Consider the following 57671-nt stretch of genomic DNA (forward strand, 5'->3'; position numbering starts at 1 on the left):
CTAATAAAAAAGCGCCAGAGGTTGATGTTAAGAATAATGGAGACATAACCGTTACTCCACCTACTGGTGCTACTGAAGTAACTATTAGATACACTGATCCTTATGGAAATCCAGTATCAGACGTTATAACTAAAGGTACTGATGGTAGCTGGAATATACCTGCAGGTAGTGTATTGACAAAAGATAGTGATGGAAAGATTGTAATCCCTGCTAACAACGTTCAACCTGGAACTAAAGTAACTGCAACAGCTGTTTACCCAGGTGGAAAAGAATACACTGGTAGCGCAAATGCAAGCACAAATCCACAATATCCTATCTATCCAGGATATAACGGATACAATGGTCTTCCTCTATGGTACTTCTACGGAAACATTGGCTCTAACAATACAAAGGTAGAACCTAAGAAAGAAGTTAAAGAAGTTAAAGAAAGAGGACACCACGAAGAATATATGTACGGATATCCAGATGGAACATTCCGTCCAAATGCAAACATCACTAGAGCTGAAGCGGCTGCTATGATTTCTAGACTTAAAGGTTATAGCTTAAATGACACAACTGCACCTGAATTCAAAGATTCAAAGGTTGGTTGGTTCAAGGCTGCTATTAATGCAGTATTTAAGAACGGACTTATGAAGGGCTACGAAGATGGCAACTTCAGACCAAATGACAAGATTACTAGAGCAGAATTTGCACAAATGATCAAGAACATCGACAAACCTAACTCAGCAGTTGCAACATTTAAAGATGTTAAAGGTCACTGGGCAGAAGATGCTATTAACCAAGCTTTTGGAAATGGAAGAATAAGCGGTTATCCAGATGGAACATTTAGACCAGATGCTCCTATCACTAGAGCTGAAGCAGTTAAGATTGCAAACAGTCTATTTGAAAGATCTGTAGATAACAGCGGACTTAAAGAAAAATTAGAAAATCCAACCATGATTTCTAAATTCACAGATGTAAATAACACTCACTGGGCATTCTATGAAATTATGGAAGCTACTAATAGCCACGAATTCGAAAGAAGAGAAAATGGAAAAGTAGTTGAAGATTGGTTAGAAATCGACAAGGATAAAAAACATTAAAAATTAAATTTTTACCAGAGGCGTAATCGTCTCTGGTTTTTTATTATAATTTTTAAAAAATGGGCATATTATATATAATGAAATGGGGTGATATTTTGGCTAAGAATTACACAAAAGATTTGATTAGAAATGAATTTATAAACCTTTTAAATAAAAAAACTCTTAACAATGTAACTGTGACTGAACTTGCTAGAAATTGCAGTATTGAAAGGAAGACATTCTACTATCATTATGAAAATTTAACGGAGCTAGTTAAAGAAATTTTCCAAGAAGAGCTATTAGTGGTGGTGGATGAGTTTAATGAAACTCTCTCTTGGGAAGATAGTTTTGTACTTGCTGCGAAGTTTATTCTTGAAAATAAAAAAGCTATTAAACATTTGTACCAATCAGATTATAAGGATGATGTTGAAAAATATGTGTTTTCTATTGCTGGTGAAATCATGAATAAGTATGTTGACCTTGTGTCTGAGGATACAAAGGCAAAGGAAGTAGACAAGAGACTTATTGCATACTTTTACCAATGTGCTCTAAGTAGTGCTCTTATTCAGTGGGTAGCTACGGATATGAAGTCTGATCCTGCCATTATGACAGAAAGGATTGGTAAACTTATGGATGGAAATATACTCTTATCTTTAAAAAGAAGCGAAAATTTAGAAAATATTACAGATAATTTTACACAATATATTGACCTTGTGTAAAATTTACTCAAGTCTAGAGTTTTGGGAAATGAAATCACTCTTTAAAAATGTTTTAATGTATTTAGAAGAAAAAATTAAATTTTTTAAGGAGGATATTATGAAACTTAAAACTTATGATGAAAGATTAACATTAACTAATGGAGATTTCCAAAGTTTGGTTAAGGCTAGAAAGCCAGAAGGTATTGAAAAGAAACAAGCATACTTAATCGGAACTGGTATTGCATCATTAACTGCAGCATGTTTTTTAATTAGAGATGCTCATATGGAAGGTAAGAAGATAACATTTTTAGAACAAATGGATATTCCTGGTGGATCTCTTGATGGAAACTACATGGAAACTAGAGGTTATGTTGCTCGTGGTGGCAGGGAAACCGGAGCTCACTTTGAATGTTTGTGGGACATATGGAGTTCAATTCCAAGTCTTGAAGATCCAGAAATGAGCATATTGGATTCATATTTTTATACCAACTACGACGATCCAAACTACAGCAACTGTCGTATAACTCACAAACAAGGGCAACGCTACGACGATGGCAAATTTAATCTAACCGATAGTCAAGTACAAGAAATTGCAAAACTTTGTTTGACAAGGGATGAAGATCTACAAGATTTAGCAATCGATGAAGTATTTTCAAAAGGACTTTTAAATTCAGATTTCTGGACATATTGGAGAACTATGTTTGCTTTTGAAAATTGGCACTCAGCACTCGAAATGAAACTTTACTTAAATCGTTTTATCCATCATGTTGGAGGTTTAACAAATCTATCTGCTCTAAGATTTACAAGGTACGACCAATACAATTCAATTGTAAGACCAATGGTCAAGTATCTTGAAGATCATGGTTGCAATTTTAGATACAACACCAAGGTTACAGATGTGGACTTTGAGATTTCAGAAAACAGAAAGGTAGCAACTAAGATCATCGCAGAAGATAAGAACGGAAATGATAAGTCAATCAATCTTACAGAAAATGATCTATTATTTATTACCAACGGTTCCATGACAGAAAATTCAAGTTATGGCGATGACAACACTGCTGCTGAACTTAGCAACGAACAAACAGGCTGCTGGGAAATGTGGAAAAACATCGCGAAAAAATCTGATGACTTCGGCAATCCAGAAGCATTTTGCTCCGACGTTGAAAAAAGCAATTGGGAATCTTGCACAGTAACTTGTCACGACGATTCAGTTCCAAAATATATTGAAAAAATAACTAAGAGAAGTCCTTATGGTGGTAAGACTGTAACTGGAGGTATTGTAACCTGTGTTGACTCAAGTTGGCTTATGTCTTGGACCATAAATAGACAAGGTCAATATCCAGAGCAACCAGAAAATGATGTAGTTGTGTGGGTGTATGGACTATTCACCGATGTTGAAGGCGATTATATTAAGAAGAAGATGAGAGACTGCACCGGTAAAGAAATAACTAATGAATGGCTATACCATATGGGAGTGCCTGTAAATGAAATTGACAGACTCGCAGAAACTTGTACAGCAGTACCAGTAATGATGCCATATATAACATCTCAATTCATGCCAAGAAAATTTGGCGATAGACCATATGTTGTTCCAAAGGGTGGAGTGAACTTTGCATTCCTAGGTCAATTTGCAGAAACATTGGACAATCCTGGTAGAGATACAGTATTTACAACAGAATATTCAGGAAGAACAGCTATGGAAGCAGTATACGTACTATGCGGAGTTGAAAAATCTGTGCCAGAAGTATACGCATCAAGGTATGATATAAGATACTTATTAAACGCACTGGTTGCACTATCCGATGGCAGAAAACCTGAACTTCCATTAAGTGCTATTGAAAAGATGAAGCTATCTAAGCATATCAAAGGAACAGAAATAGAAGATATGTTGAAGGAATTTAATATTATTTAAAAAAAGATAATTAGATTAAAAAAGGGACTTAGCGTCCCTTATTTTCATGTTAATTTATTTAACCGATTTTATTTAATTTCTAACTTCATCTCCTAGGTGGCGGAGTTTTTCTATCTGTTCTTCTCGGCCTAGGACTATGAGTACATCTCCGATTTGGAATGTGTAATTAACTGGAGGATTGAAGAGTAGCTTTTGGTCTTCTATCTTTTTGATTGCTATAACTATTAGTCCTGTCTTCTTTGGTATTTCTGCTTCCATTAAATTTTTGTTTTCAAGATATGAATCTTTAAATACGGTTACTTCTTCTAGATCTAGTTCCACATCTCCGACTCTTGTGAATACATCGAGGAAGGAAATTATACTTGGTTTTACTAATAGGGCTGCCATTCTCTTGCCACTTATCTCTACTGCTGAGAGGGTTTTGTTTGCGCCGACTTTCATGAGTTTTTCGCTGCCGGATTTGGACATTGAGTTGGCGATTATATAGATCTTATCGTTAAGATTTCTTGCAGTTAACACAGTTACTATATTGTCTACTTCTGAGTCGAGTGCCGCTACTAGACCTTTTGCTTTTAAAATCCCAGCTTTTTCTAATATTTCTTCCTCCGTTGAGCAACCTTCTATTACCAATATATTTTCGTGGCTGTATTCGTCAAGATCTTCTCTATTTGAACTTATAACGACGAAATTTAGATTTTCTTCTATTAACTTTTGTATGATTACTTCTGCAAGCTCACCGGAACCGCAGATTATATAATGATCATTTAATGCTGAAATCTTCTTGTCCATTTTTCTCCCCTTCCATAAATCTGTCATCTTACCTTCTACAAAGAACACCACCAAGGTCGTAAAGGCATAGCCGACGATGCCTACTCCTAAAAATATTAGTATTACCGAAAATATTTCCGCTTCTGAATTCATTGCTGCTACTTCGCCAAAGCCGACGGTGGAAATGGTGATGACCGTCATGTAGAGGGCATCGACAAAGTTAACTTTTAAAAGAATCATATATCCTACGATTCCTACTACTAATAAGAATGCAAATATTAAAAAAATATATCTTAGTTTTTTTCTTTCTTCCATATTATCTCTCCGTTAATTGAATTATAATATAGTAGATGGGAAAATACCACAGTTTAATATATTAAAATGAATTATATTATAAATGAGGAAATTAATGAAAAATTTAGTGGATTATATTTTTATATTTCTGTACTCGGTACTTATGTTTTTCCTTTGGAAAATTTGTAAGTATGGATCTTGGAGATATTGGATAAACTGGATTATACCTGTTTTATTTTTAATTCTTGTATGTATTATTTATAAGATTTTAAATAGAAATATAGAAAGTAGCAGAAAATCTAGAAGAATAAAATTATATATGTTCATCATTGTGACGCTTATCTTTGGCGGTATGATTATCCACACCGCCATTCCTTACAATGGAAAGCTATCCTGGAAAATTGACGAAATGCTAAATCATAAGAGAGTTAGATATGTGCACAGAAATGTTTTCGATGATGGAATAGAAGGTCTCTTGGAAGATTTAGAAAAGAAATTTACACTGCCGGACAAATTATACGTAGATAATGAGCTTCTTATAAGATTTGACGGGGACGGAGAGATCACCAAGCTTGAAGGGATGATCTATGGTAAGGATGAAAAGGGAAAGGTAAATTCGTACCTTCTATCTTTTAAAAATAAAAAGTTAGAAGTTTGGTTAAATAAAGACGCTGGATTTGAATTAGATGAAAATAGAGCTCTAGATCCCATGATTAAACTTCTGAAGAAATCAAAATACAAAAAGGAAATTGACACTTGGAAAAAGATTTATGGTGATGTAGACTTTGGAATTATTTATTATGGGCTGAAAGAATTTTTCTATTCCGATGGAATCAAGGTCCTAGGTTCTAAGAAAGAAAATGATGAAGTATTTAAAACCTTGGATCAAGGTGGGGAAGTGAAGGCAAATGCGCTTTCAATTTTCATTCCTGATAAGGAGGTAACTCCTATTAATTTTATAATTGATCCAGAGATAATCTCTTCTGAAACTAGAAATGCACAGCTGGAAGAGGAAGTAATCGAGAAGAGCAAGGGTGAAGATTCTTGGACCTTGGATAATAACACAGGTACCATGTATACATTTTTAAAATCAAATAAAAATATAGGTTTTAGATTAGTAGTTACCGATGCTGCTCTAGGTTCTAGATTTTATAAACTTGAAAAGACTTCCGACGGCGGCAAGACCTGGGAAAATATAAATTCCAATCCATTCTTAGATGGGACAGGTGTGGCAGAAGGAATAGAATTTTTAAATGAAAATTTTGGCTTTGCAGGTCTTCAAGGAGGGTCCGGTGAACATTCTGAGATTTATGTGACTAGAGATGGAGGGACAAACTTTGAGATAATCAATCTTCCTTATGAAAAGGTTCAGAATCTACCTGAAAAAGGAAAAGAGTACGGGCTTACCATAGAGAATTATAAGTATTTGAAAATGCCTAGAATGGTTGGAAATAAAATATATATTTTAGCAACACCTGACTCTTTTGAAGAAGAAGGGATAGAGTTTTATTCGGAAGATGAAGGTAAAACTTGGGATGTTTCAAAGTAAATTGTATATAAAATGTAACCTTATTGATACTAAGTTTTAAATACTTAAGAGCTTATACTATGTTATAATTTCTTTAACAAGGAGGAATAACATGAAAAGATTATTAGCAATGACACTTGCCTTTGTACTTACAATCGGTACAATTTCATTTGCAAAAGAGAACAAGGAAGCCGTAGGATACGAAAGAGTATTCGGAAAAGTTACAGAAGTTGTAGAGGATAAGGACAACTCACAAATCTTGGTAGAAAGCAAAGATCAAGAAAAATCAATGGAAAAACTCTACCTTTACACCGGAAAAGTTCCTGTACTCGATCTAAAGACTGGTAAATTTGTAGAAAATTATAAATTTAAAAAGGGAGATATGATTCAGTACTTTTATAAAAAGGATGCTCCAATTATGTTATCTATGCCAGCTAAATTAAACCCTGACTTCATAGCAATAAATGCTGAAGATGGAGAATATTCAGTTGACGTGGATCACTTCAATGAAAAGGGCAGAGGAGTTTCAAATAGAGTTGAAATCAATCTTTCAGATGACTCAAAAGTTATGAATCTAAAAGGAGAAGAAGTAGGCAAATTCCAAGAAGGAGACTATTCAGTTATCTATAAAACTGCAACTAGAAGCATGCCACCTATTGTAGACGCTGAAAAGATAGTAGCATTAGAAGCAAAAGCTGAAGACTCTGCAGAAAAAGAAGAAAAAAATATCGCTTTAAGAAAATACTACGAAGAACTCGGTGCAAAAGTTGAATGGAATAAAGAAACTAGAACAATCAAAATTTCTTCAAAAGATAAATCTGTAGAAATTGACGTTAAAAGAAAAGAACTAACCATCGAAGAAAAAGTAATGATGATGGAAGGATTTAAAATTGAAAAGGGAACAAGTTTAGTTCCAGAGCAATTTATAAATAAAATAGATAAATTTCTTCTAAATAAATAAAAATAATGGTGTACAATGTGCACCATTTTTTAATTTGAATTATGAAATCGTTTTATAAATATGTTTTTTTGGGTAAAATATAAATAGAGATTTTAAAAACATAAAGGAGTTGTCATGGAAATAATTGAAGTAAGAGACGATTCACAAAAGAAAGAACTGCTTGACTATTTGCCAAATGTTAAATGGGGCGAATCACAGGTGCTCACCAAGGCGATTAAAAACGATGAGATTGATGAAAAACTTGGAAAAGATGCCAAGATTTTCTACGCCAAAGAAGATGGAGAAGTGATGGGATTTTTCACATTGGTAAACCAAGATTACATTCCACTTCCACAGTACGATAGATTTATCGCGATGATCTATGTAGATCCTAAATATAGAAACAGAGGATACTCAAGAGAGTTTATAAAATTTGCAGAAGAAGCAAGTGGAGTAGATACCATCCATCTATTTACGAAGATCAAGGGACTTTATGAAAAGATGGGGTACACATTAATTGAAGAGTTGGTAGGCTACATACATGGAATAGACTATCTATATGAAAAAAAATTAAGATAAGCGGCATTGGTGTTAATTTTAATATAAAAAATTTGCAACAGAATTTTATTTTCAGATAGATTCTCTCAACTACGGTCACCCTGAGCGAACGTAGTGAGTAGGCAGTCGAGTTCGCCAAATCAGGCTCCATGCAATGTTCCTTCTTTGGAACTCTTTGCACGAGACCTGCTACGAAATCAAAGATTTCGGCTAGGGCTTCGAACGGGTATAACTTTATTATATAAAAATCAATACAAATAAAAAATTTGGGAGGAACTATGTTTACATATGAATTTGTGGATGTGGAATTAAAAGGCGGACTAAAGGCTGGTAAAACAGATGGTTTTGAACACTGTAAAGAAGTCATAGTCGAAAAAGCAAAAGAAGGCTGGGAACTTGTACAAGTAGTGCCAGTAGGAAATGAAAAAACAGGAGTGTATTCAATCCAAAAGTACACAGTAATATTTAAAGTAGAAAAATAGATTGGTATTAAGAATTAAGAGGTAGGTCATGGCTTATCTCTTTTTAATTTAGGGTTAAATTATTAGGGACAAATTTTACATAATTAAATTTTTCACAAAAATTTTCCAACTACAGTCACCCTGAGAGGCAACCGAGTTCAACAAATCAGCCTTCATTTCATTCGGCTTCTTTGGAACTCTTTGCACGAGACCTGCTACGAAATCAAAGATTTAGGCTAGGGCTTCGAACGGGTATAACTTCTGAGGACCTAGTATAAGCAAATAAAATAATTAAAAAATAATATTAATTTAAATGCTATCCGGATAGAATGAGTTTAAAAAATCATCTGTACACAACCTCACCACAGTTATACCCGTTCGACTACAATGACTCAGACTGCGTCTTCGTCATTTCCGCTCAGGGTGACTGTCTTCCTTTGGTTACTTTTAGATAAGTCTAAATAATGATATGTTTGTAGCGGAAGCATCTTGCTTCCACAGCCGAAGGCTACAATAAACTTTGCAAATAATTAACACCTATCTAGCATCATCCCTCCCAACTGGTAATCCTGAGCGGAGAAGGCGGTAGCATTTGTAGTCGAAGGATCTTAAGTCGAATGGGTATAACCTCTGAAGGTCAAGTCTTTGCAAATGAAATAACTTTATAAAACTATTTAATAACTATTATCTCTCATGCTATACGTAGAGCATGAGTTCAAAAAATCATCTGTACACAACCTCACCACAGTTATACCCGTTCGACTACAATGACTCAGACTGTGTCTTCGTCATTTTCGCTCAGGGTGACTGTCTTCCTTTGGTCATTTTTAGATAAGTCTAAATAATGATATGTTTTGTAGCGGAAGCAACTTGCTTCCATAGCCGAGAGGCTACAATAAACTTTGCAAATAATTAACACCTATCTAGCATCATTTCTCCCAACTGGTCATCCTGAGCGGAGAAGGCGTTAGCCTTTGTAGTCGAAGGATCTGACCTATATTTAAGCTACTTAAGACAAAAAAGTAAAATAACAAATGTAAATAAATATCCTAGCTTCTTTGAAATCTATTTTTCTCCTTCAAATTTTCTTTTACGAGGGAGTATGGCAGTCGAGTTCTGCAAATCAGCCTTCACAAAGTTCGGCTTCTTTGGAACTCTTTGCACGAGACCTGCTACGAAATCAAAGATTTCGGCTAGGGCTTCGAATGGGTCTAACCTCTATAGAGCAAGTCCTTTAAAATGAAACCAATAATAATCTTCACGCTATACGTATAGCATCAAAAATAAACTTCATGCTATACGTATAGCATTTAAATAAATTATACAAACATTTCCATAATAAAAAGAAATTCATCGACTTTGACAGTATCCGTCTTCGCTTGATCATAAAGATTAATTCACCAAAGATAAATGAAAGCTGATTTTTCTTAATATAGACCTTTTCAACTGACTATACCTTATTGAAATCCTTCGAATTCGATGATATCTGTCTTTGATCATAATGACTGGTTTGAGAATACAGCGGGAGGCTCTACTTCATAAGTTTCGATAATAAATATTAAAAATTAAGCTTAAAAATTATTCTTTTCTGTTTTTCTATTTATATTTCGGGTAACTAATAGATAAGAATATGTTTATCTTATTAGATAAATAATATTTAATATTTTAAGATAACAATATTAGGAGGATTTATGGAATTTAAAAAAGTTGTTGTTCTAGGAGGAGGAGTACTTGGTGTACAAATCGCTCTTATGAATGCATATACTGGTCATGACACTACTATTTGGCTAAGAAGTGAAAGCTCTATTGGAAGGGCTGAACCTAGAATAGCTCACTTCAAAGAGGAAATGCTAAAATCTCTCGAAGAATCAAAGGCTTTAATAAAAAATCCAATGGGAGGATACCTATATCCACGTGGACTTGTTAAAGTATGGGAAGGAACTACTGAAGAAGATATAAACAAATTAATTAAAGACGCAAAAATAAATTTTGAAAAAAATCTTCATTTAGAGCTCGATATAAATAAAGCTTTAAAGGACGCAGATATTGTCATCGAATCTATGACTGAAGATCCTGCTGCAAAGATTGAGTTGTATGAAAAAATTAGAGATATTCTAGATGACAAGACTATACTTGTTACAAATTCATCTACACTTCTACCATCTCAATTTAAAGATCACACTGGTAGACCAGAAAAGTATATGGCTCTTCATTTTGCTAATATTATTTGGAAAAATAATACTGCTGAATGCATGGGCCATGATAAAACATCTAAAGAAGTTTACGATGCTGTTGTTAGATATGCTTCAGAAATGAATATGATACCTATCAAGCTTCACAAAGAACAACCTGCATATGTTTTAAACTCTCTACTAGTTCCACTTTTGTATTCTGCTCAAACTCTTTGGGCTAAGGAAGTGGCTGATCCTGAAACCATCGACCTTACTTGGAGGCTTGCAACTGGTGCACCAGCAGGTCCTTTCCAAATTATTGACGTGGTTGGACTAGATACTGTGTACAGCATTCAAAATATGAAGCCTTCCTCTAAAGATCCTAACTCAATTGATTACAAGATTTTAAACATGATCAAGGAAAAGATTGATAAAGGAGAAAAAGGAGTAGCTGCTGGCAAAGGTTTCTATGACTATAGTAAATAGATAATAGTCCCTGTTTATGCAGGGATTATTATTTTATTTATTTAGAAAGATATGATTTTATGAAGGATAAAAAACTATCCAATTCTCTTATTTTTATAATTTTATTTGGAATTGTAAGTCTATTTTCTGATATGACCCATGAAGGTGCATCGAGCCTGCGAGGGGTGTACCTCAGTCTACTTGGTGCTTCTGCTGGGACCATTGGTTTTATTTCTGGTCTCGGGGAACTTGTCGGTTACTCTCTTAGGTATTTCTTTGGGAAGCTCACTGACAAAACTCACAAATATTGGCAGATGACAATCTTCGGATATGTTTTAGATATACTCGCTGTGCCTGCTCTTGCTCTCGTTGGCAGTGATGGGTGGATATATGGCTGCGGTCTTTTGGTCATTCAAAGGATGGGCAAGGCGATAAAGAAACCTGCCAAGGACACCATCATGTCTTTTGCTGCATCTCAAGAAGGTGCTGGCAAGAGTTTTGCAATTCAAGAGATGCTAGATCAAATTGGCGCGTTCTTAGGTCCATTTTTTCTTTACGTAGTTATGCTTTTTAAAACTGATGGGACAACTTTTGAAATTTATTCCAGATGTTTTGCATACTTAGCAATCCCAGGAGTTATTACATTAATTCTTCTTATATACACCAAGAAAAGATTTCCAAATCCGGAACATTTTGAGCCAGAGCCAAAGGAATACATTCCTTTTAAGATGAAAGATTCATTTATCTTCTATATTATAGGGATCAGTCTTTTCTCATTTGGATTTATCGACTATTCGCTAATCATCATGCACGTTTCTAAAAATCTAAATGTCTTAACAAACGGAGTTGGTCTTATTAACATGGAGACTATTCCATTAATTTATGCAGCAGCTATGCTTGTTGATGCGATTTCAGCTTTAATTTTTGGAATTATGTACGATAGAAATGGTGTGAAGGCTCTCGTAGTTTCTACTATTATATCTGCGCCATTTTCTCTATTTATATTTGGATTTAATAATATTTATGTGGTTCTACTTGGTATTATCCTTTGGGGTGTGGGCATGGGAGCACAAGAATCCATTTTAAAAGCTGCTGTCACTTCAGTCGTTCCCAAGTCAAGCAGGGCAACTGGATATGGAATTTTTGAAATGTCCTTTGGAGTATTTTGGTTTTTAGGAAGTTGGCTTCTCGGCGTGCTATATGATATAAATATAACTAGTCTTATCATCGTTTCGATGATGACACAGCTACTTTCTATACCATTTTATTTCAAGGCATCAAGAGCGAAGAGAGTTTAAATTGTTATAAGGAGATTAATTTGAAAGATAAATATTCGAGAATCATTCATCCGCTAAAGCCACTTTACGATGAAAACTCAAAGGTACTAATCCTCGGTTCATTTCCATCTGTAAAGACGAGGGAGTACGGATTTTTCTACGGTCACAAACAGAATAGATTTTGGAAGATAATGGAAAGTTTATTTGAACAAACTCTTACTCGAGATATTGATGAGAGAAAGTATTTTCTTTTAGGCCACCATATCGCTTTATATGATTCAATCTACGCCTGTGATATCATCGGATCTAGCGATGCAAGCATAAAGAATGTGGTACCTTCTGATTTAAAAGATGTGGTAGAGGGTTCGAAGATTTTTAAAGTTTTTTGCAATGGAGGTGCATCCTATAAGTATTATAATATGTACCACAGAGAAAACTTGGGAATAGAAGCTATACAACTTCCTTCGACGAGTCCTGCCAATGCAAGGTACAGTCTGGATGATTTAGTTAAAGAGTGGAAAATAATTTTAAAATATATATAAATCCTGTGCCAAATGACACAGGATATTATAATTGATATTTAATTGGTTTTATTATAAATCGATTTACAAAGTATACTCCAAGTGGAAATACAAGTCCTTCTGAAAAGGCGAGGACGTACCACAAGAAGTAATCAGGCATAAATGTTCTGAATACAAACATAACTAGACTCACAAGGATTGGAGTTCGTAGCACTGAAAGTGTAGTAGCCAGTCGACCTCTTCCGAGACTTGCGAAAAATGTAACCATAAGTCCATTGAGCCCGATAAAAGGATATGCCCAAGAATATCTTGCAAGGGCGATGGAAGTCTCATGGAGAACGCCTGAGTCTGCACCTAAGAATATATTTACAATAGGTTCTGCAAATTTATGAGCGACAAATATAAATATTATACTTATAAGTATTATTGTAATGACGCCGCGTTCGACGAATTTACGAATCTTTTTATAATCTCTCTTACCATAGTCGAATGAAAAAATAGGAGCTAGACCTTGTGCCACTCCCGTCATGGTTACAGTTACAAGGACTGAGACGTAGGAGATAACTGTGTAGGCTATAACCGCATCTTCTCCATAGACTTTGAAGAGATTTACATTGAATAGAAAGACAGTAAAACCGATTGCCACTTCCGAAATTGCATCACCAACTCCAAGGGGAAGTGTGGATTTTAAAATTGAAAAATCAAAATTTTTAACGAATCTAAGCCTTCCGGTCTTTCTTGAAAAGTACAGAATAAATGAAAATGAGCTTATTGCCTGCGCAATTCCTGTAGCGAGTGCAGCTCCAAAGATGCCCATGTGTAACTCGACTATGAATAAGTAGTCGAGAACGATATTTGAAACGGCAGCGATTATAACTGAAAGAGCAGATATATGTGGAGCTCCATCTACTTTAACTAAGACTTCTAATTGATAGCTGAGCATAAAAAACATTCCAAATGGAACAATTGCTTTTAGGTATTCTCTTACAAATTCTGAAGTTGCATCGCTTGCGCCAAGAATGTAAATTATCCTATCTAGTAAGATATAAATAACCCCAGAGAATAACATTCCTATGAAAATAAGGCTTACAATGGAAGTTGAAAATATTTTATTTGCAAGATTAAAATCGCCTTTGCCAAGATTCATACCGACCTTCGCTTGGGTTCCGATACTAAAAAGAATTCCAGTGGCAAAGAACAATGTTATAATAGGCATGGAGATATTCACTGCAGAAAACTCAACTTCGCCTACATAGTTTGAAACGAAAAATCCGTCTACCATGCTGTATAGAGCAAAGACCCACATGGATAGCACAGACGGAATAATAAATTTTAAATATCTTTTCATATTAACACCTTAATATATCTTATCATAGTTTTATTTTATTGAAAATGGGATAAAATGGATATTTTTTACTGTATTAGTTTAAAATAATTTTGCAAGGGTATTTTATAATCAAAGGAGGTAGTACTATGAAACGTAGTATTAGTATATTTCTTGCTATTTTGATTTTGTTATCACTTACAGCATGTAAAGAAAGTGGTAATGATAAAGGCGTAAGCGCTAAACCAACCAAGTTTAACGAAGAAGAAATAGAGTCTGCAATCAAAGTAGTAAAGGATAATTTTTCTTTTCCAGGCTCAGAGTTAAAAAGAGTTCGCTATGAAGAAAGCAAATCTGAAGAAGAGATAAAAGTATTTATGGAATACGGAGCAGGCAAGGACAAGGGTATTGATCCTAATAATGTAATTGTAATATTTACCGACTTTGACATAACTGGAGAAAATCCTGTATTAAGTAAGGGAGAATACAAGGATTATAACTGGATCTTAGTTCGAGCAGATAAAGATAGCGAATGGAAAATAGAAGATCAAGGATATTAAATTGCAATAGGTAAGCCGAAAGGCTTACTTTTTATTAAATTAGGAGAAGGTGAGCAAATGGACAGCATCATAGAATTTCCAGAAGCGAAGAAGCTAAGGGAAGATGTAGAAAGACTTAAAGCAGAGCTTTTGGACTTGGTTACCGAAAGGGACGATTTAAAATTTAATATCTGTAAAAATATAAAGACGGACTACATGTTTGAGATAGGGTTCATCGAGTATAGAGTCTATGAAAAATACTGCGAGTATGCTCGCCTAAAAAGGATGAAGGAACTAATTCAAGCTCGAAAGAACAGGGCAGAGAAAGTCGACTTAGATGAGATTGAACGCCAACTGGACAGGGAGTTTGAAGATTATATACATAAATTAAATGAGAAGATAAGAGATATTAACGAAGCCATTGAAAGATCCAAATTAAAGACTTTGTCTGAAGAAGATACCAAAGACATAAAGAAGATGTACAAAGAACTAGTTAAGAAACTTCATCCGGATTTGAATCCAGACTTGACAGAAGAGCAACTTAAAATGTTTTATAATGTTGTGGATGCATATGAAGCTGGAGATATAACTGCTATGAGGATTCTATACAATTTGGTAGATATGAATGGAAGCTTAGAAGACAATGAGTCCACGATGGAGAAACTTGCAAAGCAAAAGGTGAACTTGGAAAAACTCGTGGAAAAAATGAAAAGCGAGGTTGAAAAAATAAAAACAACTCCGCCATACATTTTTAAATACTTCTTAGAAGACGAAGAAAAAAAGAATGAAAGAATCCAGAAATTGGAAGAATTATCCGCCGGATATGACGAAGCCATAATTATTTTAAAAGTACAGATCAAAGAAATGTTGGTGAAATAATGTCAGATATTGTTAAAAAAGATGATGGAGGGTTGTTAGAATTTCTCCACTCTGCAAATTTTAAAGATCTACCAAGACCATTTGCCGTAGATATATTTCTATTTGAAACATATGTGGCAGGCACAAGTTACATAGATGATATGGAGCTTATAGAGCCAATGCTAAATATAGATGACAAACTCGTCTTCTATCGGGAGCCGAACAATCCATATGATGAAAATGCGATTCGCATAGAAACTATAAAGGGAGATAAGATTGGTTATGTGCCCAAGAAGGACAATCCGGTCTTTTCGAGACTAATGGATGCGGGGAAGAATCTCTATGGAATGATTGATAAAAAAGAAAAGTTGGATAATTGGATAAAGATAGATATAAAAATATATCTTTATGAAGGATAAAATAATATTAATTAGGAGGTTAGAATGATTAAAAATTTAAGAAAACATTTGAAGGTTTGTATCTTTCTTTTGTTACTACTTGTACCAGTAAGTGCTAGTGTAGGCGCACCGAGAATATTTGTAAATAATTACTTCGTAGATTCTGATGCTGCTCCAGTCATTGAAAACGGAAGGACACTGGTTCCAGTTAGAATTATTTCAGAAAAATTGGGATACAATGTGAATTGGGACGGAGCGAATAAGACTGTAGAAATCACAGGCGATGCAAAAACTATAAAGCTAACTATCGGAAGCAGTACATATCTAGATGATGGTACCGAAATGCCACTGGACGTGGGAGCAAAGATTGTAAATAGCAGAACCATGGTGCCTATTAGACTTGTGTCTGAAGCATTTTCACAAAAAGTAATTTGGGACAATGAAAATAGAGTCGTAGCAGTTGGGGAAGGCTACCAAGATCAAGCAAGTTCTACCTGTACATTTGAAGCTGCAAAGGTAACAAGGGTAATCGACGGCGACACCATAGAAATCGACAGAGGAAAGGGAATTGAAAAGGTAAGATTTATCCTTGTGGATTCACCAGAAACGAAACATCCTAAGAAACAAGTAGAATATTATGGAAAAGAAGCCTCTGAATTTACAACAAAATGGTTGGAAGGTAGGAGAATTTATTTAGAAAAAGATGTAAGAGAAACGGATAAGTATGGTAGACTTCTTAGATATATATGGCTAGTTAAACCAGCTACAGATACTCCTACCAATGAAGAAATAGGAAGTTATATGTTTAATTCCTATCTTGTAAGAGATGGATATGCTGTGGTCGCACAGTTTCCACCAGATATCAAATATGTAGAAATACTAAAGACATTTGAAGCTTATGCAAGAGAAAATAATTTAGGTCTATATGGAGTACCAATCACAGTTGGCGCCGAAGCAAAAGGAACCACTGAAGCCGTAAAAGATACTACGACACCAGTAAATGCACCTAAAGCTGAAGTAAAAGAAGATAAAGAAAATAAAAACATAAATACTCAAACGAATAAAAATAATTCGAAAGAGCCTGCTTATAAGTATGCAAATGGAAGAATAATTGGAAATAAAAAGAGAAAGATATACCATGTGCCAACTGGAAGGGACTATAAAAAGGTTCACCTTAAAAATGCGGTCTTCTTTGACACTGAAGAAGAAGCAATAAAAGCAGGATACAGACGAGCTCAACAATAAACATAAAAAGACAAAAACCAAAGTTACAATTTAGCTTTGGTTTTTTTGTCTTTTTGATATTTTTAGTATGAAAATTTTATTTTAATTTAAAATTGAAGATTTTATTTTTTAAATTACTTTACAACAATTCTTCAATCTTTTCTTCGATCTTCTCAGGTTTTGTAGAAGGTGCAAATCTATCAGTCACATTCCCATTCCTATCCACTAGAAACTTAGTAAAGTTCCATTTGATAGCACCGCCCAAGATTCCTTTTTGTTGAGATTTTAAATAAGTAAATAGAGGAGATTCATTCTCTCCATTTACATCCACTTTTTCAAATTGAGGAAAAGTAGTTCCAAAATTCAAACTGCAAAAACTTTTAATCTCATCTGAATTTCCAGGAGCCTGGCCGCCGAATTGATTGCAAGGGAAATCTAAAATGACAAACCCTCTATCCTTATACTTTTCGTATAGCGCTTCCAAACCTTCGTACTGTGGAGTAAATCCGCATTTAGTAGCAGTGTTTACTATGAGCAGTACTTTTCCTTCAAAATCTTTTAAGGAAATATCTCTTCCTTCATTATCTTTAACAATATAATCGTAAATCATAAATTCCTCCATTGAAAAGATACCCAATTAATCAAAAAATTATGTAATTTTAGATAAAAATTTAAAAAATCATAAGAAATTTAAAAAAATCGAAGAAAAATTAAAAAAAATTGAAATTTATCGCATAATCTTGCTAAAAAGACTAGTATTTGGAATGGATGTGTTGTAAAATATAGTTAATGGGAGAGGAATGGAGTGAATTCACACCTAATGGAGGAATATGTATGTTAATTGGGGAATACAATCTAACTCTTGATGATAGAGGCAGAATAATAATTCCATCAAAACTTAGAAACGACCTTGAAGACTCTTTTGTAATGACAAAAGGTCTCGATGGCTGTATTTTTGTGTACCCAAAAACAGAATGGGAAGAAATCTCAAAAAAGGTTAGATCCCTTCCTCTAAGCAGCAAGGAAGCTCGTGCTTTCCAAAGATCTTTCTACTCCAAGGCTGTCCTAACAAATTTAGATAAACAAGGCAGGGTTTTGATTCCTCAAAGCTTAAGAGATCACTCAGGGCTTGTAAAAGACGGAATAATCGTGGGACTTGATGTGAGGGCAGAAATCTGGTCTCTAGAAAAATGGCAAGAAATGGATGAGGATTTAGAATCTAGCTACGAAGACAATGTAATGACACTAGGCGGTGAGATGCTATGACAAACTTTGAGCATATCCCTGTACTTTTCAATGAAACTATAGAAGGTTTAAATATTCGAGAAAATCACATATATATGGACTGTACAATTGGCGGTGCAGGCCATAGCAGTGAAATTTTAAAAAGGCTAAATGGTACTGGTCTTTTAGTTGGGATAGACCAAGATGAGTTTGCACTTTATACATCTGAGAAGAGACTTAGAGAAATTGGAGATAATTTTAAACTATTCAACAATAACTTTGAGCTTTTCAGAGAAAATCTAGATTCACTTGGAATTTCTAAGGTGGATGGAATTCTCCTCGATTTGGGAGTTAGTTCCCATCAATTCGATGAAGCATCTCGAGGATTTTCTTATAATTATGACGCACCACTTGATATGAGAATGAATAAATCCACCAGAATCACTGCAAAAGATATTGTGAATACATATTCTAAAGAAGCACTTATGAAGATATTCTACGAATATGGAGAAGAAAAATGGTCGAAAAGAGTTGCAGAATTTATAGTTAAGGCAAGAAACTCAAAAACCATTGAAACCACATTTGAACTAGTAGAAATTATAAAAGCTGCCATTCCAAAAGGAGCTAGAAGTGGGGGACCACACCCAGCTAAGAGAATCTTCCAAGCCCTTAGAATAGAAACAAATGATGAGCTTGGAGTGCTTAGAAGGAGTCTGGGAGATATGATTGAGTCTTTAAACCCAGGAGGCAGAATCTGTGTAATATCATTCCATTCACTGGAAGATAGAATCGTAAAGGATACATTTAAGTACTACTACTTGGACTGTATATGTCCACCGGAAGTGCCAGTATGTACTTGTAATAAAAAAAGAGAGATAGAAATAATAACGAGAAAGCCGATCACAGCATCTAAAGAAGAACTTGCTATTAACAATCGTGCTCACTCTGCAAAACTGAGAATTGCTGAGAAGCTAGAGGTATAAAATGAAGAAGAAAATAAAAAAATCAATAAAAAGAAAAATAAATATCCCTCTTGTGCTAACAGCATCTATTGTTATAATATTAATTGGAACTGTTTCAGTTTTGAGATCTCAAATAACTAAACTCGACAATGAAATCATCTCTCAAAGTTCTGAGATAAAAGATTTGGAAGAAACCAAGATGTCATTAGAAGGAGAACTTCAAGGAATTGTTAGTTCAAACAATTTAAAGGAAGTTGCACAATACAGACTGGGAATGGTTTATCCAGAAGATAATCAAATAGTTTATATAGATGTAAAAGATGATAAGCAAAAAAGCGATGTAAAGAACAATGTATTTCTAAGTCCTATTGTTTCAGTTTTGAAGTCATTTACTAGAAATTAGGAGGCACTTTTGAAAAGAAGGAAAAATAAGACGACCAGGGGCAGTTTTAAAGGCGATATACGGACAGTTTTTAACCGTAGAATTTTCTTTTTACTAAGCTTCCTGGTTTTATTTTTTATATTACTTGTATTTAGATTATTTTATATACAAATATTTAAATCTGAAGATTTAACTAAACAAGCCCTTAATCAGCTTACAAAGAAAGAATCGATTAACTCCAATAGAGGGCTTATATACGATGCAAACAAAAAAATTCTTGCTTTAAATGTGTCGAAATCTAAAATTTATTATGATTCAAACAATATAAAACCGGATAAAGGTATGCAAAAGGGCAAGAAGGAATCGGAAGAAGCATACAAAAAGAGAATGGATGATTTCGCAGCCATTAGACAGAAGAAATTGGAAGATGATGCGAGATATTTTTCAAATATTTTAAATCTTGATGAAAGGGAAACTCTAGTTAAAATTAGCCAAAACAAGAGAGTGACCCTTGCAAAAGACGTAGATAGAAAGATTGCTCTTGAAATCAGAGAACAAAAGAATAAATGCGTCAGCTTCGATGACTATATTAAGAGATTCTATCCATTTGGAAAGTCGATGAGTCATGTGCTAGGATTTCTTGACAATGAAAACTATGGTATCTATGGACTTGAAAGACAATTTGACGATGAACTTGTAGGTATTAAAGGTAAATCTATAAAGATTAAGGACGAACAGCTTAAGCAAATTCCTATGACTGACGAGAAACAGTATGCTCCACAGGATGGGCTTGATCTTGTGAGCACGATCGATGTAAATATCCAAGGTTTCGCTGACAAAGCTGCTGAAGAATCTAAATTAAAGACGGAAGCGGAAAGGGTAACAGTCATAGTACAAAATACTAAGACTGGAGAAATCCTAGCCATGGTGGATAAGGATGACTACGATCCAAACTATCCAAGACTTCCAATAAATGAAAAACAAGAAAAAGATTTTAAAAATTTGTCGGAAGAAGAACTGCTAAAGGCTTGGAGTGACAACTGGAAAAATTCTAGTATCGAAAGTCAATACGAGCCAGGTTCAACATTTAAACTTATAACTGCAGCTTCCGCTCTAGAAGAGGACACTACAAATTTACAAAAGACATACACATGTCCGGGAGTTTTAACAGACATGAAAGGCGTAAGAATAACCTGTACATCTAGTCGTAGAGGCTCAAAAACTCTGGCAGAAGCAATGGCAGAATCTTGCAATATTTCATTGGTAAAGATAGGTAGAGAACTTGGAGCAGAAAAATTCCTTAAATTTATAAGATCCTTTGGTTTTGGAGAGAGAACAGGTATAGATCTAAGAGGTGAAGTGAAGGGAACTATTCCAGCTTCAGCAAATCAAATTTCTAAGGTTGCAATCTCAACTATTAGTTATGGTCACGGTATAGCTGTTACTCCAATTCAACTTATAAATGCGGTGTCTGCCATAGGGAATGGCGGCTATTTAAACAAGCCTTTAATCGTAAAAGAATTGGTGGACAAAGAAGGAAATGTAATAGAAAAATTCAAAAAGACCACCTATAGAAGAGTTATATCTGAAGAAACTTCTAAAACCATGAGGGAGCTTATGAGGGGTGTTGTAGAAGAAGGTACCGGTAAGTATGCAGCAGTTCCTGGCTACAAAGTCGGAGGCAAAACTGGTACAGCTTATATAGCTTCATCAAAAGGTGGTTATGAAGATGAATACTATTCATCATTTATAGGACTTGCTCCTATTAAAGATCCAGTGATAACCGTACTAGTAGTAGTTAAAAAGCCGGTAGGAAATTTCTACGGCGCAACAGTTGCAGCGCCGGTTGCAAAAGAGGTAATGCAAGAAACTTTGGAATACTTAAAGATTCCAAAGACAGAGAAGATAGATAAAGTAGACAATAAAGAACAAGTGGTGGTCCCAGATGTAACGGGAAGACTTGTGATGGATGCAGGTAAGATAATAGTCAATTCAAACCTTAAATTCTCATCAGACAAATCCAAAGTTACAGAAAACTCCGTAGTAGTTTCACAAAGACCAGCAGCAGGAGAAATGGTACCGCAAGGAAGTATAGTTGATATAACTGTAAATGAAAACACTGAAAAGATGGTGCCTATGCTTATTGGCAAGAGTAAAGAAGATGCAGAAAAAGTGCTTTCTGAACTTGGAATTAAGTATAAAATAGAAGGAGAAGGCTATATTACTAGCCAATCTATTAAGGCAAAGACAATTGTTACAGATGAAGTAATAGTCTTGACCACCGACAGAGATTTCGATAAAGTTGAAGAGTCAGTTATAAATAACGACAAAAATAATAAAAATGAGGATAAAAATAAAAATTAGGAGTATGAGATGAAGTATTTAATATCATTTGTACTAGGAGCTGTAATCTCACTAATTCTAGGACCGATAATAATACCGGTTCTTAAGAGTATGAATGCAGGTCAGAGTATCAGAGAAGATGGACCAGAGAGTCATTTGACAAAAGCGGGTACACCAACCATAGGTGGGCTTATTTTTCTATCTTCATTTTTAATATCAAATATAGTTTTGGCTAATTTCTCAGTAGATTTTTTAATAGTTCTATTTGCAACATTTGCATTTGGAGCTGTGGGATTTATAGACGACTATATAAAGGTAGTTAAGAAGAGAAATCTTGGACTTACTGCGATTCAAAAGTTAGTTCTACAAATTATATTCTGTTTAGTAGTTCTATATTTTCAATACAATTCAAAGGAACTATCAACAGAAGTATACGTTCCATTTGTAAAGAAAATGGTTAGCTTTAACTATTTCTATATACCATTTATAATATTTGTAATAGTTGGTGTAGTGAACTCTGTAAATTTAACAGACGGGCTTGATGGACTTAGTTCAGGAGTTACAACTATAGTTCTACTATTTTTCGCAGCAGTAGCACTTAAATTTGAAAGATATTCAATAGCTATAGCATCATTTGTACTTGCTGGCTCACTGGTTGGATTTTTAAAATTTAACAAATTCCCAGCCAAAGTATTCATGGGAGATACAGGATCATTGGCTTTAGGAGGAGCAGTAAGCTCCATAGCAGTGCTTCTTAATATTCCGCTTTTACTACCTGTAGCCTGTGGAGTTTATTTTATAGAAACTTTATCCGTAATACTCCAAGTACTAAGCTATAAAATAAGAGGAAAAAGAATATTTTTGATGTCACCACTTCACCATCACTACGAACAAAAAGGATGGAAGGAAACAAAAGTTGTAAAAGCATTCTACATTGCACAGATAATTCTATGTATATTGGGATACTTACTAATAATTTAATGGTAAAGAAATGAAAATTTTAATAATAGGAACTGGAACAACAGGTAAATCCGTCTATAATTATGCAAAAAAACACGAAATAGATGCGTTTATATTAGATGAAAGAGAAAATTATGATGGATTTGAAAGAGAAGATATATTTAACGGTGACTTTAGCGGCATAGATTTTGCTGTTAAAAGCCCGGGAATAAAACCTGAATCCAAAATAATAAAAACATTAGAAGATAAAAATATAAAGATAATTTCTGATATAGAATTTGCTTCATATTTTTATAAAACAAAGGATATAGTTGCGATAACTGGCACTAATGGCAAGACTACCATCACTACACTTGTAAATGAAATATTAAATAAGGTTGGAAAATCTTATGCGGTAGGAAACATTGGAGTAGGAGTCATGGATGTGATTGACTATGATCCGAAATTTATAGTTTGTGAAGCTAGTTCATTTCAACTAGCTTATATAGACAAGTTTCATCCTCATGTAGCTGTTATAACAAATATAACAAGCGACCATTTGGATTGGCACAAGACTGTAGAAAATTACAGAAAAGCAAAAGAAAATATATATAAAAACCTAGAAGAAGATGATTTTTTGATTCTAGGCGCATCATGTGACTATGTAAAGACCATCAATGCAGGAGTAAAAAACACTTTTTATTATTCCTACGATGATCTAGGAAGACCAGGACTTTTCACCAAGGATGAAGAAATAATTTTTAGGCATTTTGATGGTACTTTAGAAAATATTATGAAGGTATCAGATGTCTTTATAAAGGGTAGACACAATATTGAAAATGCAATGGCTGCAATACTTTCTGCATATTCACTGGGAGTGGATTTAGAAATAATTGTAGATACGATTAAAAACTTCAAGGGTGTTGAACATAGAATTGAGTTTGTAAGGACTTTTAATGGAATAAGTTACTACAACGATTCTAAAGGAACAAATCCAGATAGTACAGACGTGGCTCTTAAAGCTTTTGAAAAATCGGTATTAATAATAGGCGGATACGACAAGGGATCTGACTTTAAAAAACTTTTGGAAGATAACAAAGATAAAATCACATCTCTTGTAGTCATGGGTGCAACCTCAGAGCTTATTATAAAAGAGGCAACAGAGCTTGGTATAGAAACTACAAGAGTAAAAGATATGGAAGAGGCGGTATCTGTAGCAACTACTATTGCAAGAGAAAACCATTCTGTAGTTCTACTTTCACCTGCGTGTGCTTCTTGGGATATGTATCCAAACTATGAAGTAAGAGGAAGGCATTTCAAAGAAATAGTAATGGGATTGGAGAGATAATTTTGAAAGATAAACTTTTCAAAAATGTAGATAGAACCCTATTAATAGTAACTATAATATTGGTTTTATTCGGAGTTGTGTTTATAACCTCTGCTGGTATTCCAAATGGAGTTAAGAACCACGGAGATGAATACTATCAAATAAAGACACATATTCCACTACTTATGGTGGGAATAGTTGCCATGTTAATAGGTACAAAACTATCTAGGAGACAACTTCAATTTTTTGGAGTAATAGGATTTTTCCTATCATTAATTGCAGTTGCGCTCTTATTTACGAGCCTAGGTAAGACTGAACATGGTCAAGTCAGGTCAATATTAATTCCTGGGATTAACAAAGGATTCCAACCTTCAGAATTTATAAAGGTAAGTTCTATTATATTTTTTGCAAGTTTTCTCTCCCAGGTTAGAAATAGGATTGATGATTCAAAAATATTTATATATGCCTTAGCGGTTATGGGACTATCAGCGGGTCCAATACTATTTAAAGACTTTTCGACCGCTGCGGTTATAGGAGCTACTCTTTTTATAATGCTCTTTGCAGCAGGAATGAAAAATCATCAGTTCGTAGTAATAGCTGCCCTTGGATGTGTAGTGGCGGTTTTATTCGTAACTAAGTATGGATATAGAATGGATAGGTTCAAGGGATTCTTCTCTGATGAGATGAATAAAGAGACTTATCACCAATTTCAATCTCTATACGCAATGGCGGTAGGCGGACTATTTGGAGTAGGATTATTTCATTCAAGATTTAAATACAATATATTTGCCGCCCATTCAGATTTTATAATTGCGGTTATAGCTGAAGAGATAGGACTGTTTGGAGTGCTAATAATAATTATTTTATTTGTAGTATTTATATATAGGGGGTATACTATATCATATAGGGCAGAAAATTACTTTGATAAACTGGTGGCACTGGGGATAACTTCCTACATTGGTATCCAAGCCCTATTTAATATTGCCGTTGCCTGCAAATTCATGCCCGCAACAGGGATTACACTTCCATTTGTATCATACGGAGGTACATCTATTATAGTTGCACTAGGCTCTGTAGGAATATTACTAGGCATTTCAAAACGAGGTTAAAATGAATATTATAATATCCGGCGGTGGAACTGGAGGACATATATATCCAGCCCTTGCCATAGTTGACGAAATAAAAAAGAGATATAAAGACGCAAATATTTTATATGTAGGTACAGAAAAAGGGCTTGAATCAGAAATAGTGCCTGAACATGGTGTTCCATTTAAAACTATTTCTGCAAAAGGCTTACCCAGAAAGAAGTTAAATGTTAAGACATTTAAGACTGCCATGTCTCTATACAAAGGACTTAGGCAATGTGACAAGATAATAAAAGAATTTAAACCAGACGTTGTAATAGGTACAGGTGGGTTTGTTTGTGCGCCGATCGTAATGAAAGCTCAGAGAAAAAAAATAAAGACTGTTATCTCTGAACAAAATGCGTATCCAGGAATAACAAACAAAATTTTAAGCAAAAAGGCTGACCTAGTAGCTATAAACTTTGATGAAGCAAAAGAATATTTCGACAATGAAAATATTGTCTTCACAGGTAATCCAATTCGATCAGATTTTGAAAAAATAGATAAAGATGAGGCTTTTAAAAGACTTGGAGTAAAAAATGACATGCCGATTGTACTTTCTTTTGGTGGTTCAGGTGGACAAGAATCAACTAACGATGCCATCATAGAAATTATAAAGAGCAGGACTGAGCTGCCTTTTAGACTTATCCACATAACGGGTAAAGTTCATTATAAGAACTTTATGGAAGAGATAAAAGGAATTGATTTACCAGAAAATATAAAAATTTTAGATTACTCACATAAGATTCCAGATCTTTTAAAAATTTCAGATTTAGTAGTTGCATCTTCATCAGCTATGACCCTAGCAGAAATATCTGCAGTAGGGGTAGCTAGCATACTTATACCTAAATCATATACTGCAGGAAACCATCAGTTTTTCAATGCAAAATCCTATGAAAACAAGGGTGCTTCCATAGTAATAAAAGAGAGCGATCTAAGTGGAGAAGTTCTGCTTGATAGTATCGAGTCTCTACTTATGGATAAAAATAAATTGGAGAAAATGGGAAGTTCATCTAAAGAATTGGCTTCAGTAGATGCTGTAAAAAAACTAGTAGATGAAATTCTAAAAGTAATAGATGAGAAATAGACGTGTATCACAGAGATTAAGAAGAAAAAAACAAATGAGAAAGAGAAGAATAATCTTTATATCTCTTGTTATAATAATAGCTTTTTCTCTGGTACAAATCTCTGGTATATTCAGAATAAATAAATTAGATATAAGTGGCAACAATGTAGTTAAAAAATCTGAGATTGAAAAAATTTTAAATGAGTCAATTGGTAAGAATTACTTACTTCTAAATAAAGGGAAGATTGAAAAGGCTCTTTTAAAAATTCCATATATAAAAGACGTTAAATTTTCTTATAAATTTAAAAATACACTGAGAGTCTCAATAGATGAAAGGCAGGACTTTCTACTTATAAAAGGTGGAACGGAATATATAGCTGATAGAAATCTAAAGATTCTTGGTGAGAAAAGTAGTTCCAAAAAGGAACTTATAGTGGTAGAAGGAATAGACACAAACAAGTATGAAATAGGCGCTTATCTTTTTAGAAATGACGAAAATCTAAAAGAACTTTCTCAAAAACTTTTAAATTCAAATATCATTTTTGACATTAGCTCAATTAAATTCTATAAAGATAGCTGTGATTTTACACTTAAGGACGGAATACTAGTTAAGTTTGGTCCTGTAAATAATTTTGATTATAAGTTGGAAATGCTTGAAAAAATCAGAGAAGATATAAAAAATACAGGAAAAGATGTAGTATCTATTGATCTTTTTTCAAATGAAAATCCAATAGTTACTTTAAATGGTGTATAATTATAGATAAGTGTTGAAAAACAGTCATTTAGTATTGACTATTTAGTATTTTACTAATAAAATATAAGTATATAATGATGAGGAGGAAGTTATGTTAGATTTTGAGTTGGATCACGATGAATTCGCTAAAATAAAAATATTTGGAGTTGGCGGTGGCGGAAATAATGCCGTTAACAGAATGATTACAGCAGGAGTTAAGGGTGTAGAGTTCTATGCTTTAAATACAGATAAACAAGCTCTTAAGACTACTCTTGCAGATAATAAAGTACAAATCGGAGAAAAAATAACTAAAGGATTAGGAGCAGGAGCAAATCCTGATGTAGGAGAAAAATCTGCTGAAGAATCTAGAGATGAAATAAGAGAAGCTCTTGAAGGAGCAGATATGGTATTCATCACAGCTGGAATGGGCGGTGGTACAGGTACCGGAGCAGCTCCAGTAGTTGCTGAAGTAGCTCAAGAATTAGGACTTCTAACTGTAGGTGTAGTTACAAAACCATTTAGCTTTGAAGGCGTTAGAAGATCTAAATCTGCTGAAAGAGGAATCCAAGCTTTAAAAGAAAAGGTAGACACACTTGTTATTATTCCTAACGACAGACTTCTTGATATTTCTGACAAGAAGACTTCATTTGCAAAAGCATTTGAAATGGCTGATGAAATTTTAAAACAAGGTGTTCAAGGTATATCTGATTTAATTTCTGTACCAAACCTTATTAATCTTGACTTTGCAGACGTTAAAACCATCATGGAAGATAAAGGTATCGCTCATATGGGTATCGGTATTGCATCTGGAGATGACAGAGCAACCGAAGCTGCAAAATTAGCAATCAACTCTCCTCTACTAGAAACTTCTATTGAAGGTGCTAAATCTGTACTTATTAATATTACTGCAGGAAATGACCTTGGAATATTTGAAGTTAATGAAGCCGCTGACCTTATCCGTGACTATGTATCTGAAGATGCTAACATCATATTTGGAGCAGGTATTGACGATACATTAAAAGATAGCGTTAAGATTACAGTAATTGCTACTGAATTTGAAGATGAAGATCATGGAAGAACTTCATTAAGAACAGATTCTATTAAAGAATCTAGAGCACCAAAGGCTAAGAGAGATAGTGCTAGTGATCTAGATATTCCAGAATTTCTAAAGAGAAGATTCGAAGATTAAATTAATAGATTTTAATGGGTATCTAAGGATACCCTGTTTTTTTATTTTAAAAATATAACTTTAATATTAAATAATTATCTTTATAAAAGGGTGATAATATGAAATGTCCATTCTGTGGAAGTCTTGATTCAAAGGTAGTCGACTCAAGGCAAACCGATGAAGGCTCAATAATTAGAAGAAGAAGGGAATGTCCAAACTGTAAGAAAAGATGGACTACCTATGAGACAGTTGAAGAAACTCCATTAATAGTAGTTAAAAGAGATGGAAATAGACAGACCTTTGATCCAGAGAAGATACGTATTGGTATTATAAAATCTTGTGAAAAGAGACCTGTAAATATAGAAAAAATAGACGAAATTGTAAATGAAGTTGAGCGTAATATTAGAAACACTATGAAAAGAGAAGTACAATCTGATGAAATAGGCGAAATTGTCATGGAATATTTAAAAAATCTCGATGAAGTTGCCTATGTAAGATTTGCTTCAGTTTATAGAAATTTCACAGATGTAGATTCTTTCTACAAAGAGCTAGATAAATTCCAAAAGAGGTAAGTTATGGATCTGTTTGATCTTGCTGCAGAAAAAAAGAATAAATCTAACGCTCCACTTGCTGAAAGGATGCGCCCTAAGAATTTAGATGAATTTGTAGGACAGAGTCATATTGTCGGCGAAGGAAAGTACTTAAACAGGCTTTTGAAATCTGGTAGAGTCTTCTCTATGATTTTTTATGGACCACCTGGAGTAGGTAAGACCACTCTTGCAGAAATATTTGCAGGACTTTCTGGATATAAGTTCGTAAGAATATCAGCGATAACATCCGGAGTAAAAGAGCTTAGAGAATTACTTAAAACTGCGGAGGACGATTTAAAATTTAATAATGTAAAGACCATTCTTTTTATTGATGAGATTCATAGATTTAATAAATCACAGCAGGACGCTCTACTTCCATTTGTAGAAAAGGGACTGGTAACACTTATAGGTGCTACTACTGAAAATCCTTATTTTGAAGTAAACTCAGCCCTGCTTTCTAGATGTCAAATAATAAATCTTGAACCACTTAAGGAAGAAGATTTACTCTTATTAATAGAGAGGGCGCTATCTGAAGAAAATGGACTTAAATATTTAAATGTTAGACTTTCTGAAGATGCTAAGAAGACCCTGATTCTACTAGCGGGAAATGATGCAAGATCTCTTCTAAACAACTTAGAAATAGCAGCACTTTCAACTCCTGGTAGAAATGGAGAAATAATTATAGATAAAACTGACGTTGAAAACTCTGTAATGAAAAAGAAAGTTCTCTATGATAAGAATGGAAATTCCCATTATGACAACATAAGCGCATTTATAAAATCTATGAGAGGAACTGATCCAGATGCGGCGGTATTCTACCTGGCACAGATGTTAAATTCGGGAGAAGATCCGAAGTTTATAGCGAGAAGAATGATAATATTTGCATCAGAAGATATTGGTTGTGCAAATCCTATGGCAATACAAGTAGCAGTATCTTGTTTTGACGCTGTAAATATTGTCGGACTTCCTGAAGGCAGGATTATCTTGTCCCAATGTGCAATCTATCTTGCAACGAGTCCTAAATCAAATGCATCATACATTGCAATAGATGAAGCTTTAAGAGATGCTAGGGAAGGTAAGTCTTATACCATTCCTATGTATTTAAGAGATAAGCATAACCCATCGGTAAATAATGAAGAAACTTACAAGTATCCACACAGCTATGGCGGATATGTGAGACAGGATTATCTGCCGATAGAATTTAGGGATAGGAATTATTATAGGCCGAAATCTTCTGGAGAAGAAGAAAAGATAATTGAATTTTTAAAAAATATAGAAGAAAATTTGTAATTTTACAAATTTTTATATAAAATAATATAAAAATATAACTAGGAGGAATTATGGTTATAGATATACAAAAAGTACTAAAAGATAAGAGTTTTATAGATAAAGAAGTAACGGTATGTGGTTGGATTAAGACCTCTAGAAGTTCTAAAAATTTTGGGTTTATAGAATTAAACGATGGAAGTTCTTTCAAATCACTTCAAATTGTACTAGAAAGCAATCTAGAAAACTTTGATGAAGTTAGCAAGTACACCATTTCTAGCTCAATAGAAGTAACAGGAAAGGTTGTAGAATCTCCTGGAGCTAAACAATCTGTTGAACTTCATGCAAAGGAAGTAAAGTTAATAGGACTTAGTGACAGGGATTATCCTCTTCAAAAGAAGAGACATACAATGGAATACCTAAGAACTAAGACACACCTAAGACCAAGGACAAATACATTCAAAGCGGTATTTAAGGTTAGAAGTTTGATAGCTTTTGCAATTCATAAATATTTCCAAGAAAATGGATTTGTTTACGTACACAGCCCAATCATTACTGCATCAGATGCTGAAGGTGCTGGAGAAATGTTCCAAGTAACAACACTAGATCTAAAAGATATTCCAATGGTTGATGGAAAAGTTGATTATAACGAAGATTTCTTTGGAAGAGAAACACATTTAACAGTAAGTGGTCAGTTGGAAGCAGAAGCATTTGCCCATGCATTTAGAGATTGTTACACATTTGGACCTACATTTAGAGCAGAAAACTCAAATACAGCAAGACATGCTGCAGAATTCTGGATGGTTGAACCTGAACTAAGTTTTTGTAAGCTAGAAGGCATGCTTGAAAATGTAGAAGGCTGCATCAAGTATGTAATTAACTATGTCCTTGAAAATGCGCCTGATGAAATGGAATTTTTCAATCAATTTATTGATAAGGGACTTTTAGATAGACTTAAATCAATCGTCGAAAAAGATTTTGGAAAAGTTACCTACACAGAAGCGGTAGAATTATTAAAAGAATCAAAAGCAGACTTTAAATATCCTGTTGAATGGGGGATAGATTTACAGACTGAACATGAAAGATATTTAACAGAAGAAATATTTAAAAAGCCTGTATTTGTTACAGACTATCCAAAGGATATAAAAGCTTTCTACATGACTTTGAATGAGGATAATAAGACAGTAAGAGCATCTGATTTACTTGTTCCAGGAATTGGAGAACTAGTTGGTGGATCTCAAAGGGAACACAGACCTGAGGTACTTGAAAATAGAATGAGAGAACTAGGACTTGATGTAGATGCATATGAATGGTATTTAGATCTAAGAAGATATGGTACGGTTATAACTTCAGGATATGGAATTGGATTTGAAAGACTTGTAATGTACATTACAGGCATGAAGAATATCCGTGACGTAATTCCATTCCCAAGAACAGTTAACTCAGCAGATATATAGGTGAAATATGAAAAAGTATAATCCAAAAGAAATAGAAAAAAAGTGGCAAAATTACTGGGATGAACATAAGACTTTTAAAACAGATGATGATTTAAACAAGAAAAAGTTTTACGCTCTAGTTGAATTTCCTTATCCATCAGGACAAGGACTTCACGTTGGTCATGCAAGACCATATACAGCTCTAGATGTAGTTTCTAGAAAAAGAAGACTAGAGGGTGAACAAGTTCTATTCCCAATGGGCTGGGACGCATTTGGACTTCCAACAGAAAACTACGCTATAAAGAATAAGATTCATCCTAAGAAAGTAACTCTAGATAATATAAAGAATTTCAAAAGACAACTTAAGTCAATAGGATTTTCATTTGATTGGGATAGAGAAATAGATACTACAGATCCAGAATACTATAAATGGACTCAATGGATCTTCCTACAATTATTTAAACATGGTCTAGCTTATAAACAAGAAATGCCAATTAACTGGTGTCCATCTTGTAAAGTTGGATTAGCAAATGAAGAAGTTGTCGGTGGATGTTGTGAAAGATGTGGTACTGAAGTAGTTAGAAAAGTTAAATCTCAATGGATGCTTAAGATAACTGACTATGCAGAAAAACTTCTAGAAGGACTTGATGAAGTAGATTTCATCGAAAGAGTAAAGACACAACAAAGAAACTGGATAGGTAAATCAGTAGGAGCAGATGTTAAATTTAAATTAAAAGACTTAGATGAAGAATTAGAAATCTTCACAACTAGACCAGATACAATCTTTGGAGCAACCTACATGGTTATATCTCCAGAACATCCACTTATTCAAAAGTATAGAGATAGAATCGAAAACATAAACGATGTAGATAAATATATAGAAGAAGTTTCTAAAAAATCTGACTTTGAAAGAACAGAACTTTCTACAAATAAAACTGGAGTTGAACTTAAAGGAATCCATGCAATAAACCCAGCAAATGGAAAAGAAATACCAGTATGGACATCAGACTATGTTCTAATGACCTATGGTAGTGGTGCAATAATGGCGGTTCCAGCTCATGATACAAGGGACTTTGAATTTGCAACTAAATTTGGACTTGAAATAGTACAAGTAATAGATAGCAAAGATAGTAAAGAACTACCAATGGTAGAAAAAGAAAATTGTACAGTTATTAATTCAGACTTTTTAAATGGACTAAGTGTTAAAGAAGCTAGCGAAAAAATAATTAAATTCTTAGAAGATAAACATATAGGAGAAAAGAAGACTAATTATAAATTGAGAGACTGGGTATTCTCAAGACAAAGATACTGGGGAGAACCAATTCCAATAATCCACTGTGACAAATGTGGTTACGTACCTATGGATGAAAAGGATCTTCCGCTTAGACTTCCAGAAGTTGAAAATTACGAACCATCTCACGATGGAGAAAGTCCACTTTCACATATGGATTCATTCGTAAACACAACTTGTCCAGTATGTGGAGGTCCAGCTAAGAGAGAAACAGATACCATGCCTCAATGGGCAGGATCATCATGGTACTTCTTAAGATATATCGATCCTCACAATCACGAAGCATTAGCAGATCCAAAACTTTTAGACCACTTCTTACAAGTTGACTGGTACAACGGAGGAATGGAACATACAACCCTTCACTTATTGTATTCAAGATTCTGGCATAGATTCCTATATGATATTGGAGTAGTGCCAACCAAAGAACCATACAAAAAGAGAACTTCTCATGGAATGATACTTGGATCAAACTCTGAAAAGATGTCTAAATCCAGAGGGAATGTAATTAATCCAGACGACATAGTAAATGAATATGGAGCAGACACATTAAGAACCTATGAAATGTTTATGGGAGATTTTGAAAAGGCTGCACCATGGAGTACAAACGGAGTTAAAGGTGCTAGAAGATTCTTAGATAGAGTTTACGGACTAGCTGAACTAATTAATGGTGAAAGTGGATATTCAAAGAATTTAGAATCATTAATTCACAAGACTATTAAAAAAGTTACTGACGACTATGAAACTCTTAAATTCAACACTGCAATAGCAGCACTAATGAGTTTAGTAAATGAATTCTATGGACAAGGAAGTATAACTAAAAAAGATTACGAAACACTTTTAATTCTTCTAAATCCAGTAGCACCTCATATCACAGAAGAACAGTTCCATGAAGTGATTGGAGGTTACCTAAACGAAGCTAAGTGGCCTACCTACGAAGAAGATATGTTAGTTGATGATGAAGTAGAAATACCAGTTCAATTCAACGGCAAAGTAAGATTTAAAGTAGTGGTTCCAAAAGAAGCTACAGAAGAAGAAGTGTTTGCGAAAGCAGAAGCGACAGAAGATTTTAAAAACTGGTTAGAAGATAAAAAAATAGTTAAAAAGATCTATGTCAAAGGAAAGATACTAAATATAGTTATAAAATAAGATTTTTAAAAGCATCCTAATGGGTGCTTTTATTTTTTAGAAATATATTTTCATCTTAAAATTTTAGTTTAGAAAAATAAATTAATATTACTTACAAAATTAAAAACGTAAAATAATATAAAACAAAAAGACTTCAGAAGAAATCACTTTTGAAGTCTTTTTTATTAAAAATAAATTTATTTATTACAATTTTCTATATTGAAACTCCGGCTTATATTTTAATCCTTTGAAAAACTGCATAGCATGTTCTAAATCGTGATGCTTAAAGCCTTGTTCAAATGCATTTTTTCTCTGCTCAGAAGTTCCGTGGGTAAATGTATCTGCGTTTACCTCTTGACCACTCATCTTTTGAATTCTATCATCCCCGATGGAAGCAGCTGCATTCATAGCTTCTTCAATGTCTCCGCTTTCCAAGTATCCCTTTTCTTGAATATAGTAAGCAAAAAGTCCACCGAAGTAGTCTGCCTGAAGTTCCATTGCAACAGAATATTTATTATATTCTTCTTCTGAAAGTTTGTTTCTAAGTGGTTGAACTTGATTAAGTACATTTAATTGATTTTGAACATGGTGTCCAATTTCGTGGGCGAGAACATATGCAAAAGCAAAGTCGCCGTCAGCACCAAAAGTATTTTTTAAATCATAATAAAATGTAGAATCTATATATACGGTTTGATCAACAGGACAGTAGAATGGACCCATATTTGACTGGGCAAGACCACATCCGGATCTGGTAGCTTGACTAAATAGAGTCATCTTAGGTTCTTTGTACTCAATTCCATATTCGTTGAACTTTTCGTGCCAAACATCTTCTGTATCTGCCAAAACTACGGACAGAAAGTCTTCTAGCACAGCTTGTTCTTTAGTTGTTTGTACATTATTATTGTTAACGGGTGAAGTATCTCTTGGAAGATTAGAAATATCTCCTCCTAGCAATACATATGCAAGTATTAAAACCAATCCTACAATTCCACCACCAAAAATTGATGGAGAGCCTCCGCCTCTACTTCCTCTCTGTACATTAGAACTCTTTCTTCTACCTTGCCATTTCATTATAATTTCCTCCTAAAATTTAAGTTCTATTTATTGTTTACCCTATTATGAATAAAATAAAGTAATTTTAAGAATATATTGAGCAAAGATGGCTTATATTTTAAATAATTTAGTTGATACTGAAGCTTTTATATGTTAAGATATTAGAGGTATTAAATGACACACATTTTCTGACGGTACTCAAGTTGCCTACATGGTCTGAGATCGGTTGACGAAAATGGAGGAATAAAAAACGGAGGTGTAAAGATGTCAGTTATATCAATGAAAGCACTCCTTGAAGCAGGAGTACACTTTGGACACCAAACTAGAAGATGGAATCCAAAGATGTCAAGATTTATCTTTACAGAAAGAAATGGAATCTATATTATAGATCTTCAAAAAACAGTAAAGAAAATAGAAGAAGCTTACGATTTCGTAAGAGAATTAGCAGAAGAAAACAAGACTATACTATTTGTAGGAACTAAGAAACAAGCTCAAGATGCTATCGAAAAAGAAGCTAGAAGATGCGAAATGCCATTCATTAACCAAAGATGGTTAGGTGGACTTCTTACAAATTTCAAAACTATTAAAAAGAGAGTTGAAAGACTTCACAATCTTGAAGAAATGGAAGAAGATGGAACATTCGATGTTCTACCTAAGAAAGAAGTTATTAAACTTAAACTTGAAAGAGAAAGACTTGAAAAGTTCCTTGGTGGAATTAAACATATGGACAGACTACCAGATTGTATCTTCGTAGTTGACCCTAAGAAAGAATATATCGCTGTTAAAGAAGCTGATATTCTAGGTATTCCAGTAGTAGGAATCATCGACACTAACTGTGATCCAGATGAAATTGACTATCCAATCCCTGGAAACGACGATGCAATAAGAGCGGTTAAACTAATCACTGAAACTATTGCAAATGCGGTATTAGAAGGTAAGCAAGGAACTCAATTTACTGACTTTGACGAAGAAGGTTCTCAAGAAGAACTTGAAAACGAACCAGTAGAAGAGGAAGAATAAGATAATTTGGGTTCTAAGCTTAGGACCCTTTTTTTATAGGAGGTTTTAAATGAACATTACAGCACAAATGATTAAAGAATTAAGAGAAATTACATCAGCAGGTATGATGGATTGTAAAAAAGCTCTTACTGAAACAGATGGAGATTTAGAAAAAGCAATAGATTTCCTTAGAGAAAAAGGACTTGCATCTGCAGCTAAAAAATCATCTAGAATTGCAGCTGAAGGTCTAGTAGAAAGCTATATTCACGGCGGAAGAATCGGAGTTCTTATAGAAGTTAACTCTGAAACTGACTTTGTTTCTAAAAACGAAGAATTCAAGGCATTCGTAAAAGATATGGCTATGCAAGTTGCTGCTGCAAATCCAAAGTATGTAACTCGTGAAGAAGTACCAGCTGAACAAGTTGATCACGAAAGAACTGTATTAAAAGAACAAGCTCTAAACGAAGGTAAACCAGAAAAAATCGTTGAAAAGATGGTTGAAGGTAGACTTGAAAAATTCTATGAAGAAATTGTTCTACTTGATCAAAAGTTCATCAAAGATGGCGATCTAAAGGTACAAGATGTTCTTACTAATCTAATTGCAAAGATTGGTGAAAATATTAAGATCAGAAGATTCGTTAGATACGAAGTTGGAGAAGGTCTAGAAAAAAGAGAAGAAGACTTCGCAGAAGAAGTAGCTAAACAAATGGGTAAATAAAATGGATAAAGCCCATAATAAATACAATAGGGTAGTTTTAAAGTTAAGCGGTGAAGCTATGGCTGGAGATGCTAAGGTCGGTATCGATCCTGTAACTGTAAAAGCCATTGCCGAAGAAATAAAAAGAGCTTATGAAACTGGAGTAGAAATTGGTATTGTAGTCGGTGGTGGAAACTTCTGGAGAGGTAGATCTTCAGGAGATATGGACAGAGCAACTTCTGACTATATGGGCATGCTTGGAACTGTAATGAATGCTCTTGCTCTTCAAGACATGTTAGAGTCATTGGGAGTAGACACAAGAGTTCAAACTGCAATCGAAATGAAAGAAGTTGCCGAACCTTATATAAGACGTAGGGCAATTAGACATCTAGAAAAGAAAAGGGTAGTTATATTTTCTGCAGGAATTGGAAATCCATACTTTTCTACCGACACAACAGCAGCACTTAGGGCTGCAGAAATCGGTGCAGAAGTAATCCTTCTTGCAAAAAAAGGTGTGGATGGAATCTATGATTCTGATCCTAATATAAATCCTGATGCCAAGAAATTTGACACTCTTACTTACCAAGAAATTCTTACTAGAAGACTTACGATTATGGATAGTACTGCAACATCTCTTTGTATGGACAATAATATTCCGGTAATAGTATTTGGAATAGATATAGAAAACTCAATATATGATGCTGTATCTGGAAAAACAATTGGTACTAGCGTTAATTAGGAGGTAATTATGTTTGATTATAAGCGCGAAGCTGAAGATAAAATGAAAAAATCCATTGAGGTTTTAAAAGACGATTTACTTTCTATAAGAGCGGGAAGAGCAAATCCAGCACTTTTAGATAAAATTACAGTTGAATACTATGGACAAGTGACTCCACTTAACCAAGTTGCAGGGATCTCAGCTCCTGAAGCAAGACTTCTTGTTGTACAACCATGGGATCAATCACTTATATCTGTTATTGAAAAAGAAATTTTAAAATCTGACTTAGGTCTTAACCCATCAAATGATGGAAAAGTTGTAAGACTTATAATTCCACAACTTACCGAAGAAAGAAGACGCGACCTTACTAAAATCGTTAAGAAAAACGGCGAAGACACTAAGGTTGCTATTAGAAACATCAGAAGGGTTGCTATTGACGAAGTGAAGAAACTTGAAAAAGATAAAGAAATATCTGAAGACGAAAGAAAAGTAGCTGAAGATAAAGTTCAAGAACTCACAGATAAATATATTAAAGAAGTCGATGTTGTAACTAAAGCTAAAGAAGATGAGTTAATGGAAATTTAATAAAGGCCCTGAGGGCCTTTTATTTTTTAGGAGAAATATGGAAATAGATTTAAACAAAGTTCCTGCACATATCGGCATAATTATGGATGGCAATGGTCGTTGGGCTAAGAATAAAAATAAAATCAGATCCTTCGGTCACAAGGAAGGAGCAGAAAGAGTTATAGATATTGTAGAAGAAAGTTATCGTTTGGGAGTTAAATACCTTACCCTATATGCTTTTTCTACAGAAAATTGGAAGAGACCCGCAGATGAAGTGGGATATCTCATGACTCTTTTAAATAGTTTTATAGATAAAAAATTGAAAAGACTTCATGAAAATGGTGTTAAAATTAATGTACTAGGAGATATTGATAGATTGGATGATGGTACATTTAAATCTGTAAAAAAAGCAATAGAAACCACAAAAGACAATAAAAAAATGGTATTAAATATCGCCCTTTCCTATGGCGGTAGAGCTGAAATAGTGAGGGCTTCTAAGTTAATTGCAAGAGATTATAAAGATGGAAAATTAAATCTTCCCGATATAACAGAAGATAGTTTTAACGATTTTTTATACACCAAAGATATTCCTCCAGTGGATCTTTTGATTCGACCAGGTGGGGAAAAGAGAATTTCAAATTTTTTACTATACCAACTAGCATATGCTGAATTTATCTTTGTAGATACCCTATGGCCAGACTTTAGAGAAGAAAATCTAAGAGAAGCAATCCTAGAATATCAAAATAGAAATAGAAGGTACGGTGGACTATGAAAAACTTTGTAACGAGAAGTATAACCGCTGTTGTCGGTGTAATCCTACTATATTTTATAATTAAAAATAGCGGTATATATCTATCTACTGCAATTTTATTTATGTCGATTGTAGGAATCTATGAAATAAAAAATTGTTTTAAAAATATTAATATAAATATTAATGCTTACTTGCTGTATATTTTTACTGTGTTCTTATTTCTAATTAGAAGTGTACCTAAATTTGAAGTTATGGCAAGTTTTGAGTACGTATTTATACTTATAATTATGCTTATTTCTTTTGTGCTAGATTTAGATATCAATAGAAATATGGATGACAGTGTGTATACAGTTTTTAGCTATATCTATATTCCGGTAATATTTGACCTACTTTATAAAATGAACAATATTTACTTGGTGCTTGTGTTTATAATGGCTTTTGCCACAGATACATTTGCCTACTTAGTAGGTATAACAATGGGAAGACATAAACTTATACCAAGTATTTCTCCTAAGAAATCGGTGGAGGGAGCTATCGGTGGAGTAGTAGGAGCGGTTATCCTAGGATGTACTTGGCTTAATTATAATGATTTTAAGCTGGATATTCTTACTGTAATCTTTCTTATTTTCACCTCTATATCTTCACAACTAGGTGATTTAATAGCATCAAAGATTAAAAGAGTAGCAGGAATAAAAGATTATGGAAATATTTTTCCAGGACATGGAGGAGTTCTCGATAGATTTGACAGTATTTTAGATGTCACTGTAATAATATTTCTATTTTCAAAAGTTATGGAGGTACTATGACTACTATAATAAGTGCAATTTTTGTCTTCCTTCTTGTGATTTTATTACATGAAGCTGGACATTTAGTGGCTGCAAAAGCCTCTGGAATAAAAGTAAATGAATTTGCTGTTGGAATGGGTCCAAAAATATTTGGAAAACAAAAAGGAGAAACGCTGTATTCTCTACGCGCTCTTCCGATTGGCGGATATTGCGCTATGGAAGGTGAAGGAGAAGATTCTGAAGATCCAAGGGCGTTTAACAATGTAAGTATTGGTAGGAGAATGGTAACTATACTAGCAGGAGCATTTATGAATTTTGTCCTAGCAATAGTTGCTTTTACTATCATTGCGGGATTTAATGGCGTTCCAAGTACAACTATTGGTGAAATCGTACCAGGTAGTCCCGCTGAACAGATGGGATTTGTGCCTGGTGATAAGGTCGTTGTAATAGATCACACAGAAATAAAAGAATTTTCAGATATACCTAAGACTATCGCTGCAGCACAAAAAGATACAGTAAGGGTTTATGCTGTTAGAGAAGGTAGACTTTATGCACAAAATGTAAAAGTTGAAGAAAAAGATGGTCAAAAAATGATTGGTATAAAGCCAAAAATAAATCGTGGAGCCACATACTCAGTTAGATATGGTTTTAAACAAACTGCAAATGTGGTTAAAGAAGTTTTCCAAGTTTTAGGAATGCTTTTTACAGGTAAACTTGCTCTTTCTAGACTTTCTGGTCCTGTTGGAGTTATAAAAGTAATTGGACAGTCAGCTAAGTTTGGATTTTTAAATGTGCTTGCAATACTTGGACTTATTTCGGCAAATTTAGGTGTGGTAAATCTACTTCCTATACCAGCCCTTGACGGTGGTAGATTTGTCATGTTATTAATTGAAAAGTTAAGAGGTAAACCACTTAGCGAAAAAGTAGAATACTATATAAATCTTGTTGGATTTATATTTGTATTCTCTATTATGATATATGTAACTATATTTGGAGATCTTAAAAGATGATTAATAGAAGGATGACTAGAGTTATAGATGTCGGTGGAATTAAGATAGGAAATCCACATCCGATTACAATCCAATCCATGACGAACACTATAACTTGTGACATTGAAAATACTGTAGCACAGATAAAGAAATTGGAAGATGCTGGTTGTGATATCATAAGATTTGCGGTAAATGATTTTGATGACGCAGAGGCTATTCCAAAAATTAAAGAAAAAATAAATATTCCTACAATTGCAGACATTCAATACGATTATAGATTAGCTGTTGAAGCTGCAAAACATGGTGTGGATGGACTTAGAATAAATCCTGGGAACATCGGTGAAAGATGGAAGGTTAAAGAAGTTGTTGAAGCTGCAAAGGAGAGAGGTATTTCTATAAGAGTCGGAGTAAACTCCGGTTCGATTAGCCAAGAAATTCTAGATAAATTTTCAGGTGTAAATGTAGATAGCCTTGTTGAATCTGCCCTTAGCGAAGTAAATTATTTAGAATCTCTAGGTTTTAAAGATATTAAGGTATCTTTAAAAGCATCGGATCCACTTTTAAATATCAGGGCTTATGAAAAATTTGCAAGTTTAACAGATTATCCACTTCACTTGGGAGTTACCGAAGCAGGATCACCAAAAATCGGTGCAATTAAGTCTGCTATTGGAATCGGTTCTCTTCTTCAAGAAGGAATAGGTGATACAATAAGAGTATCTCTTACCTCAGATCCTGTTGAAGAGATCTATGTAGCAAAAGAAATTCTAAAATCACTTGGTCTTAGACGAGATGGAATCGAGCTAATCAGCTGTCCAACATGTTCTAGAACCAAGATAGATTTAATATCCTTGGTAGATGAAGTTGAAAGTCGGTTAGACACTAAGGACTTAAATTTAAAGATAGCCTTGATGGGCTGTAGAGTTAACGGACCAGGAGAAGCCAGAGAAGCCGATATAGGAATAGCTGGTGGAAATGGTCGTGGAGTTATATTTAAACACGGAGAGATCGTAAAATCTGTTGATGAAAAAGATCTCGTAGATGAACTTATTAAAGAAATAGAGAATTTAAGGTGAACTATGTTTGATTTTGAAAAATTTTCAAGTATATTGGGAATTAAAAACGAAGAAGTAAACTTAAATATTGTTGATATAAACTTTGATGAGGACAGCTTAAAACTGAATGTAGTTATGAGTTCAAACCATCCAATTGAGGATGGTTTTATTAATACTATTAAAGAGAGAATTCTTGAATATATTCCAGAAATATACCTTGATTTAAAGATTGTATACGAGGATATAGACCCTATCGTTCTTGCAAAAGAGACAATTCTTTTAAATTCACCATCATTTAACTGCTGGCTTAAAGATGAACTTATGCGTGTAGATGAAGAGAAGGGTTATCTAATATTAGAGGTTCCAGATAAAACTTGTTACGATTTAATAAATTCTAATAAAATTAAAACTAGCTTGGATAAAGCTTTAGATCCTCACAATTTAAAGTTTGTAATTGAAAAAGGTTTTGATGAAGATATAGATTTAGACTATATTGATACATTAAAAGACATGGAGAAAGAGGTTATGGAGACTACTGTTGTTAAACAGGAGGTTAAAAAAACGCCTCAAGCTCAATCAAGCGGCAATCCAAAATACAGAAAAGGCAAGTTCAAAGGTGATGAAATATCTATTGCAGAGGTTTCAACCAACTATCAATACGTAGTCTTAACTGGAGATATTTTCGATATTGAAGTAAAAGAACTTCGTAGTGGCAAAAGAATAATCCTTATAAAGATAACCGACTACACATCCTCAACGGTTTTGAAAAAATTTATGAACGAAGATGAAGTATCAGAGTTTAAAGATGAATTCAAAGTCGGAACTAGAATTAAAGTTTCTGGTAGAGTTGAATACGACAACTTTATGTCCATTGTGGTTATTAATTTTAATGCAATAGAAAAAGTTGAGAAGGAAAAGATAGTAGAAAAATCTGAAAAACACAGAGTTGAACTTAGACTTCATACAAAGATGTCAACAATGAGCGGAATTACTGACTTTGAAGAATTTGCGAAATTTGCAAAAGATTTAGGCCATAGTGCTCTTGCAATAACGGATGTCTCTGATGTGCAAGGATTTACGAATGCTATGGATGCTTCTAAATCTACAGGAATAAAAGCAATCTATGGACTAGACATGAGACTGGTTGACGATACCATGGGAATTGTAGAAAATTTTGAAGGAAAAAATTACAACCAAAAATTCGTTGTATTTGATATTGAATCCACAGGTCTTTCTCCGGCATCAGATATGATTACAGAAATCGGTGCTGTTAAGATTGAAGATGGAGTCATTGTGGACAGATTTTCAAGATTTGTAAATCCGATGCGACCAATACCAGAAAAAGTTGTAGAGCTTACTCGTATAACTAATGAAATGGTTGCTAATGAACCGCCGATAGAAGTGGTAATAAAAGATTTTGTAGAATTCATAGGAGATGCTACTCTTGTAGCTCACAATGCGGAGTTTGATACTGCGTTTATAAGAAGAGATATGGATAAGGTGGGGCTTAAGTTTGATTTTCCTGTTTTAGATACACTTTATTTATCAAGAGCAATCTTAAATGACTTGAAGAGATTTAATCTTTCTGCAATTTGTAAAAAACTCGGAGTTAATTTAGAAGGAGCCCACAGAGCTGTTAACGATGCTGAAGCTACGGCAGAAGCTTTTATAAAAATGATGAAGCTCGGTGGATCTCCAAAATCATTTGAAGAAATAAATAAACTTTTCGATAAAATAGATAAATCTGTTTTATTTTCAAAAGATTCCACAGCAATAGTACAGACTCAAGAAGGATTAAAAAATCTATATAAACTTGTTTCCGCATCACATATGGAATATTTTAATATAGAAGCCAAAGTACCTAAAACTATCTTTAATAAATATAGAAAAGGAATACTTCTAGGATCAGGAACATCCAAAGGTGAACTTTGGAATGCAATTTATTTTGGAAAACCTCATGAAAAATTATTAGAGATTGCATCCTACTATGACTATTTAGAAATACAACCAATCGGAAATAATCTAAATTATGTGGTTAGTGAAAAATTAAAAGACAAAGAAGATTTAATAAATATCAACAAGAAAATTTTAGCACTTGGAGATGAATTAAATAAACCAGTAGTTGCAACTGGAGATGTGTACTATTTATATCCTCACCAAGATCTTTCTAGAAGAATAGTTTTAAGTGGAGTTACAGGACCTGTTAATCCAGAGGTTAAAATACCTAATACTCTCTACTTTAGAACTACTGACCAAATGCTAGACGAGTTTGACTATCTTGGAGACAGATGCGAAGAAGTTGTAATTACAAATTCAAACAAAATAGCAGATATGGTAGATGATATTAAACCACTACCAGATGGAACATTTCCACCTTATATCGAAGGCTCTGAAGAAATGTTAAAGAAGATAACTTTTGATAGAGCCCATAGCATCTACGGGGAAGATTTACCTGAAATAGTAGAAAAAAGATTGGATAGAGAATTAAATTCAATCATAGGAAATGGATATGCGGTTCTATATATCATCGCTGAAAAACTTGTAAAGAAATCAAATAGCGATGGATACCTAGTAGGATCTAGAGGATCTGTAGGAAGCTCTTTTGCAGCGACTATGGCTGGGATAACAGAAGTAAATCCGCTACCACCACATTATGTCTGTCCAAAATGCAAGTACTCTGAATTTGTAGATGAAAAACTGGTAGGATCTGGGGTAGACTTGGAAAGAAAGAACTGTCCTGTATGTGGGACAGAGTTAAATCGAGATGGACACAATATTCCATTTGAAGTTTTCCTAGGTTTTGAAGGGGATAAGGAACCTGATATAGATTTGAACTTTGCGGGAGAATATCAACCTGTAGCTCACAAGTATACTGAAGAACTTTTCGGAGAAGGATATGTCTTTAGAGCTGGAACCATTGGAACAGTTGCAGAAAATACTGCGTATAGAATAGTAAAAAATTACTATAAAGATGAAATCGTACCTCCTGTTGAAATAGATAGACTCGCTAAGGAAATAACAGGAGTCAAGAGAACATCTGGCCAACATCCAGGTGGAGTAATGATAGTTCCAAAAACTTCTAGTATCTATGATTTCTCACCGATTCAATATCCTGCAGATAAAAAATCTTCTGGAGTTATAACTACGCACTTTGATTATAACTTCCTTCATGGGAAAATTTTAAAGCTTGATATACTCGGTCACGATGGACCGACTATCATAAAGATGCTTGAAGATTTAACGGGACTTAAATCAGAAGATATTTATTTAGATGACAAGAGAACTATGAGTCTATTCAATAGCTCTGAAGAATTAAAGATGAACAAAGAAATCTACGAATGCGAAACAGGGACACTGGGCATACCAGAATTTGGAACAGATTTTGTAAAGAGAATGCTAATAAAAACAAAACCATCTACCTTCTCAGAACTCGTACAAATTTCAGGACTTTCTCATGGAACGGATGTATGGACAAACAATGCAGAGGACTTAGTTGATCAAGGTCTTGCGAAGCTCCAAGATGTTATATCCACAAGAGAAGATATAATGGTTTATTTAATCCAAGCTGGTGCAGAAAATAAAATGGCATTCTTCACCATGGAAAAAGTTAGAAAAGGAAAAGGATTAACAGATGAGCAAAGGGAAATAATGGAAAAACTTCCACTACCAAGTTGGTATATTGGAGCTTGTGAAAAGATAAAGTACATGTTCCCAAAAGCCCACGCAGTTGCGTATGTAATGCTTTCCTTTAGAGTTGCTTACTATAAATTAAATTATCCGCTAGAATATTATGCAACATATTTTACGAACAAATTAACAGACTTTGATATAGAAACAATATCAAAGGGTGTTGGAGCAATGAAGGAAAAACTCAATGAACTTCTTCAAATAAAAAATCCATCACAAAAAGAAAAAGGTCAGAGAAACACATTGGAAATGGCGCTTGAAATGTATTCTAGAGGAATTGAATTTAAATTTATTGACATCTATAAATCTCAGGCAAAGACATTTGTAATAGAAGATGGTGCGATCAGAGTGCCGTTTATGGCAGTGCCAGGGCTAGGAGAAGCTATAGCAAATAGCATTGTCGAAAGCTCAAAAGAAAATAAATATATTTCTGTTGAAGACTTTATAAATAAAACTGGGGCAACAAAGGCAATAGTTGAAATGTTGCGTGAAAATAATTGTTTTGAAGGCATGCAAGAAAATAATCAACTATCACTATTTAACTTTTAAACCTTGATATTTACAGAAAATTTGATATAATAGTAATGATGATAGAAAGTAACTAAGGAGTGGGGTTTCCCACTCCGTATTTTTTACTTAAAAAAGGGGTGTAAAATGACATCATCTAAAGGAATATTAAGTAAATTAAACGAAATATCTACAAAGGTAGCCGAAGAGAGAGGCTATGAAATAGTAGAAGTTGCATACAAAAAAGCGACTCCTCATTCGTTAGTGTCAGTATTTATTTATAAAGAAGATGGAATCTCACTCGATGACTGTGACACAATGAGTAGAGCGATAGAAGAAGAGTTAGACAAAGAAGATATAATTGAAGAAAGTTACTATTTAGAAGTTTCTTCACCAGGATTAGATAGACCGATAAAAACTCAAGACGACTTAAGGAGAAACAAAGGTAAATTAGTGGAAGCTAAACTATTTGCACCACTCGATGGAAATAAATTATACGAAGGCGTACTAGCTTCCTATACAAAAGATACCGTAATATTAGATAATGAAGGTAAAGAAGTAGAATTACCTCTTAAATCTATCTCAAAAATGAGTCAAAAGATTGTGTTCTAGGGGGACGTATGAACGAAGAATTTATATTAGCGCTTAATCAATTAGAGAGCGAAAAAGGAATAAAAAAAGACATTGTCTTTGAAGCATTAGAAGCTGCTCTAATATCAAGCTATAAGAAAAATTTTGGAATGTCGAACCAAAATATAGTAGTAGACATCAACAAAGAAAATGGAAATATAAAAATTTTCAAAGAAATGACAGTTGTAGATGAAGTAGAAGATGAAGATACTGAGATATCTTTAGAAGATGCAGAAGAGATTAGCAGCAAGTACAAAGTTGGAAGTATCGTAAGAATTGAAATAGATCCAATGAAATTTGGTAGAATTGCTGCACAAACTGCAAAGCAAGTGGTTATTCAAAAGATCAAAGATGCTGAAAAAGATATAATCTATGATGATTTTATCGATAGAGAAGGAGAACTTATCACTGGACAAGTTCAAAGATCTTCAAAGGGATATGTATTTATAGACCTTGGTAAATCAGAGGGAATCCTTCCACCGAACGAACAAATAAAGGGTGAAGATTATTCCCATGGAAATAGGTACAAGATGATAATACTTGAAGTTAAGAAGACTCCTAAAGGACCACAAATTATACTTTCAAGATCTCATCCAAATCTAATCAAGAGACTTTTTGAACTAGAAGTACCAGAAATTCATGATGGAATAGTAGAAGTATTTAACATCAGTCGTGAAGCTGGATCTAGAACTAAGATTGCAGTATTTTCAAAATCTGAAGACGTAGATCCACTTGGAGCATGCGTTGGATTTAAAGGAGCAAGAGTAAAGGCAATTTTAGATAGCATCGGCGAAGAAAAGATAGACATAATAATCTGGGATAGAGATATCGACCACTTCATAGCAAATGCCTTAAGTCCTTCAAATGTTGAAAAAGTATTTATTGATGACAGCAATAAACAAGCTTTGGTAGTTGTTCCAGATTACCAACTTTCACTTGCAATAGGTAAAGAAGGTCAAAACGTTAGACTTGCTGCAAAACTTACAAATTGGAAAATAGATATAAAATCTGTATCTCAATTTGAAGAATATCTAGAAGCAGAAAATATGACTGAAGATGAACTATATGCAAAACTCGGATACGAAGATGACGAAGATGAAGATGTAGCAGATGAAGAAATTGAATTTCATGCTGAAGCATCCGCAGAAGATATCGATGAAGAAGATGAAATGGATTTAGAAGAAGCTGAAGACAATTTAGATACTACAGACACAGATTCAGAAGAATAAATCAGGAGAAATACAAAACTTGCAATGAAAAAGACAAGAAAAATTCCGCAGCGTAAATGTGTAGGTTGTGGAGAACAAAAATCCAAATTTGATTTAATAAGAGTCGTAAAGACTAAAGAAAATCAAATTTTTATAGATAGAACGGGAAAACTAAATGGCAGAGGTGCTTATTTGTGCGATGATTTAAATTGTCTAGAAAAAGCTATCAAGACGAAAGCTCTTAATAGATCGTTTGAAATGGAGATTGATGAGAAGACCTATGAAAATCTAAGAGAAGAAATCCATAAATAACACCTGAATCGGAGGTGTAACATGCAAAATAAAAGAGTACACGCATTGGCAAAAGAACTGAATGTAACTAGCAAAGAATTGATCGAGAGAATTTCTAGTTTAAACATAGAAGTTAAGAACCATATGTCGACACTAAATGCAGAAGAAGAAAAAAGAGTAGTTAATTCTTATAGGAATAAATCTACACCAAATAAAGATGATAAAAAGAAAAACTTTAAAAATAATAAAAATCCAAATAAAAAAGAAGGTATTACTATAGAGAACAAAGACATGAAAGAATCTAAGCCTAACAAGTCAAAAGATGATAATAAGAGATTCGATAACAGAAAACCTAACGCTGAAGGCACAGAAGGCAAGAAGAGATTTAAAAAGAAACCATTTGAAAGAAAAGATTCAGATGGACAAAGGGAAAACAATAAATTCCAAGATAAAAACAAAGGAAAATCTCAAAACTTTAGAAAGCCTAAGGATTCAAATAGAGAAAGCTTCGATAAAGACAGAGATGAAGAAAGACCACATAATAAAAAGAAGAAATCTAGATCTTTTAACAAGATGAATGAGGTCATTACTGAAAAAGAAGTAAATCAACAAGAATATAAAAAGAAAAAATCTAAGAACAATCATAATAAAAAGACAAAACAAGATATCTTAGAACTAAGAGAAGAGTATGCAAAGAGAGATTTAACCAAAAAAGCTCCTAAGAAAAAAGCTAAGAAGACTGTTAAAAAGGAAGAAGTCGAAGAAAACAAAGTAGCTAAAATTTCTCCGCCATTAGCAGTTAAAGATTTTGCAGAAGCAACAGACATTCCAGTATCCCAAGTAATTACAAAACTTATAGGACTTGGTGTAATGGCAAGTCAAAATGAACCTATAGATAAAGATGTTTGTGAAATTCTTGCAGATGAATTAAATGTACAAATCGAATTTGCAAGTCCTGAAGAAGAAGTATCAATCGAAGAAGAATTTGGACTAGATTTTGAAGATAAAGAACAAAATCTAAAACCAAGACCACCAGTTGTAACAGTAATGGGTCACGTTGACCACGGTAAGACTTCTATCTTGGACTCAATCAAGAAATCTCACGTAACTTCAACAGAAGCAGGTGGAATTACCCAACATATTGGTGCGTACACAGTAAATCTAAATGGAAAGAAAATAACATTCCTAGATACGCCTGGTCACGAAGCTTTTACTTCAATGAGACTAAGAGGAGCTCAAATAACAGATGTTGCAATTCTAGTAGTAGCAGCAGATGATGGAGTAATGCCTCAAACTATAGAAGCAATCTCTCATGCGAGAAGTGCAGAAGTTCCAATAATTGTAGCAATAAATAAAATAGATAAAGAAGCTGCAAACGTGGATAGAGTTAAGCAAGAACTTTCTGAACAAGGACTTATGCCTGAAGATTGGGGTGGGGATACTATTATGGTTCCTGTAAGTGCCCACACAAAACAAGGTATTGATGATCTTTTAGAGATGATACTACTTGTAGCGGAAATGAGAGAACTAAAAGCAAACCCACAAAGAAGAGCGGTTGGTACAGTTATAGAAGCTAAGCTTGACAAGGGTAAGGGACCTATGGCTACAGTCTTAGTACAAAACGGTACATTGAGATCTTCAGACTTCGTAGTAAGTGGAGTTGCTTCAGGTAGAATTAGAGCTATGACAGATGACAAAGGTAAGAATCTTAAAAAAGCAGGACCATCTATGCCAGCGGTAATCCTTGGACTTTCAGAAGTTCCAAATGCTGGAGATACTATCTATGCTGTTGAAGATGAAAAGACTGCCAAGACAATAGCTGATAAGAATAGAGAAATAGTAAGAGAAAATAGATTAAACGCAACTAACAAGGTATCTCTTTCAAACTTATTTGACAAGATAAAAGAAGGAGAAAAGAAACAACTTGATTTAATAATAAAAGGCGATGTGAAAGGTTCAGTAGAAGCACTTTCCCAATCATTATTAAAGATAGAAAATGAAGAAGTAAATATATCTATAGTTCACTCTGGAGTAGGTGGAATCAGTGAATCTGACGTATCATTAGCATCAGCTTCAAAAGCTATAGTAATAGGATTTAACGTAAGACCAAATATAAATGCTATCGAACTTGCAAAAGAACTTGAAGTAGATATAAGAACTTACAGAGTAATCTATGATGCAATAGACGATATTGAAAAAGCGGCTATAGGTATGCTAGATCCAGAATTCGAAGAAGAAGTTCAAGGAAGATGTGAAGTTAGACAGACATTTAAACTTCCAAACAATGCCATCGTAGCTGGAGTATTTGTAGTTAGCGGAAAGATTCCTAGAAAATCTATGGTTAGAATCCTTAGAAATGATACAGTTATCCATGAAGGAGAAATAGCATCCTTAAAGAGATTTAAAGACGATGTTAGAGAACTAAACAATGGATATGAAGGTGGAATCACTATAGAAAACTTTAATGATATCAAAGAAGGAGACTTCATCGAATCATATATTATGAAGGAAATTAAAAGAGTATGAGAGAAAAAAGAGTGCAAAGGATAGGGGAAGAACTTAGAAGAGTTATCTCTGATATTATAAGATCTAAAATAAAAGATCCAAGAATACCAGAGATTATAAGTGTAACCAATGTCTTAGTTACTAATGATCTATCATTTGCAAAAATATTCGTTGAAATAATGGGAACAAAAGAAGAACAAGAAGCAGCGCTAGAAGGACTTAACTCCGCAAAAGGATTTATAAAAAAAGAAATCTCAAGCGAAGTTAAACTTCGTCAGATGCCAGAGCTAATCTTCATACTGGATGAAACCCTAGATATAAACTTAAAGATGGAAAAACTTATTGAAGAGGTTAACCATGGAAATGATAAAATTTCATGAGATGATTGAAGGGGCAAGTAAAATTGCCCTTGCTTCACATCTAAATCCAGATGGTGATAATCTTGGATCTTTAAGTGCTCTTTCTAAATATTTAAAGAAACTAGATAAAGATGTCTACACAATATTTGATGATGTAATGATAGACGACTTTAGATTTTTATTCAAAGGAATCAAGACGGTAAAATCTAGCGAAATTGAAGATATTGATCTATTTATAACTCTAGATAGTGCAGATCTTGATAGAATAGGAAAAGATGCGGTAGAGTTATATAGAAAGAGCAAAAAAACTATTTGCATAGACCATCATCACACCAATGACGGATATGCAGATTTCAATGTTGTAGAAAAAAATTCAAGTAGTACCTGTGAAGTTCTATTTAAACTTTTAAAAAGGGATCTTATAGATGAAGAGATAGCCACATCTATTCTAACTGGAATAAGTACAGACACAGGAAGCTTTAAATATGAAAACACCAGCAGTGATACTCACAGAATAGCTGCAGAACTTTTAAATTTTGGGGCAAAAAATTTAGATATAACGGTAAATGTTTATCAGTCAAACCCAAAATCTAAAATAATGCTTTTAAATGAAGCTTTAAATAGGCTTGAGTTCTATTTAGAAGGCAAGATTGCAATGATTGCTCTGCCTAAAGAAATATCTCTTAGCCCAAATTATAAAAAATCTGACAGTGAAGGAATCGTTGAATATATTCGTGACATTGAAGGTGTAGAGATTGCAATATTTTTAAAAGAAAAAGAAAATGAAATAAGAGTTTCATTTAGAGCAAAATCTTATGCAGATGTAAGCAAAATTGCATCTAAATTCAATGGTGGAGGACATATAATGGCAGCAGGAGCCACATATTATGGATCACTAGAAAAGGCAAAAGATGAAATACTACAAGAGGCTATAAAGGAGATTAAATGCAAGGAATCCTAGTAGTTAACAAGAGACAAGGAATAACTTCCCACGATTGCATCTATATTTTAAGAGATCTTTTAGGAATTAAAAAGATCGGTCATTCAGGGACATTAGATCCAATGGCAACTGGAGTTTTACCTATGACTATTGGAAAAGCTACAAGGGTATCATCATTTATTCAAGATTCAGAGAAAGAATATATAGCAACTATTGAATTTGGAATTGAAACAGATACGGAAGATATAACTGGAAATATAATAAATAGGTCGGATAAAATTCCAACAAAAGAAGAAATTTTAGAAATACTTCCAAAATTCACAGGTGTTATAGAGCAGATACCTCCTATGTATTCTGCGGTGAGACTAGGTGGAAGAAAACTCTACAAGATTGCAAGAGAAGGAAAAGTTGTAGATAGACCAAAAAGAAAAGTAAAAATATATGGCTTAGAATTACTTGGAACTAACCCATATAAAGTAAAGATAAATTGTAGCTCTGGAACCTATGTGAGAACGCTAATCTCTGATATTGGTAAAAGTTTAGGCACATTTGCAACTATGACATCTCTCGTTAGGACAAAAGTAGGACCATTTATTGTTGAAAAAGCAATAACAATAGATGATTTAGAAAATATGACAAAAGAAGAAATAGAAGAGAAATTCTATCCTACTGAATTCGCTTTAAGAAATATGCCTAGGTACAATGTACCTAAAAGTTTCTTTGAAAGACTAATAAATGGAGTCAAATTTTTTGATGATAGGATGGAAGATGGAAAGTATTCGGTCTATTGTCGCGATGAATTTATCGGCATCGGTGAATTTATAGATGGAAGGTTAAGGATAAAGGTGCTTAGATGAAGATAGTAAACATAGATTTAAATTACATTGGAAAAGATGAAATAGTCATAGCCCTAGGTAATTTTGATGGAGTTCATCTAGGACACAGACTTCTTATGAAAAAAGCTATAGAAACTGCTAGTAAAATAGATGCACATTCTGCAGTTCTTCTATTCAATGAACACACAACGGCTACATTATTTGACCATAAAAAGAAAGAACTTACTTCAAACGAAGCAAAACTTATGTATTTAAAGGGAATCGGAATAGATATAGTCTACATGATAGACTTCAATGAGGAATTTATGAAGATGTCCCCAGAATACTTTGTAAAAAATTTTTTAGTTAAAAACTTAAATGCCAAAGGTGTAGTAGTTGGATATGACTATAGATTTGGATTTAAAGCCATGGGAGATGTAGAAAGCTTAAGAGAGCTTTGTAAAGACTATAATCTAACTCTTGATGTAATAGATGCCTATAAGATTGACGGAGAAGTAGTAAGCTCTACAAGGATTAGGGAGGCTATCTCAGAAGGAATGATGGAAGAAGCAAATAAACTTTTGGGACACAACTACTTCATTACAGGAATAGTCGATCATGGAAAGAAACTCGGAAGTAAAATGGGTTATCCAACAGCAAATATTATTACAAAAGATGGAGTGCAACTGCCAGGAGATGGCGTCTATGATACGAGAATTAAAGTTGAAGGAGACGACCTACTTTATAAAGCTGCAACATCTATTGGAAATAATCCTACATTCTTAGGAGAAAATTTAAAGATAGAAGCAAATATTTTAGATTTTGATGAAAATATATATGGGAAAAAAGTATATCTATATTTCTTAAAAAAATTAAGACCTATGGTAGTATTTAATTCAGTAGAAGAACTATTTGAAAGAATAGCCAAAGATGTGGAAGAAGTTAGAAAAAGTAAATAGACAAATATATTTTTATATGTTATAATAGACCAGTACCATTTCAAGGAGTGAAGCGACCTCGGCACATTTCTTTGATATTGGCTAATTAAAATTTTGGAGGTAAATATGATATCTAAAGACAAAAAAACAGAAATTATTAATGAATTTAAGATCCACGAAAAAGATACAGGATCAACTGAAGTACAAGTAGCAGTTCTTACAGAAAGAATTAACGAATTAAACGAACATTTAAAGGTTCATAAGAAGGACCACCATTCAAGAAGAGGACTTCTTAAAATGGTAGGTAGAAGAAGAAACCTTCTAAGATACCTTAAGAATAAAGATATTGAAAAATATCGTGAACTAATAGAAAAGCTAGGAATAAGAGGATAATAAGAGCGGGGTATATCCCGCTTTATTTTTTTAATAGGAGGTATGATGGAGAAAGTATTTAGTAGAGAAATAGCTGGCCGTGAAATGAGAGTAACCATTGGAAAAGTTGCAGAACAAGCCAATGGAGCAGCTTTAGTTGAATACGGTGATACGGTTGTACTAGTAACAGCTACTGCATCTAAAAAACCAAGAGAAGGTATAGATTTCTTTCCACTAAGCGTTGATTATGAAGAAAAAATGTACGCAGTTGGTAAGATTCCTGGAGGTTTTATAAAGAGAGAAGGAAGACCTAGCGAAAAGGCAATCTTGACTGCGAGACTTATAGATAGACCACTTAGACCACTTTTCCCAGAAGGATATAGAAATGATGTGCAAGTTGTAGCTACAGCCTTGGCAGTAGACCAAGACAATCAACCAGACATAGTAGCAATGGTTGGATCATCAATAGCACTTACAATTTCAGATATTCCTTTTGATGGACCAACAGGATCAGTATTCGTTGGAATGGTTGATGGAGAATATGTAATAAATCCAACTGAAGAACAAAGAGCAAAATCTAAGATAGAGCTTAATCTAGCAGGAACAAAATCTGCAATCATGATGGTAGAAGCAGGAGCAAAAATAGTTTCTGAAGAAGAGATGCTAGGAGCTATCTTAAAAGGTCACGAAGAAATCAAAAAAATCTGTGAATTTATAGAAGAAATTCAAAGAGAAGTTGGCAAAGAAAAAGCTCAGTACGAAGTTTTCAAACCAGATGAAGAAATAAAAGAAAAAGTTATAGCGTTCGGTAAAGAACTTTTAGTAGAAGCAATTAACCAAGATGACAAAATTATAAGAGAAGAAAAGACAGAAGAAGCAAAAGATAAAATCTATGAACACTTCAATGAAGAATTAGAAGAATTTGGCAAAGATATAGATGCTGCTATCGAATCTATTGAAGTTGAAGAAGTAAGAAGAGGTATTATCGAAGAAGATAGAAGACCAGATGGAAGAGCTCTAGATGAAATCAGACCTCTATCATCAGAAGTGGGATTATTTAGAAGAACTCATGGATCAGGGCTATTTAAAAGAGGTCAAACTCAAGTACTTTCAATTACGACTCTAGCTGGACTTTCTGAAGTACAAGTTATAGATGGATTAGGAGATGACACTCCAAAGAGATACATCCACCACTATAATTTCCCACCTTACAGTGTAGGAGATACAAAACCTATGAGAGGTCCAGGAAGACGTGAAATTGGACACGGTGCACTAGCAGAAAGAGCGCTAATACCAGTTCTACCAACAGAAGAAGAATTCCCTTATGCAATAAGAGTCGTATCAGAAGTTCTTAGCTCAAATGGATCTTCCTCACAAGCTTCAGTATGTGGTTCAACACTTTCACTAATGGATGCAGGCGTTCCTATTAAACAACCGGTAGCAGGAATTGCTATGGGACTTATAGAAGAACATGGAGTGATCAAAATCTTAACAGATATTCAAGGATTGGAAGACCACTTCGGAGATATGGACTTCAAAGTTGCAGGAACTAGAGAAGGTATAACCGCTATTCAAATGGATATCAAGGTGGAAGGAATAAAAAAAGAAATTCTAGAAGAAGCCCTTGAAAAAGCAAGAATAGCAAGGTTACAAATCCTTGATAATATCGAAGCTACAATAGATGAACCAAGAGAAAAATTATCTCCATTTGCACCAATAATCTACATCATTCTAATCGATCCAGAAAAGATTGGAGAAGTTATCGGAAGCGGTGGAAAAGTTATTAATAAAATAATCGAACAAACCGGAGTTAAGATTGACATTGATGATGACGGAAAAGTATCAGTAATATCTAACGACCACGAAAAAGCTCAAGAAGCAATCGACATAATTGAAGGAATAGTAAAAGAAGTTGAAATTGGAGATATCTACAACGGAAAAGTTAAAAAACTTATGAAGTTTGGAGCATTTGTAGAAATCAAAAAAGGAACAGAAGGACTACTTCACATCTCAGAAATAGATCACAAGAGAACAGAAAAAGTTGAAGACGAATTAAAAGTTGGAGACAGTGTGGTTGTAAAAGTAATAGATGTTGACGAACAAGGCAAAATATCTCTTTCTAGAAAGGCATTGATTCCAAAACCAGAAAAGGATAATTAATCTAAAACTGTTAAAAAATAATAACATGGACTTAGGTTCATGTTTTTTTTAGGAGAAATATGAAATTAAAAATTATAAACAAAAGTAAAAATGAAAATCCATCCTACGCAACCAGTGGCGCTTCAGGAATGGATTTAAGAGCTAACTTAGATGAAGATTTAGTAATTAAATCAGGAGAAATACAACTTGTTCCAACGGGAATATTTATGGAAATTCCAGAAGGTTACGAAGGACAAGTAAGAGCTAGATCTGGTCTTGCACTTAAGTACGGAATTTCACTTCCAAACGGAATAGGAACTATCGATTCAGACTATAGAGGCGAGTTAAAAGTTATCCTAATTAACCATGGTAAAGAAGATTTTGTAATTAAAAATGGAGATAGAATCGCTCAAATAGTATTTATAAAGTACGAAAAAGCAGAACTTGAAATCGTAGAATCTCTTGAAGATACAGAAAGATCCGAAGGTGGATTTGGTTCAACAGGAGTGTAAATATCTCAAACTTTAAAAGATTATTCATTAAAAAAGCACACTAGCAAATTATGTTAGATGTGCTTTTTTAATTACAATTTATAATTTAAATAATCATGAATTATTAGATTTAAAACTCAATTATCAATGCAAAATATTTAAAAAATTACAGTAATTTATAAAAAAGAGTGAAAACTTAGAATGCTATAATTAAATTAATTGATATAATATATCAAATAAAATTTAGGAGGAATATTTTGAAAAAATTTGTTAATTTACTTATTTTAGCTGTGGTTTTCATAGGATTTAGCGTAAATGCTTTTGCTGCCACAGAAAAGGATGATGACAAGATTAATTTCTTGAAAGAAAAGAAAATCATCGCAGGTTATGAAAATGGTGATCTTGGACTTGATAAGAATATCAAGAGAAGTGAGCTTACCAAAATCTTGGTTTACGCTCTTGGACACGAAGATAAGGCAAAAGAACTACAAGGTAAATCTATGCCTTTTAATGATGTTAAAAAAGATGATTGGGCAAATGGTGTAATTGCTTATGCAAAGGACAATATGAATCTATTTAGCGGTTATCCAGATGGATCTTTTAAAGGTCAAAAGTATATAACCAATGCTGAAATTTTAAAGGTTCTTGTTTGCACAAAGAAAAACCTTGATAAAGATGCAATTAATAGTGCAAAATGGCCTACCGATTGGATTAAATGGGCTAAAGAAGAAAATATTTGTACAAAAGATTTAGACCCAAAGGCTTTTGCTTCTAGAAAAGATAGTTTTATATTCCTATACAATACAATTGCAGACAAATTAATGGAAAACTCAAAAGATTCTAAGGCTGAAAGTAAAGAAGTAACTACTGATGCTAATAAAGTTTCAGAACTTAAAAAAAGTTTAAAGGCAATTATTGATTCTAAGAATGACAGTGTTCTTGAACTAAGTGCTATTAATACTGAATCTAATAAAAAGGCTATCGCTGAAATGAAATCATTGATTGATGAAGCGAAGAAGTTACTAGATAAGAAGGATTTATCTCCTGAAGAAATTAAGAGACTCGAAGAGTTTGTTAAATTTGAAGGTAAGAAATACAGAGGAGCATTTAGAAATGCTGCTAAAAATATCTTGGTAGATTTTGAAGTTTTAGGGAATAGAGATGTTGTAAATAAAAATAACAACAAAAAATATACAGCTCTTGACAAC

Annotated in this window: 53 protein-coding genes (1 of these 53 only partly in view); 49 read left to right on the forward strand and 4 right to left on the reverse strand. The window is 33.8% G+C overall.

The features are described 5' to 3' along the window. The 3 genes from HMPREF9225_RS10510 to HMPREF9225_RS05725 all read left to right on the forward strand — a co-directional run. Nucleotides 1–1082, forward strand: a 1082-nt coding sequence (locus HMPREF9225_RS10510; protein WP_008902010.1) for an S-layer homology domain-containing protein, incomplete at its 5' end; no start/stop codon positions are given. A 95-nt stretch (nt 1083–1177) separates the two neighbouring features. Further along, complete coding sequence (locus HMPREF9225_RS05720; protein ID WP_040551336.1) at nt 1178–1780, forward strand: TetR/AcrR family transcriptional regulator C-terminal domain-containing protein; 603 nt, start codon at nt 1178–1180, stop codon at nt 1778–1780. 97 nt (nt 1781–1877) lie between these two features. Next, the gene (locus HMPREF9225_RS05725) at nt 1878–3671 is read left to right on the forward strand and encodes an oleate hydratase (RefSeq protein WP_040551338.1); all 1794 of its coding nucleotides are present in this window, start codon (nt 1878–1880) and stop codon (nt 3669–3671) included. 72 nt (nt 3672–3743) lie between these two features. Here HMPREF9225_RS05725 and HMPREF9225_RS05730 read toward each other — a convergent pair whose 3' ends face one another. Further along, nucleotides 3744–4754, reverse strand: a complete 1011-nt coding sequence (locus tag HMPREF9225_RS05730) for a potassium channel family protein (RefSeq protein ID WP_008902013.1) — start codon at nt 4752–4754, stop codon at nt 3744–3746. A 94-nt stretch (nt 4755–4848) separates the two neighbouring features. On the opposite strand from HMPREF9225_RS05730, the gene HMPREF9225_RS05735 reads away from it, so the two are divergent. The 7 genes from HMPREF9225_RS05735 to HMPREF9225_RS05765 all read left to right on the forward strand — a co-directional run bounded on the left by HMPREF9225_RS05735 (nt 4849) and on the right by HMPREF9225_RS05765 (nt 12675). Next, nucleotides 4849–6282, forward strand: a complete 1434-nt coding sequence (locus HMPREF9225_RS05735) for a WD40/YVTN/BNR-like repeat-containing protein (RefSeq protein WP_050748292.1) — start codon at nt 4849–4851, stop codon at nt 6280–6282. Between the two features lie 91 nt (nt 6283–6373). Continuing rightward, nucleotides 6374–7222 carry a stalk domain-containing protein gene (locus tag HMPREF9225_RS05740; protein ID WP_008902015.1) on the forward strand — a complete coding sequence of 283 codons (849 nt, stop codon included), beginning with the start codon at nt 6374–6376 and terminating at the stop codon, nt 7220–7222. 114 nt (nt 7223–7336) lie between these two features. Then, the gene (locus HMPREF9225_RS09820; RefSeq protein ID WP_008902016.1) at nt 7337–7780 is read left to right on the forward strand and encodes a GNAT family N-acetyltransferase; all 444 of its coding nucleotides are present in this window, start codon (nt 7337–7339) and stop codon (nt 7778–7780) included. A gap of 257 nt (nt 7781–8037) precedes the next feature. Continuing rightward, complete coding sequence (locus HMPREF9225_RS05750; RefSeq protein ID WP_008902017.1) at nt 8038–8241, forward strand: DUF4177 domain-containing protein; 204 nt, start codon at nt 8038–8040, stop codon at nt 8239–8241. A 1670-nt stretch (nt 8242–9911) separates the two neighbouring features. Next, nucleotides 9912–10877 (forward strand): 3-hydroxyacyl-CoA dehydrogenase, encoded by a 966-nt coding sequence (locus HMPREF9225_RS05755; RefSeq protein WP_008902018.1) that lies wholly within the window; start codon nt 9912–9914, stop codon nt 10875–10877. A gap of 59 nt (nt 10878–10936) precedes the next feature. After that, nucleotides 10937–12154, forward strand: coding sequence for an MFS transporter (locus HMPREF9225_RS05760; RefSeq protein WP_008902019.1), 1218 nt, complete (start codon nt 10937–10939; stop codon nt 12152–12154). Between the two features lie 20 nt (nt 12155–12174). After that, on the forward strand, nt 12175–12675 hold the full coding sequence (locus HMPREF9225_RS05765) for a DNA-deoxyinosine glycosylase (protein ID WP_008902020.1): 501 nt from the start codon (nt 12175–12177) through the stop codon (nt 12673–12675). A gap of 25 nt (nt 12676–12700) precedes the next feature. Here the strand turns inward: HMPREF9225_RS05765 and HMPREF9225_RS05770 are convergent, their stop codons facing one another. Further along, complete coding sequence (locus HMPREF9225_RS05770) at nt 12701–14002, reverse strand: MATE family efflux transporter (protein ID WP_008902021.1); 1302 nt, start codon at nt 14000–14002, stop codon at nt 12701–12703. A gap of 125 nt (nt 14003–14127) precedes the next feature. Here HMPREF9225_RS05770 and HMPREF9225_RS05775 point away from each other — a divergent pair, with 125 nt between their 5' ends. Genes HMPREF9225_RS05775 through HMPREF9225_RS09825 form a run of 4 tightly spaced genes read left to right on the forward strand, consistent with a single transcriptional unit; the run spans nt 14128 to nt 17018 of the window. Further along, nucleotides 14128–14538, forward strand: coding sequence for a DUF4829 domain-containing protein (locus HMPREF9225_RS05775; RefSeq protein ID WP_245526538.1), 411 nt, complete (start codon nt 14128–14130; stop codon nt 14536–14538). A 57-nt stretch (nt 14539–14595) separates the two neighbouring features. Continuing rightward, entirely contained in the window at nt 14596–15396 is an 801-nt protein-coding gene (locus HMPREF9225_RS05780) for a DnaJ domain-containing protein (RefSeq protein WP_008902023.1), read from the forward strand. Continuing rightward, nucleotides 15396–15794, forward strand: a complete 399-nt coding sequence (locus HMPREF9225_RS05785; protein WP_008902024.1) for an HIRAN domain-containing protein — start codon at nt 15396–15398, stop codon at nt 15792–15794. Before HMPREF9225_RS05780 ends, HMPREF9225_RS05785 begins: the two co-directional genes overlap by 1 nt. A gap of 24 nt (nt 15795–15818) precedes the next feature. Beyond that, nucleotides 15819–17018, forward strand: a complete 1200-nt coding sequence (locus tag HMPREF9225_RS09825; RefSeq protein ID WP_008902025.1) for a stalk domain-containing protein — start codon at nt 15819–15821, stop codon at nt 17016–17018. A gap of 118 nt (nt 17019–17136) precedes the next feature. Here the strand turns inward: HMPREF9225_RS09825 and HMPREF9225_RS05800 are convergent, their stop codons facing one another. Further along, nucleotides 17137–17619, reverse strand: coding sequence for a glutathione peroxidase (locus HMPREF9225_RS05800; RefSeq protein ID WP_008902026.1), 483 nt, complete (start codon nt 17617–17619; stop codon nt 17137–17139). 212 nt (nt 17620–17831) lie between these two features. On the opposite strand from HMPREF9225_RS05800, the gene mraZ reads away from it, so the two are divergent. The 14 genes from mraZ (at nt 17832) to leuS (ending at nt 33994) form a co-directional block, all read left to right on the forward strand. Continuing rightward, complete coding sequence (mraZ, locus tag HMPREF9225_RS05805; RefSeq protein WP_023058846.1) at nt 17832–18263, forward strand: division/cell wall cluster transcriptional repressor MraZ; 432 nt, start codon at nt 17832–17834, stop codon at nt 18261–18263. Then, complete coding sequence (rsmH, locus tag HMPREF9225_RS05810) at nt 18260–19204, forward strand: 16S rRNA (cytosine(1402)-N(4))-methyltransferase RsmH (protein WP_008902028.1); 945 nt, start codon at nt 18260–18262, stop codon at nt 19202–19204. Before mraZ ends, rsmH begins: the two co-directional genes overlap by 4 nt. A 1-nt stretch (nt 19205) precedes the next feature. After that, complete coding sequence (locus HMPREF9225_RS05815) at nt 19206–19586, forward strand: cell division protein FtsL (RefSeq protein ID WP_008902029.1); 381 nt, start codon at nt 19206–19208, stop codon at nt 19584–19586. Nucleotides 19587–19595: 9 nt separating this feature from the next. Beyond that, on the forward strand, nt 19596–21929 hold the full coding sequence (locus HMPREF9225_RS05820; protein ID WP_008902030.1) for a penicillin-binding transpeptidase domain-containing protein: 2334 nt from the start codon (nt 19596–19598) through the stop codon (nt 21927–21929). A 9-nt stretch (nt 21930–21938) separates the two neighbouring features. Next, complete coding sequence (gene mraY / locus HMPREF9225_RS05825; RefSeq protein WP_008902031.1) at nt 21939–22889, forward strand: phospho-N-acetylmuramoyl-pentapeptide-transferase; 951 nt, start codon at nt 21939–21941, stop codon at nt 22887–22889. 10 nt (nt 22890–22899) lie between these two features. Next, nucleotides 22900–24195: a UDP-N-acetylmuramoyl-L-alanine--D-glutamate ligase gene (gene murD / locus HMPREF9225_RS05830; RefSeq protein ID WP_008902032.1), complete on the forward strand. Its 1296-nt coding sequence runs from the start codon at nt 22900–22902 to the stop codon at nt 24193–24195. A gap of 2 nt (nt 24196–24197) precedes the next feature. Further along, nucleotides 24198–25283 (forward strand): FtsW/RodA/SpoVE family cell cycle protein, encoded by a 1086-nt coding sequence (locus HMPREF9225_RS05835; RefSeq protein ID WP_008902033.1) that lies wholly within the window; start codon nt 24198–24200, stop codon nt 25281–25283. A 1-nt stretch (nt 25284) separates the two neighbouring features. Continuing rightward, nucleotides 25285–26385: an undecaprenyldiphospho-muramoylpentapeptide beta-N-acetylglucosaminyltransferase gene (murG, locus tag HMPREF9225_RS05840; RefSeq protein ID WP_008902034.1), complete on the forward strand. Its 1101-nt coding sequence runs from the start codon at nt 25285–25287 to the stop codon at nt 26383–26385. Nucleotides 26386–26419: 34 nt separating this feature from the next. After that, nucleotides 26420–27118 (forward strand): cell division protein FtsQ/DivIB, encoded by a 699-nt coding sequence (locus HMPREF9225_RS05845; protein ID WP_211203944.1) that lies wholly within the window; start codon nt 26420–26422, stop codon nt 27116–27118. 91 nt (nt 27119–27209) lie between these two features. Then, nucleotides 27210–28286 (forward strand): cell division protein FtsZ, encoded by a 1077-nt coding sequence (gene ftsZ, locus HMPREF9225_RS05850; RefSeq protein WP_008902036.1) that lies wholly within the window; start codon nt 27210–27212, stop codon nt 28284–28286. Between the two features lie 98 nt (nt 28287–28384). Next, nucleotides 28385–28837, forward strand: coding sequence for a transcriptional regulator NrdR (nrdR, locus tag HMPREF9225_RS05855; protein WP_008902037.1), 453 nt, complete (start codon nt 28385–28387; stop codon nt 28835–28837). A gap of 3 nt (nt 28838–28840) precedes the next feature. Next, a complete protein-coding gene (locus tag HMPREF9225_RS05860) occupies nt 28841–30145 on the forward strand; it encodes a replication-associated recombination protein A (protein WP_008902038.1) in 1305 nt (434 codons plus the stop codon). A 50-nt stretch (nt 30146–30195) separates the two neighbouring features. Beyond that, on the forward strand, nt 30196–31578 hold the full coding sequence (asnS, locus tag HMPREF9225_RS05865) for an asparagine--tRNA ligase (protein ID WP_008902039.1): 1383 nt from the start codon (nt 30196–30198) through the stop codon (nt 31576–31578). Nucleotides 31579–31585: 7 nt separating this feature from the next. Further along, nucleotides 31586–33994, forward strand: coding sequence for a leucine--tRNA ligase (gene leuS, locus HMPREF9225_RS05870; protein WP_008902040.1), 2409 nt, complete (start codon nt 31586–31588; stop codon nt 33992–33994). A 183-nt stretch (nt 33995–34177) separates the two neighbouring features. Here leuS and ypfJ read toward each other — a convergent pair whose 3' ends face one another. Then, complete coding sequence (gene ypfJ / locus HMPREF9225_RS05875) at nt 34178–35044, reverse strand: KPN_02809 family neutral zinc metallopeptidase (protein ID WP_008902041.1); 867 nt, start codon at nt 35042–35044, stop codon at nt 34178–34180. A 246-nt stretch (nt 35045–35290) separates the two neighbouring features. Here ypfJ and rpsB point away from each other — a divergent pair, with 246 nt between their 5' ends. The 21 genes from rpsB to HMPREF9225_RS05980 all read left to right on the forward strand — a co-directional run. Further along, on the forward strand, nt 35291–36046 hold the full coding sequence (rpsB, locus tag HMPREF9225_RS05880) for a 30S ribosomal protein S2 (protein WP_008902042.1): 756 nt from the start codon (nt 35291–35293) through the stop codon (nt 36044–36046). A 49-nt stretch (nt 36047–36095) separates the two neighbouring features. Then, nucleotides 36096–36743 carry a translation elongation factor Ts gene (tsf, locus tag HMPREF9225_RS05885; protein WP_008902043.1) on the forward strand — a complete coding sequence of 216 codons (648 nt, stop codon included), beginning with the start codon at nt 36096–36098 and terminating at the stop codon, nt 36741–36743. 1 nt (nt 36744) lies between these two features. Continuing rightward, nucleotides 36745–37461 carry a UMP kinase gene (gene pyrH / locus HMPREF9225_RS05890; RefSeq protein WP_008902044.1) on the forward strand — a complete coding sequence of 239 codons (717 nt, stop codon included), beginning with the start codon at nt 36745–36747 and terminating at the stop codon, nt 37459–37461. Between the two features lie 9 nt (nt 37462–37470). Further along, nucleotides 37471–38025, forward strand: coding sequence for a ribosome recycling factor (frr, locus tag HMPREF9225_RS05895; protein ID WP_008902045.1), 555 nt, complete (start codon nt 37471–37473; stop codon nt 38023–38025). A gap of 37 nt (nt 38026–38062) precedes the next feature. After that, nucleotides 38063–38776, forward strand: coding sequence for an undecaprenyl pyrophosphate synthase (locus HMPREF9225_RS05900; protein ID WP_008902046.1), 714 nt, complete (start codon nt 38063–38065; stop codon nt 38774–38776). Then, a complete protein-coding gene (locus HMPREF9225_RS05905; protein ID WP_008902047.1) occupies nt 38773–39561 on the forward strand; it encodes a phosphatidate cytidylyltransferase in 789 nt (262 codons plus the stop codon). The genes HMPREF9225_RS05900 and HMPREF9225_RS05905 overlap by 4 nt, the downstream gene beginning before the upstream one ends. Further along, on the forward strand, nt 39558–40550 hold the full coding sequence (gene rseP / locus HMPREF9225_RS05910) for an RIP metalloprotease RseP (protein WP_008902048.1): 993 nt from the start codon (nt 39558–39560) through the stop codon (nt 40548–40550). The genes HMPREF9225_RS05905 and rseP overlap by 4 nt, the downstream gene beginning before the upstream one ends. Further along, the gene (gene ispG / locus HMPREF9225_RS05915; RefSeq protein WP_008902049.1) at nt 40547–41602 is read left to right on the forward strand and encodes a flavodoxin-dependent (E)-4-hydroxy-3-methylbut-2-enyl-diphosphate synthase; all 1056 of its coding nucleotides are present in this window, start codon (nt 40547–40549) and stop codon (nt 41600–41602) included. The genes rseP and ispG overlap by 4 nt, the downstream gene beginning before the upstream one ends. A 3-nt stretch (nt 41603–41605) precedes the next feature. Beyond that, nucleotides 41606–45817, forward strand: coding sequence for a PolC-type DNA polymerase III (locus HMPREF9225_RS05920; protein ID WP_008902050.1), 4212 nt, complete (start codon nt 41606–41608; stop codon nt 45815–45817). Between the two features lie 105 nt (nt 45818–45922). Further along, complete coding sequence (locus HMPREF9225_RS05925; protein WP_008902051.1) at nt 45923–46387, forward strand: ribosome maturation factor RimP; 465 nt, start codon at nt 45923–45925, stop codon at nt 46385–46387. 8 nt (nt 46388–46395) lie between these two features. Further along, nucleotides 46396–47634 (forward strand): transcription termination factor NusA, encoded by a 1239-nt coding sequence (gene nusA, locus HMPREF9225_RS05930; RefSeq protein ID WP_008902052.1) that lies wholly within the window; start codon nt 46396–46398, stop codon nt 47632–47634. A 24-nt stretch (nt 47635–47658) separates the two neighbouring features. Beyond that, the gene (rnpM, locus tag HMPREF9225_RS05935; protein ID WP_008902053.1) at nt 47659–47925 is read left to right on the forward strand and encodes an RNase P modulator RnpM; all 267 of its coding nucleotides are present in this window, start codon (nt 47659–47661) and stop codon (nt 47923–47925) included. Nucleotides 47926–47946: 21 nt separating this feature from the next. Then, nucleotides 47947–50430: a translation initiation factor IF-2 gene (infB, locus tag HMPREF9225_RS05940; protein ID WP_008902054.1), complete on the forward strand. Its 2484-nt coding sequence runs from the start codon at nt 47947–47949 to the stop codon at nt 50428–50430. Next, entirely contained in the window at nt 50427–50789 is a 363-nt protein-coding gene (rbfA, locus tag HMPREF9225_RS05945) for a 30S ribosome-binding factor RbfA (protein WP_008902055.1), read from the forward strand. Before infB ends, rbfA begins: the two co-directional genes overlap by 4 nt. Next, a complete protein-coding gene (locus tag HMPREF9225_RS05950; protein WP_008902056.1) occupies nt 50767–51729 on the forward strand; it encodes a DHH family phosphoesterase in 963 nt (320 codons plus the stop codon). The genes rbfA and HMPREF9225_RS05950 overlap by 23 nt, the downstream gene beginning before the upstream one ends. Next, the gene (truB, locus tag HMPREF9225_RS05955) at nt 51714–52565 is read left to right on the forward strand and encodes a tRNA pseudouridine(55) synthase TruB (RefSeq protein WP_008902057.1); all 852 of its coding nucleotides are present in this window, start codon (nt 51714–51716) and stop codon (nt 52563–52565) included. The genes HMPREF9225_RS05950 and truB overlap by 16 nt, the downstream gene beginning before the upstream one ends. After that, nucleotides 52562–53482, forward strand: a complete 921-nt coding sequence (locus tag HMPREF9225_RS05960) for a bifunctional riboflavin kinase/FAD synthetase (RefSeq protein ID WP_008902058.1) — start codon at nt 52562–52564, stop codon at nt 53480–53482. Before truB ends, HMPREF9225_RS05960 begins: the two co-directional genes overlap by 4 nt. 105 nt (nt 53483–53587) lie before the next feature. Further along, nucleotides 53588–53854 (forward strand): 30S ribosomal protein S15, encoded by a 267-nt coding sequence (gene rpsO, locus HMPREF9225_RS05965; RefSeq protein WP_008902059.1) that lies wholly within the window; start codon nt 53588–53590, stop codon nt 53852–53854. 45 nt (nt 53855–53899) lie between these two features. Continuing rightward, nucleotides 53900–55993, forward strand: a complete 2094-nt coding sequence (locus tag HMPREF9225_RS05970) for a polyribonucleotide nucleotidyltransferase (RefSeq protein ID WP_008902060.1) — start codon at nt 53900–53902, stop codon at nt 55991–55993. A gap of 59 nt (nt 55994–56052) precedes the next feature. After that, nucleotides 56053–56484 carry a dUTP diphosphatase gene (dut, locus tag HMPREF9225_RS05975; protein ID WP_008902061.1) on the forward strand — a complete coding sequence of 144 codons (432 nt, stop codon included), beginning with the start codon at nt 56053–56055 and terminating at the stop codon, nt 56482–56484. Between the two features lie 236 nt (nt 56485–56720). Further along, on the forward strand, nt 56721–57671 hold the 5' portion of the coding sequence (locus HMPREF9225_RS05980) for an S-layer homology domain-containing protein (protein WP_008902062.1). 318 nt of this gene lie beyond the right edge of the window; 951 of the gene's 1269 nt are visible here — the first part of the coding sequence; its start codon is at nt 56721–56723; the stop codon falls past the right edge of the window.

The organism is Peptoniphilus duerdenii ATCC BAA-1640 (genome assembly GCF_000146345.1).
In the GTDB taxonomy this organism is placed as follows: domain Bacteria; phylum Bacillota; class Clostridia; order Tissierellales; family Peptoniphilaceae; genus Peptoniphilus_B; species Peptoniphilus_B duerdenii.

Excerpts from the sequence above, each read along its gene's own strand:
- dut (WP_008902061.1), top strand. The coding sequence starts at position 56,053 with ATGAAATTAAAAATTATAAACAAAAGTAAAAATGAAAATCCATCCTAC.
- nrdR (WP_008902037.1), top strand. The coding sequence starts at position 28,385 with ATGAAATGTCCATTCTGTGGAAGTCTTGATTCAAAGGTAGTCGACTCA.
- HMPREF9225_RS05780 (WP_008902023.1), top strand. The coding sequence starts at position 14,596 with ATGGACAGCATCATAGAATTTCCAGAAGCGAAGAAGCTAAGGGAAGAT.
- HMPREF9225_RS05770 (WP_008902021.1), bottom strand. The coding sequence starts at position 14,002 with ATGAAAAGATATTTAAAATTTATTATTCCGTCTGTGCTATCCATGTGG.
- HMPREF9225_RS05815 (WP_008902029.1), top strand. The coding sequence starts at position 19,206 with ATGAAGAAGAAAATAAAAAAATCAATAAAAAGAAAAATAAATATCCCT.
- HMPREF9225_RS09825 (WP_008902025.1), top strand. The coding sequence starts at position 15,819 with ATGATTAAAAATTTAAGAAAACATTTGAAGGTTTGTATCTTTCTTTTG.
- HMPREF9225_RS05925 (WP_008902051.1), top strand. The coding sequence starts at position 45,923 with ATGACATCATCTAAAGGAATATTAAGTAAATTAAACGAAATATCTACA.
- murG (WP_008902034.1), top strand. The coding sequence starts at position 25,285 with ATGAATATTATAATATCCGGCGGTGGAACTGGAGGACATATATATCCA.
- HMPREF9225_RS05800 (WP_008902026.1), bottom strand. The coding sequence starts at position 17,619 with ATGGAGGAATTTATGATTTACGATTATATTGTTAAAGATAATGAAGGA.
- HMPREF9225_RS05750 (WP_008902017.1), top strand. The coding sequence starts at position 8,038 with ATGTTTACATATGAATTTGTGGATGTGGAATTAAAAGGCGGACTAAAG.
- HMPREF9225_RS05760 (WP_008902019.1), top strand. The coding sequence starts at position 10,937 with ATGAAGGATAAAAAACTATCCAATTCTCTTATTTTTATAATTTTATTT.
- nusA (WP_008902052.1), top strand. The coding sequence starts at position 46,396 with ATGAACGAAGAATTTATATTAGCGCTTAATCAATTAGAGAGCGAAAAA.
- HMPREF9225_RS05755 (WP_008902018.1), top strand. The coding sequence starts at position 9,912 with ATGGAATTTAAAAAAGTTGTTGTTCTAGGAGGAGGAGTACTTGGTGTA.
- rnpM (WP_008902053.1), top strand. The coding sequence starts at position 47,659 with ATGAAAAAGACAAGAAAAATTCCGCAGCGTAAATGTGTAGGTTGTGGA.
- HMPREF9225_RS05900 (WP_008902046.1), top strand. The coding sequence starts at position 38,063 with ATGGAAATAGATTTAAACAAAGTTCCTGCACATATCGGCATAATTATG.
- HMPREF9225_RS05950 (WP_008902056.1), top strand. The coding sequence starts at position 50,767 with ATGGAAATGATAAAATTTCATGAGATGATTGAAGGGGCAAGTAAAATT.
- leuS (WP_008902040.1), top strand. The coding sequence starts at position 31,586 with ATGAAAAAGTATAATCCAAAAGAAATAGAAAAAAAGTGGCAAAATTAC.
- HMPREF9225_RS05845 (WP_211203944.1), top strand. The coding sequence starts at position 26,420 with ATGAGAAAGAGAAGAATAATCTTTATATCTCTTGTTATAATAATAGCT.
- HMPREF9225_RS09820 (WP_008902016.1), top strand. The coding sequence starts at position 7,337 with ATGGAAATAATTGAAGTAAGAGACGATTCACAAAAGAAAGAACTGCTT.
- rseP (WP_008902048.1), top strand. The coding sequence starts at position 39,558 with ATGACTACTATAATAAGTGCAATTTTTGTCTTCCTTCTTGTGATTTTA.
- HMPREF9225_RS05860 (WP_008902038.1), top strand. The coding sequence starts at position 28,841 with ATGGATCTGTTTGATCTTGCTGCAGAAAAAAAGAATAAATCTAACGCT.
- ispG (WP_008902049.1), top strand. The coding sequence starts at position 40,547 with ATGATTAATAGAAGGATGACTAGAGTTATAGATGTCGGTGGAATTAAG.
- infB (WP_008902054.1), top strand. The coding sequence starts at position 47,947 with ATGCAAAATAAAAGAGTACACGCATTGGCAAAAGAACTGAATGTAACT.
- HMPREF9225_RS05775 (WP_245526538.1), top strand. The coding sequence starts at position 14,128 with ATGAAACGTAGTATTAGTATATTTCTTGCTATTTTGATTTTGTTATCA.
- HMPREF9225_RS05905 (WP_008902047.1), top strand. The coding sequence starts at position 38,773 with ATGAAAAACTTTGTAACGAGAAGTATAACCGCTGTTGTCGGTGTAATC.
- mraY (WP_008902031.1), top strand. The coding sequence starts at position 21,939 with ATGAAGTATTTAATATCATTTGTACTAGGAGCTGTAATCTCACTAATT.
- HMPREF9225_RS05740 (WP_008902015.1), top strand. The coding sequence starts at position 6,374 with ATGAAAAGATTATTAGCAATGACACTTGCCTTTGTACTTACAATCGGT.
- HMPREF9225_RS05785 (WP_008902024.1), top strand. The coding sequence starts at position 15,396 with ATGTCAGATATTGTTAAAAAAGATGATGGAGGGTTGTTAGAATTTCTC.
- murD (WP_008902032.1), top strand. The coding sequence starts at position 22,900 with ATGAAAATTTTAATAATAGGAACTGGAACAACAGGTAAATCCGTCTAT.
- rbfA (WP_008902055.1), top strand. The coding sequence starts at position 50,427 with ATGAGAGAAAAAAGAGTGCAAAGGATAGGGGAAGAACTTAGAAGAGTT.
- HMPREF9225_RS05725 (WP_040551338.1), top strand. The coding sequence starts at position 1,878 with ATGAAACTTAAAACTTATGATGAAAGATTAACATTAACTAATGGAGAT.
- HMPREF9225_RS05920 (WP_008902050.1), top strand. The coding sequence starts at position 41,606 with ATGTTTGATTTTGAAAAATTTTCAAGTATATTGGGAATTAAAAACGAA.
- ypfJ (WP_008902041.1), bottom strand. The coding sequence starts at position 35,044 with ATGAAATGGCAAGGTAGAAGAAAGAGTTCTAATGTACAGAGAGGAAGT.
- HMPREF9225_RS05735 (WP_050748292.1), top strand. The coding sequence starts at position 4,849 with ATGAAAAATTTAGTGGATTATATTTTTATATTTCTGTACTCGGTACTT.
- rpsO (WP_008902059.1), top strand. The coding sequence starts at position 53,588 with ATGATATCTAAAGACAAAAAAACAGAAATTATTAATGAATTTAAGATC.
- truB (WP_008902057.1), top strand. The coding sequence starts at position 51,714 with ATGCAAGGAATCCTAGTAGTTAACAAGAGACAAGGAATAACTTCCCAC.
- ftsZ (WP_008902036.1), top strand. The coding sequence starts at position 27,210 with ATGTTAGATTTTGAGTTGGATCACGATGAATTCGCTAAAATAAAAATA.
- asnS (WP_008902039.1), top strand. The coding sequence starts at position 30,196 with ATGGTTATAGATATACAAAAAGTACTAAAAGATAAGAGTTTTATAGAT.
- mraZ (WP_023058846.1), top strand. The coding sequence starts at position 17,832 with ATGTTAATTGGGGAATACAATCTAACTCTTGATGATAGAGGCAGAATA.
- HMPREF9225_RS05960 (WP_008902058.1), top strand. The coding sequence starts at position 52,562 with ATGAAGATAGTAAACATAGATTTAAATTACATTGGAAAAGATGAAATA.
- HMPREF9225_RS05970 (WP_008902060.1), top strand. The coding sequence starts at position 53,900 with ATGGAGAAAGTATTTAGTAGAGAAATAGCTGGCCGTGAAATGAGAGTA.
- rpsB (WP_008902042.1), top strand. The coding sequence starts at position 35,291 with ATGTCAGTTATATCAATGAAAGCACTCCTTGAAGCAGGAGTACACTTT.
- tsf (WP_008902043.1), top strand. The coding sequence starts at position 36,096 with ATGAACATTACAGCACAAATGATTAAAGAATTAAGAGAAATTACATCA.
- pyrH (WP_008902044.1), top strand. The coding sequence starts at position 36,745 with ATGGATAAAGCCCATAATAAATACAATAGGGTAGTTTTAAAGTTAAGC.
- rsmH (WP_008902028.1), top strand. The coding sequence starts at position 18,260 with ATGACAAACTTTGAGCATATCCCTGTACTTTTCAATGAAACTATAGAA.
- frr (WP_008902045.1), top strand. The coding sequence starts at position 37,471 with ATGTTTGATTATAAGCGCGAAGCTGAAGATAAAATGAAAAAATCCATT.
- HMPREF9225_RS05730 (WP_008902013.1), bottom strand. The coding sequence starts at position 4,754 with ATGGAAGAAAGAAAAAAACTAAGATATATTTTTTTAATATTTGCATTC.